This window comes from Caldibacillus thermoamylovorans (assembly GCF_000751775.1).
GTDB lineage: Bacteria > Bacillota > Bacilli > Bacillales > Caldibacillaceae > Caldifermentibacillus > Caldifermentibacillus hisashii.
Map to the genome: position 1 here is coordinate 57,672 of NZ_CCRF01000044.1, position 56,785 is coordinate 114,456.

59 protein-coding genes (1 of these 59 running past the window's edge) are annotated in these 56,785 nt (G+C 36.7%); 41 read left to right on the plus strand and 18 right to left on the minus strand.

The window, feature by feature from the left end; all coding sequences use genetic code 11:
* A protein-coding gene (gene asnB / locus BT1A1_RS06815) for an asparagine synthase (glutamine-hydrolyzing) (RefSeq protein ID WP_034769429.1) crosses the window boundary here: on the minus strand, positions 1–902 show its 5' end (the start). Its footprint begins 1,000 nt before the window's first position; 902 of the gene's 1,902 nt are visible here — the first part of the coding sequence; the start codon lies at positions 900–902; its stop codon lies beyond the left edge, outside the window.
* A 215-nt stretch (positions 903–1,117) separates the two neighbouring features.
* Positions 1,118–2,140, minus strand: a complete 1,023-nt coding sequence (locus BT1A1_RS06820; protein ID WP_034769430.1) for an acyltransferase family protein — start codon at positions 2,138–2,140, stop codon at positions 1,118–1,120.
* 337 nt (positions 2,141–2,477) lie between these two features.
* On the opposite strand from BT1A1_RS06820, the gene BT1A1_RS06825 reads away from it, so the two are divergent.
* Positions 2,478–2,717 (plus strand): aspartyl-phosphate phosphatase Spo0E family protein, encoded by a 240-nt coding sequence (locus BT1A1_RS06825; RefSeq protein ID WP_051989048.1) that lies wholly within the window; start codon positions 2,478–2,480, stop codon positions 2,715–2,717.
* A gap of 152 nt (positions 2,718–2,869) precedes the next feature.
* On the opposite strand, the gene BT1A1_RS06830 is transcribed toward BT1A1_RS06825, so the two are convergent.
* Positions 2,870–5,011 (minus strand): ATP-dependent Clp protease ATP-binding subunit, encoded by a 2,142-nt coding sequence (locus BT1A1_RS06830; protein WP_034769431.1) that lies wholly within the window; start codon positions 5,009–5,011, stop codon positions 2,870–2,872.
* A 443-nt stretch (positions 5,012–5,454) separates the two neighbouring features.
* Here BT1A1_RS06830 and BT1A1_RS06835 point away from each other — a divergent pair, with 443 nt between their 5' ends.
* On the plus strand, positions 5,455–6,468 hold the full coding sequence (locus tag BT1A1_RS06835) for a YkvI family membrane protein (RefSeq protein ID WP_320060684.1): 1,014 nt from the start codon (positions 5,455–5,457) through the stop codon (positions 6,466–6,468).
* 181 nt (positions 6,469–6,649) lie between these two features.
* Here the strand turns inward: BT1A1_RS06835 and BT1A1_RS06840 are convergent, their stop codons facing one another.
* Both BT1A1_RS06840 and BT1A1_RS06845 read right to left on the minus strand, forming a co-directional pair.
* Complete coding sequence (locus BT1A1_RS06840; protein WP_034769433.1) at positions 6,650–7,264, minus strand: CPBP family intramembrane glutamic endopeptidase; 615 nt, start codon at positions 7,262–7,264, stop codon at positions 6,650–6,652.
* Positions 7,265–7,610: 346 nt separating this feature from the next.
* Positions 7,611–7,790 carry a YkvS family protein gene (locus BT1A1_RS06845; RefSeq protein WP_034769436.1) on the minus strand — a complete coding sequence of 60 codons (180 nt, stop codon included), beginning with the start codon at positions 7,788–7,790 and terminating at the stop codon, positions 7,611–7,613.
* Between the two features lie 340 nt (positions 7,791–8,130).
* Here BT1A1_RS06845 and BT1A1_RS06850 point away from each other — a divergent pair, with 340 nt between their 5' ends.
* The 5 genes from BT1A1_RS06850 to BT1A1_RS06870 all read left to right on the plus strand — a co-directional run bounded on the left by BT1A1_RS06850 (position 8,131) and on the right by BT1A1_RS06870 (position 11,387).
* The gene (locus tag BT1A1_RS06850) at positions 8,131–8,325 is read left to right on the plus strand and encodes a hypothetical protein (RefSeq protein WP_034769438.1); all 195 of its coding nucleotides are present in this window, start codon (positions 8,131–8,133) and stop codon (positions 8,323–8,325) included.
* Positions 8,326–8,453: 128 nt separating this feature from the next.
* The gene (locus BT1A1_RS06855) at positions 8,454–9,050 is read left to right on the plus strand and encodes a cell wall hydrolase (RefSeq protein ID WP_034769441.1); all 597 of its coding nucleotides are present in this window, start codon (positions 8,454–8,456) and stop codon (positions 9,048–9,050) included.
* 194 nt (positions 9,051–9,244) lie between these two features.
* The gene (locus BT1A1_RS06860; protein WP_034769444.1) at positions 9,245–9,985 is read left to right on the plus strand and encodes a glucose 1-dehydrogenase; all 741 of its coding nucleotides are present in this window, start codon (positions 9,245–9,247) and stop codon (positions 9,983–9,985) included.
* Positions 9,986–10,134: 149 nt separating this feature from the next.
* Positions 10,135–10,401, plus strand: coding sequence for a phosphocarrier protein HPr (locus BT1A1_RS06865; RefSeq protein WP_034769450.1), 267 nt, complete (start codon positions 10,135–10,137; stop codon positions 10,399–10,401).
* A gap of 110 nt (positions 10,402–10,511) precedes the next feature.
* On the plus strand, positions 10,512–11,387 hold the full coding sequence (locus BT1A1_RS06870) for an NAD(P)-dependent oxidoreductase (protein ID WP_034769453.1): 876 nt from the start codon (positions 10,512–10,514) through the stop codon (positions 11,385–11,387).
* A gap of 279 nt (positions 11,388–11,666) precedes the next feature.
* Here BT1A1_RS06870 and BT1A1_RS06875 read toward each other — a convergent pair whose 3' ends face one another.
* Complete coding sequence (locus BT1A1_RS06875) at positions 11,667–12,806, minus strand: aminotransferase A (RefSeq protein ID WP_034769565.1); 1,140 nt, start codon at positions 12,804–12,806, stop codon at positions 11,667–11,669.
* Positions 12,807–13,165: 359 nt separating this feature from the next.
* On the opposite strand from BT1A1_RS06875, the gene BT1A1_RS06880 reads away from it, so the two are divergent.
* The gene (locus BT1A1_RS06880) at positions 13,166–13,642 is read left to right on the plus strand and encodes a chemotaxis protein CheW (protein WP_051989049.1); all 477 of its coding nucleotides are present in this window, start codon (positions 13,166–13,168) and stop codon (positions 13,640–13,642) included.
* A 147-nt stretch (positions 13,643–13,789) separates the two neighbouring features.
* Here the strand turns inward: BT1A1_RS06880 and BT1A1_RS06885 are convergent, their stop codons facing one another.
* The 3 genes from BT1A1_RS06885 to BT1A1_RS06895 all read right to left on the minus strand — a co-directional run bounded on the left by BT1A1_RS06885 (position 13,790) and on the right by BT1A1_RS06895 (position 15,647).
* On the minus strand, positions 13,790–14,239 hold the full coding sequence (locus BT1A1_RS06885; RefSeq protein ID WP_095141678.1) for a YkyB family protein: 450 nt from the start codon (positions 14,237–14,239) through the stop codon (positions 13,790–13,792).
* A 19-nt stretch (positions 14,240–14,258) separates the two neighbouring features.
* On the minus strand, positions 14,259–15,125 hold the full coding sequence (locus BT1A1_RS06890; protein ID WP_034769459.1) for a metallophosphoesterase: 867 nt from the start codon (positions 15,123–15,125) through the stop codon (positions 14,259–14,261).
* Positions 15,126–15,389: 264 nt separating this feature from the next.
* Positions 15,390–15,647: a glutaredoxin family protein gene (locus BT1A1_RS06895; protein WP_034769462.1), complete on the minus strand. Its 258-nt coding sequence runs from the start codon at positions 15,645–15,647 to the stop codon at positions 15,390–15,392.
* A gap of 98 nt (positions 15,648–15,745) precedes the next feature.
* Between BT1A1_RS06895 and BT1A1_RS06900 the strand changes: the two genes are divergently transcribed.
* The 6 genes from BT1A1_RS06900 to BT1A1_RS06925 all read left to right on the plus strand — a co-directional run bounded on the left by BT1A1_RS06900 (position 15,746) and on the right by BT1A1_RS06925 (position 20,536).
* Positions 15,746–15,985, plus strand: coding sequence for a DUF1797 family protein (locus BT1A1_RS06900; RefSeq protein ID WP_034769463.1), 240 nt, complete (start codon positions 15,746–15,748; stop codon positions 15,983–15,985).
* 263 nt (positions 15,986–16,248) lie between these two features.
* Complete coding sequence (gene cbpB / locus BT1A1_RS06905) at positions 16,249–16,704, plus strand: cyclic-di-AMP-binding protein CbpB (RefSeq protein ID WP_034769464.1); 456 nt, start codon at positions 16,249–16,251, stop codon at positions 16,702–16,704.
* A 118-nt stretch (positions 16,705–16,822) separates the two neighbouring features.
* Positions 16,823–17,698, plus strand: a complete 876-nt coding sequence (locus BT1A1_RS06910; RefSeq protein ID WP_034769466.1) for a LysR family transcriptional regulator — start codon at positions 16,823–16,825, stop codon at positions 17,696–17,698.
* A 69-nt stretch (positions 17,699–17,767) separates the two neighbouring features.
* On the plus strand, positions 17,768–18,478 hold the full coding sequence (gene dapD, locus BT1A1_RS06915; RefSeq protein WP_034769469.1) for a 2,3,4,5-tetrahydropyridine-2,6-dicarboxylate N-acetyltransferase: 711 nt from the start codon (positions 17,768–17,770) through the stop codon (positions 18,476–18,478).
* 179 nt (positions 18,479–18,657) lie between these two features.
* Positions 18,658–19,779, plus strand: coding sequence for an N-acetyldiaminopimelate deacetylase (locus BT1A1_RS06920; RefSeq protein WP_034769471.1), 1,122 nt, complete (start codon positions 18,658–18,660; stop codon positions 19,777–19,779).
* Between the two features lie 94 nt (positions 19,780–19,873).
* A complete protein-coding gene (locus BT1A1_RS06925) occupies positions 19,874–20,536 on the plus strand; it encodes a potassium channel family protein (protein ID WP_034769473.1) in 663 nt (220 codons plus the stop codon).
* Positions 20,537–20,592: 56 nt separating this feature from the next.
* Here BT1A1_RS06925 and rnjA read toward each other — a convergent pair whose 3' ends face one another.
* The 3 genes from rnjA to def all read right to left on the minus strand — a co-directional run bounded on the left by rnjA (position 20,593) and on the right by def (position 23,548).
* Complete coding sequence (gene rnjA / locus BT1A1_RS06930; protein ID WP_034769476.1) at positions 20,593–22,260, minus strand: ribonuclease J1; 1,668 nt, start codon at positions 22,258–22,260, stop codon at positions 20,593–20,595.
* A 1-nt stretch (position 22,261) separates the two neighbouring features.
* Complete coding sequence (locus BT1A1_RS06935) at positions 22,262–22,471, minus strand: DNA-dependent RNA polymerase subunit epsilon (protein ID WP_034769480.1); 210 nt, start codon at positions 22,469–22,471, stop codon at positions 22,262–22,264.
* 522 nt (positions 22,472–22,993) lie between these two features.
* Positions 22,994–23,548: a peptide deformylase gene (def, locus tag BT1A1_RS06940; protein WP_034769485.1), complete on the minus strand. Its 555-nt coding sequence runs from the start codon at positions 23,546–23,548 to the stop codon at positions 22,994–22,996.
* Positions 23,549–23,779: 231 nt separating this feature from the next.
* On the opposite strand from def, the gene BT1A1_RS06945 reads away from it, so the two are divergent.
* From BT1A1_RS06945 to BT1A1_RS06975, 8 genes are all read left to right on the plus strand, one after another.
* Complete coding sequence (locus tag BT1A1_RS06945) at positions 23,780–24,430, plus strand: YkyA family protein (RefSeq protein ID WP_051989050.1); 651 nt, start codon at positions 23,780–23,782, stop codon at positions 24,428–24,430.
* A 403-nt stretch (positions 24,431–24,833) separates the two neighbouring features.
* The gene (gene pdhA / locus BT1A1_RS06950) at positions 24,834–25,949 is read left to right on the plus strand and encodes a pyruvate dehydrogenase (acetyl-transferring) E1 component subunit alpha (RefSeq protein ID WP_034769489.1); all 1,116 of its coding nucleotides are present in this window, start codon (positions 24,834–24,836) and stop codon (positions 25,947–25,949) included.
* A 3-nt stretch (positions 25,950–25,952) separates the two neighbouring features.
* On the plus strand, positions 25,953–26,930 hold the full coding sequence (locus tag BT1A1_RS06955) for an alpha-ketoacid dehydrogenase subunit beta (protein WP_034769491.1): 978 nt from the start codon (positions 25,953–25,955) through the stop codon (positions 26,928–26,930).
* Positions 26,931–27,185: 255 nt separating this feature from the next.
* Positions 27,186–28,793: a dihydrolipoyllysine-residue acetyltransferase gene (locus BT1A1_RS06960; RefSeq protein ID WP_034769493.1), complete on the plus strand. Its 1,608-nt coding sequence runs from the start codon at positions 27,186–27,188 to the stop codon at positions 28,791–28,793.
* Between the two features lie 276 nt (positions 28,794–29,069).
* Positions 29,070–30,482: a dihydrolipoyl dehydrogenase gene (gene lpdA, locus BT1A1_RS06965; protein ID WP_034769495.1), complete on the plus strand. Its 1,413-nt coding sequence runs from the start codon at positions 29,070–29,072 to the stop codon at positions 30,480–30,482.
* 320 nt (positions 30,483–30,802) lie between these two features.
* Positions 30,803–30,931 (plus strand): GapA-binding peptide SR1P, encoded by a 129-nt coding sequence (locus tag BT1A1_RS17855; RefSeq protein ID WP_072012664.1) that lies wholly within the window; start codon positions 30,803–30,805, stop codon positions 30,929–30,931.
* A gap of 287 nt (positions 30,932–31,218) precedes the next feature.
* Positions 31,219–32,175 carry an NAD(P)H-dependent flavin oxidoreductase gene (locus tag BT1A1_RS06970; RefSeq protein ID WP_034769498.1) on the plus strand — a complete coding sequence of 319 codons (957 nt, stop codon included), beginning with the start codon at positions 31,219–31,221 and terminating at the stop codon, positions 32,173–32,175.
* A 13-nt stretch (positions 32,176–32,188) separates the two neighbouring features.
* Positions 32,189–32,464: a UPF0223 family protein gene (locus BT1A1_RS06975; RefSeq protein WP_034769500.1), complete on the plus strand. Its 276-nt coding sequence runs from the start codon at positions 32,189–32,191 to the stop codon at positions 32,462–32,464.
* A gap of 56 nt (positions 32,465–32,520) precedes the next feature.
* Here BT1A1_RS06975 and BT1A1_RS06980 read toward each other — a convergent pair whose 3' ends face one another.
* The gene (locus BT1A1_RS06980; protein ID WP_034769502.1) at positions 32,521–33,138 is read right to left on the minus strand and encodes a YktB family protein; all 618 of its coding nucleotides are present in this window, start codon (positions 33,136–33,138) and stop codon (positions 32,521–32,523) included.
* A 194-nt stretch (positions 33,139–33,332) separates the two neighbouring features.
* Here BT1A1_RS06980 and BT1A1_RS06985 point away from each other — a divergent pair, with 194 nt between their 5' ends.
* Positions 33,333–34,139, plus strand: a complete 807-nt coding sequence (locus BT1A1_RS06985; RefSeq protein WP_034769510.1) for an inositol monophosphatase family protein — start codon at positions 33,333–33,335, stop codon at positions 34,137–34,139.
* 56 nt (positions 34,140–34,195) lie between these two features.
* Here BT1A1_RS06985 and BT1A1_RS06990 read toward each other — a convergent pair whose 3' ends face one another.
* Complete coding sequence (locus BT1A1_RS06990; RefSeq protein WP_034769512.1) at positions 34,196–34,381, minus strand: YlaF family protein; 186 nt, start codon at positions 34,379–34,381, stop codon at positions 34,196–34,198.
* A gap of 170 nt (positions 34,382–34,551) precedes the next feature.
* Here BT1A1_RS06990 and typA point away from each other — a divergent pair, with 170 nt between their 5' ends.
* The 3 genes from typA (at position 34,552) to BT1A1_RS07005 (ending at position 37,140) form a co-directional block, all read left to right on the plus strand.
* Positions 34,552–36,387, plus strand: coding sequence for a translational GTPase TypA (gene typA / locus BT1A1_RS06995; RefSeq protein WP_034769513.1), 1,836 nt, complete (start codon positions 34,552–34,554; stop codon positions 36,385–36,387).
* Between the two features lie 153 nt (positions 36,388–36,540).
* Positions 36,541–36,846, plus strand: a complete 306-nt coding sequence (locus tag BT1A1_RS07000) for a YlaH-like family protein (protein WP_375293554.1) — start codon at positions 36,541–36,543, stop codon at positions 36,844–36,846.
* A gap of 93 nt (positions 36,847–36,939) precedes the next feature.
* Complete coding sequence (locus BT1A1_RS07005; protein WP_034769567.1) at positions 36,940–37,140, plus strand: YlaI family protein; 201 nt, start codon at positions 36,940–36,942, stop codon at positions 37,138–37,140.
* Positions 37,141–37,218: 78 nt separating this feature from the next.
* Here the strand turns inward: BT1A1_RS07005 and BT1A1_RS07010 are convergent, their stop codons facing one another.
* Together BT1A1_RS07010 and BT1A1_RS07015 are read right to left on the minus strand one after the other, a co-directional pair.
* Positions 37,219–37,836 (minus strand): YhcN/YlaJ family sporulation lipoprotein, encoded by a 618-nt coding sequence (locus BT1A1_RS07010; protein WP_034769518.1) that lies wholly within the window; start codon positions 37,834–37,836, stop codon positions 37,219–37,221.
* Positions 37,837–38,036: 200 nt separating this feature from the next.
* Positions 38,037–38,564, minus strand: a complete 528-nt coding sequence (locus BT1A1_RS07015) for a hypothetical protein (protein ID WP_051989051.1) — start codon at positions 38,562–38,564, stop codon at positions 38,037–38,039.
* Between the two features lie 184 nt (positions 38,565–38,748).
* On the opposite strand from BT1A1_RS07015, the gene BT1A1_RS07020 reads away from it, so the two are divergent.
* The 3 genes from BT1A1_RS07020 (at position 38,749) to pyc (ending at position 44,049) form a co-directional block, all read left to right on the plus strand.
* Positions 38,749–39,033 (plus strand): Fpa/YlaN family protein, encoded by a 285-nt coding sequence (locus tag BT1A1_RS07020; protein ID WP_034769522.1) that lies wholly within the window; start codon positions 38,749–38,751, stop codon positions 39,031–39,033.
* Positions 39,034–39,270: 237 nt separating this feature from the next.
* Entirely contained in the window at positions 39,271–40,452 is a 1,182-nt protein-coding gene (locus BT1A1_RS07025; protein ID WP_034769524.1) for an FtsW/RodA/SpoVE family cell cycle protein, read from the plus strand.
* 165 nt (positions 40,453–40,617) lie between these two features.
* Positions 40,618–44,049: a pyruvate carboxylase gene (gene pyc / locus BT1A1_RS07030; RefSeq protein WP_034769526.1), complete on the plus strand. Its 3,432-nt coding sequence runs from the start codon at positions 40,618–40,620 to the stop codon at positions 44,047–44,049.
* A 28-nt stretch (positions 44,050–44,077) separates the two neighbouring features.
* On the opposite strand, the gene BT1A1_RS07035 is transcribed toward pyc, so the two are convergent.
* Positions 44,078–45,028, minus strand: a complete 951-nt coding sequence (locus BT1A1_RS07035) for a COX15/CtaA family protein (RefSeq protein ID WP_034769529.1) — start codon at positions 45,026–45,028, stop codon at positions 44,078–44,080.
* A 313-nt stretch (positions 45,029–45,341) separates the two neighbouring features.
* Between BT1A1_RS07035 and cyoE the strand changes: the two genes are divergently transcribed.
* The 7 genes from cyoE (at position 45,342) to BT1A1_RS07070 (ending at position 52,359) form a co-directional block, all read left to right on the plus strand.
* Complete coding sequence (cyoE, locus tag BT1A1_RS07040) at positions 45,342–46,253, plus strand: heme o synthase (RefSeq protein WP_043988482.1); 912 nt, start codon at positions 45,342–45,344, stop codon at positions 46,251–46,253.
* Between the two features lie 167 nt (positions 46,254–46,420).
* Positions 46,421–47,491, plus strand: a complete 1,071-nt coding sequence (gene coxB, locus BT1A1_RS07045; protein ID WP_034769568.1) for a cytochrome c oxidase subunit II — start codon at positions 46,421–46,423, stop codon at positions 47,489–47,491.
* A 28-nt stretch (positions 47,492–47,519) separates the two neighbouring features.
* Positions 47,520–49,406: a cytochrome c oxidase subunit I gene (gene ctaD / locus BT1A1_RS07050; RefSeq protein WP_034769534.1), complete on the plus strand. Its 1,887-nt coding sequence runs from the start codon at positions 47,520–47,522 to the stop codon at positions 49,404–49,406.
* Positions 49,403–50,032 carry a cytochrome (ubi)quinol oxidase subunit III gene (locus BT1A1_RS07055; RefSeq protein WP_034769536.1) on the plus strand — a complete coding sequence of 210 codons (630 nt, stop codon included), beginning with the start codon at positions 49,403–49,405 and terminating at the stop codon, positions 50,030–50,032. The genes ctaD and BT1A1_RS07055 overlap by 4 nt, the downstream gene beginning before the upstream one ends.
* A gap of 2 nt (positions 50,033–50,034) precedes the next feature.
* Entirely contained in the window at positions 50,035–50,370 is a 336-nt protein-coding gene (gene ctaF, locus BT1A1_RS07060) for a cytochrome c oxidase subunit IVB (protein ID WP_034769538.1), read from the plus strand.
* A 576-nt stretch (positions 50,371–50,946) separates the two neighbouring features.
* On the plus strand, positions 50,947–51,840 hold the full coding sequence (ctaG, locus tag BT1A1_RS07065) for a cytochrome c oxidase assembly factor CtaG (RefSeq protein WP_034769539.1): 894 nt from the start codon (positions 50,947–50,949) through the stop codon (positions 51,838–51,840).
* Positions 51,841–51,894: 54 nt separating this feature from the next.
* Entirely contained in the window at positions 51,895–52,359 is a 465-nt protein-coding gene (locus BT1A1_RS07070) for a DUF420 domain-containing protein (RefSeq protein WP_034769541.1), read from the plus strand.
* A gap of 48 nt (positions 52,360–52,407) precedes the next feature.
* Here BT1A1_RS07070 and BT1A1_RS07075 read toward each other — a convergent pair whose 3' ends face one another.
* Positions 52,408–52,779, minus strand: a complete 372-nt coding sequence (locus tag BT1A1_RS07075) for a YugN family protein (protein ID WP_034769544.1) — start codon at positions 52,777–52,779, stop codon at positions 52,408–52,410.
* Positions 52,780–53,320: 541 nt separating this feature from the next.
* Between BT1A1_RS07075 and BT1A1_RS07080 the strand changes: the two genes are divergently transcribed.
* The 5 genes from BT1A1_RS07080 (at position 53,321) to BT1A1_RS07100 (ending at position 56,146) form a co-directional block, all read left to right on the plus strand.
* Positions 53,321–54,298 (plus strand): CAP domain-containing protein, encoded by a 978-nt coding sequence (locus BT1A1_RS07080; RefSeq protein WP_227091130.1) that lies wholly within the window; start codon positions 53,321–53,323, stop codon positions 54,296–54,298.
* A gap of 216 nt (positions 54,299–54,514) precedes the next feature.
* On the plus strand, positions 54,515–54,943 hold the full coding sequence (locus BT1A1_RS07085; RefSeq protein ID WP_034769548.1) for a YlbD family protein: 429 nt from the start codon (positions 54,515–54,517) through the stop codon (positions 54,941–54,943).
* A gap of 14 nt (positions 54,944–54,957) precedes the next feature.
* Positions 54,958–55,197 (plus strand): YlbE-like family protein, encoded by a 240-nt coding sequence (locus BT1A1_RS07090; RefSeq protein ID WP_034769551.1) that lies wholly within the window; start codon positions 54,958–54,960, stop codon positions 55,195–55,197.
* 190 nt (positions 55,198–55,387) lie between these two features.
* The gene (locus BT1A1_RS07095; protein ID WP_034769553.1) at positions 55,388–55,831 is read left to right on the plus strand and encodes a YlbF/YmcA family competence regulator; all 444 of its coding nucleotides are present in this window, start codon (positions 55,388–55,390) and stop codon (positions 55,829–55,831) included.
* A gap of 39 nt (positions 55,832–55,870) precedes the next feature.
* Positions 55,871–56,146: a YlbG family protein gene (locus BT1A1_RS07100; RefSeq protein WP_034769555.1), complete on the plus strand. Its 276-nt coding sequence runs from the start codon at positions 55,871–55,873 to the stop codon at positions 56,144–56,146.
* Positions 56,147–56,785 lie beyond the last annotated feature (639 nt).

A 56,785-nucleotide genomic window follows, 5' to 3' on the forward strand; every position in this document is an offset into this window, starting at 1 on the left:
GCTACATCGATTTCACTGTACCCTTCCCGTTCAAAGCCAACCGAGAATGTTTGGATGGATGGGTGAAATTCCTTTGCGATGGAAGCGATGATTGACGAGTCAATCCCACCGGAAAGGAAGGAACCGACCGGAACATCGCTTCTCATGTGTAAACGGACCGAATCATATAATACTTCACGTATTTCTTTGATCCATTCATCCTCCGATTTATGTACCGGGTGGAATGAAGCATGCCAGTATTGTTTCATATCGATCGGTTCGCCAATTTTTTTTGTAAAATAATGGCCGGGTTCCAGTTTTTTTATCCCGTCATGCATGGAGAGTGGTTCCGGTACGAATTGATAAGTGAAATAATGTTGCAATGCTTCAAAATTTAATACATCATTTTCAAGTGCCATTAGAATACTTTTCTTTTCAGAACCGAAAAACATCCGGTCACCGTCCAAACAATAGAAAAACGGTTTAATTCCAAACGGATCTCTTGCACCAAATAATGTTTTTTCTTGTTTATCCCATATGACAAATGAAAACATGCCGCGAAGTTTTTTTACGGCCTTTTCTTTCTCCAGACTGTATAGAGCAATCACCACTTCAGTATCTGTTTCTGTTTCAAAAGAGAGTCCTTGCTTAATTAAATCATCTCTAATTTCAATATAGTTGTAAACTTCGCCGTTAAAAATAATCCAGTATCGCTCATTTTCATAGGAGAGCGGCTGGTGTCCATTATCGAGATCTATGATACTTAATCGCCGAAACCCGAATTGAACATGTTCATCATAAAAGAAACCTTCATCATTGGGACCGCGATGGGTAATGATATCGTTCATTTTTTTAAACTGATTGATTTGTTCGTTGCTGTAACTCTGTGCCTCTTCATGGACACAGCCAATAAAACCACACATAACAAATTTCACCTGCTTCAAAAAGATTTACATCATTGATTAGATGGATTAACCAAAGTTCACTAAAAAATCCACTCCCTTATACTAGCATAAATCTTTTTTGCTTGCTAGGTATGATTACCACTATTACTCGTGTGTCAAACACTCACTTGAAGATTTTAGTCAATGAGAAAGCAGCATAGAAGAGTAAGCTGCATGTATTCCTTATAAATCAACTATGAAAATAATCTTCTGTTAAATTGTTTAAACAAGGAAAACCAATTTGCTAATTTAAATTCAATAATCGGTTGGGTCAGGACACGCACGAATTTACTCGACAACAGTAAAGTCAAACTGAGAGCGAAAACTGCTAAAATCCAAACGGAATGATTTTTAGCAATCCACTTTTCCCAATTTGAACCACGAAAATATTTAATAATAAAACCGTGTAATAAATAGATATACAACGTGTATTTTCCAATTTTTGTAAAGAAATAATGCTGTCTTGGAACGAATGCCCAAAAGCTAAATAAGGTAATTAAACTGACTCCATAAATGAACAGTCTTTGCAACCATGCGAAAGTCATATCTGTCTCAAAATGATTGTATGGCTTAGAACCGAATAACCATTCAAAATCCATTAAAGGAAACAGATAGAAAAGGACAAACACCGAAGTTATAATAATAGTAGCAGAACTTATAGCGACTTTCGATTTTAACCAATAAAAATGTTTCCGTTTTAAATAATAACCGAGCAGAAAGAACGGGAAGAAGACAAAAGTTCTGGAAAGGCTCAAATACTCATCAATAAAATCAATATATCCAATCAAAATTCCAATGATTATAGAAAGGATAAACCCAAAAGGCTGATTCATTTTTGCAAATAATAGCAATAACAAATGCCAGCAAAATAAACTAACTAAAAACCATAAAGACCATTCAGGATTAAATATATTAATGGATAAGCTTTTCTCACTAAGTAAGAAATAATAGTATACCGAATAAATAATTTGAAAAATCAAGTATGGAACGAGCAATTTTTTGACTAATTTCGTGAAATATCCTTTTTCAAAATATCCTTTGGCAAAATAGCCGGATACCAATATAAAAGCCGGCATGTGAAAGGAATAGATTGTTTTATACAGGGCATATAAAATTTCATTATCTTCAATATAGGAACGAATTAAATGGCCAAACACAACAAAGAAAATTAACAGGAACTTTCCATTATCAAAATAATAATCACGCTGTTTACTCAATGGAAAAACCTCCTATTTTTATTTTAATAACTGTTCTTGAGGCGGTTTAAGAAATAACTAATAATATATTATACATTCATTATTTGCCGATATAAATTATAAGTAGGTTACTATTTCTATAAAATTCAATCCTGCTTGTAAAAGGAATTTAACATTCTATATTGTCTGGAAATATAGTGACACTAAATTAATGGGGATGTAATCTCAATAAATAAGGTGAAAAGGGAATATTTTGTCTATTTTTGCCGATTCTCTTTACATTATGTAATAATTTTGGTTAAATGTCATAGGAACAAAATTTTATTGGATGAGAGGATAAAGTAGGAGGATTACAAAAGTGGATGAAGAAATGACCAAAAGAGAAATGGAAGAACAGATTAAGAAAAAACGTGAACAAATGATTGAAATAGCTAAACAATATGGCTTTACCAATGAAAAGACGTTAAAGTCTAGCCAAGAACTAGACAATTTACTAAATAAATATCAACGTTTTTTTCGAATTCCTAAGATCAGGGAGTACCCCACCGCTAGTTTTAGTATAAATGCCCACCCTGATCTTTCTTCCCTAACAGCATAGGAAGAACGGAAATTAATTCATAACAACTCCATTCTCTCGACTAGCGGGTGTTTTCATAAATACCCTATATTCTGGGACATTAGCATGATTGACAAAAAAAGGGGATTCTTCATAAAAAAGGTATGGAATCAATAACGATTCCATACCTTTTTTTACTCAGCATTTATAACGATTTTGCCATTTTCAAGTGTTGCCTTCAAATGGTGTACGTCCGGTTCATCGAGAATGAAATCGGCAATTTTATCTTCCAATTGCTCTTGAATGGTCCGACGTAATGGCCGTGCACCGAAAGAAGGGTTGTAGCCAAGGTCAACCAGTTTTTCTTTCACTTCCTGACTAACAGTAATTGTTTTATTATCTTCTTTTAATTGATTTACAACTTCAGCTAACATTAAATCGACAATTTGTAACAAATCTTCTTTTGATAATGAATGGAATCGAACAATGGAATCAAACCGATTTAGAAATTCCGGTTTGAAGTAATCACGTAATTGTTCAACTACTGATGATTCATCCGTTTGATCGGATATACCGAAACCGACGCGAATATCCTTTATATGTTGACCTGCATTACTTGTCATAATAATAACCGTGTTATTAAAGCTTACGGTTCTACCTTGGCTGTCTGTTAAACGCCCGTCATCCAAAATTTGCAGGAACATGTGTAAAACATCCGGATGTGCTTTTTCGATTTCATCCAATAATATTAAGCTATACGGATTTCTCCGGACTTTTTCCGTTAATTGACCTGCTTCTTCATGACCAACATAGCCAGGCGGTGAACCGATTAATTTAGAGACGCTGTGTTTTTCCATATATTCACTCATGTCCAAGCGAATCATTGCGTCTTTTGTACCAAATAATTCTTCGGCAAGGGTTTTGGCCAATTCAGTTTTCCCAACACCGGTAGGACCGATAAAGAGGAACGAACCGATTGGACGGTTTTTTGCTTTTAATCCGGCCCGACTGCGGCGAATGGCTTTAGCTACTTGACGAACCGCATCGGCCTGACCAATTACTTTTGCAGCTAAGTTTTCTTCAATATGTTTTAATTTTTGTTGTTCATCGGCTTGGATTTTGCCAACCGGGATACCGGTTTTTTCCTCAACAATTTGTTGAATCAAATCAACATTGATAATTGGTGTAGCTGCATCTTTTGCTTGGCTGCCCTGATTTTCCAGTGTTTGTTCTTCATCACGTAATTTTGCAGCCAGTTCATAGTTTTCAGCTTGTAGGGCTTGTTGTTTTTCTTCGGCAATTTGTTTTAAGCGTTCTTCAATATAAGCCGGTGTTAATGTTTTTGATTCGAGATTCAATTTAGAACCGGCTTCGTCAAGTAAGTCAATCGCTTTGTCCGGTAAGTAGCGGTCTTGAATATAGCGATGAGACAAGTTGACACAAGCACGAACGGCTTCGTCAGAGTATTTTACTTGATGATATTCTTCATACTTCGGTTTCAATCCCATCAATATTGTAATTGTTTCATCGACTGAAGGTTCATGAACTTGAACCGGTTGAAAACGCCGTTCCAAAGCTGCATCTTTTTCAATTTGACGATACTCTTTCAAGGTTGTTGCACCAATTAATTGCAGTTCACCTCTGGAAAGAGCTGGTTTTAAAATATTTCCTGCATCCATGGAACCTTCCGCAGAACCGGCACCGACAATCAAATGAATTTCGTCGATAAACAGAATCACTTCCGGTCGATTTTGTACTTCGGCAATTAATTGTTTCATTCGTTCTTCAAATTGTCCGCGTATACCGGTGTTGGCAACGAGGGATGCGACATCGAGCAGGTAAACTTGTTTTCCCCGAAGTTTCATCGGAACATCGCCTGCAACAATTTTTAAGGCTAAACCTTCTACAACTGCTGTTTTACCAACGCCAGGTTCTCCGATTAACACCGGGTTATTTTTGTTACGACGGTTCAAAATTTCAATTACTTTTTTAATTTCTTCATCCCGACCAATAACCGGGTCAATTTTGCCATTTTCTGCCTCAAGATTTAAGTTTTTTCCATATTGATCAAGGAAGCCACCACGACCGCCGGATGTTTGCCGAGTTAGCGTTTTTACCCCATTTTGACCATCAATTGGGCTGCCAAACGGAACAAAACCTCCAAACATTTGTGAAAACGGGTTTGCATTTCCCATGAAATTTTTCAAAGAAGAATTTAATTTTTCTTGTTCCTCTTGATAGCATTTTTGACATAAAGCATATTCAGTTTGTTTTCCATTTACGTAAAATTGTAAATGAATGTTTGCCTCATTTTTATGACATTTTTGACATAACATCGTGCAAACCTCCTTACTAAAAGAATTATCTATTTTTATTTAGCTAATAGGAAAGTATAAATTTTTCAATTTCTACTTTCCTAACGCATAAGTGCACTGAAAGACTTCGGTAGCATTACCTCGCAAGCGAAAATGTTTTTTCGCTGAACTACGGCTCTGCTCTCACCTAAAGGCTCGGCAGTCGCCGAGTTTTCTTTATGAAGTATATAACCTGTCAGTTGTTTGACTTTGACTATCCTTGACCTTCTGACTATATTATACTTTGACCATCTTTGACTTTCAAGTATTTTGCCATAAAAATTTTAAATAAACAGTGAAAAGTTTGTATCGTTCTTTCTTGTCAGATACAAGTACTTCGATGGATGAAATACCTATTTGTGAAATATTTCGTACCGTTCTTTCCTTGTCCTCCTTGGCATAAGATGAAGGGAGGGGGGAGTTTGGTGAGTTGGAAAAAGTCTTTTCAATTGGCCTTTATCTATGTAGGAACGATTGTTGGGGCAGGATTTGCAACCGGTAAAGAAATTGTTGAGTTCTTCTCCCAATATGGTTTTATGGGTTTGATTGGTATCTGTATTTCCGGCCTTTGTTTTATCGGTTTTGGTGTAAAAATCATGTTATTGGCGATCGAATTGCAGGCGAGGAGTTTTCAACAATTAAATGTACATATTTTTGGACCATATTTCGCACCGGTGATTAATCTTATCATGTTTGTCATGTTAGTAGGGGTAACATCTGTCATGTTAAGCGGGGCGGGAAGTGTGTTTCAGGAACAATTGCATTTACCTAAAATGGCTGGAATCCTTATTACCATCATTTTTACGTTAATTGTACTTTTGATTGGGACAAGGGGGCTGGTTTGGGTTAATACGCTTGTCGTTCCTGTTTTAATATTATTTAGTTTTCTGTTAGCGTATCTTGCTTTCCATTTACCTGACTTTATGGGAAATGTTGCAAAAGGATTTCATTTTACATGGGGGGCAATTATTGATAGTTTTGCTTATGCTGCATTTAATATTTCCTTGGCAACAGCTGTACTTGTACCGGCTGCCACCGAAATCGGTGATAAGAAGACTGTGAAAAGGGGGGGAGTGATCGGTGGACTAGCCTTGACATTGATTTTGATCTCAAGTCACGTCACCCTGGTTCAGCTTCCATCTTTAACCGAATTTCAAATTCCAATGGCTGTCATGGTGAACACCCTGGCCACATCATTCCATTTCCTATTTATCATTGTCATTTACGGGGAGATTTTTACATCGGTTGTCGGCAATTTATATGGTTTAGAGCGGTTTGTGAAAAGGAAAATACCGGGGAATACATTAACAATTGGAATGGCCATTCTTTCCGTTGCATTTGCCATCAGCATGGTGGACTACGGAACTTTGCTGTCTTTTTTATATCCTTTATTTGGTTATATCAGTCTAGTTTTTCTTTTATTATTAATTATACGATAATACCAAAAAGGTGTCCCGGTTAAAGGACAGGGTAACCGGGACACCTTCTTTATACGATAAGGAAGTATAAATTACTTGCAAGGAAGCAAATTCGACGTAGCGGAAAATTTTAAGTTTTAAGTATAAATGCACAAGGAAAGCTACAGGAATACATCAAAGCCGAAAAAATCTTATATTTTTATTATCGTAATGGAAAAAAGACAAACAATAGTAAATCAAAAGTTAAGTGTGAGATGACAACAAGCGGCAGGCTGCGTTTCCAAGCATAAAGAGCTCCCCATACGATTCCTGCTATGAAAGCGGCTATAAAAAGTACAATTGATCCTGAATATAATTGTGCTAAACCGTAAAGGAAGGAAGATACAATGACAGCCGGCCAAATTTGGTTGTCTTTAAGCAAACGCTTGAGAATAAATCCTCTCCAGAAAAATTCTTCACCGGGTATTAAAATCAGTACTAAAACAATAAAATGCCAAATCACTTTAGGTGAATATAAATGATATAAACTTGTAATTTGATTTTTAAAATAAGTAAAGTTGATTAAGCGGACAATGGTATCGCCAAGCCAAAAAATAGCATAGAGCATAAAGCCGGACAGTACTCCGTAAAGTAAATAGCGTCCGAGTGATAATTGATCATCAATATCTTCATTTAAAATCGAGTAAGCAATTAACAAAAGCATAGCGCCTGTTAAGATATACCAAAAAACTTTTGCTTGATCAAAGGCGAAAAATATTAGTAAATGGGCTATGGCAAGTCCAAACAGGAATCTCCAATCAGTGAATGTCTTTGTCATATTTGCGAGGCTCCTTTCAAAACATAAATATATTTTAGCATAATTTATGAAGGAGAAAAATGAAAAAAGTAGTGAATATAAAGTAGGAGTGAGGAGAAAAAGTACTCTGCATGAACGGTCACTAAATCTTCCCGCATAAATCAAAGAAGCAAGGGTGGGAAATGCGTACCCATAAATCCCTTATTGGCTCAACTAACAATCAGTGAGGTAGATTCCCCACTGATTGAAGTTTTCACTGTATATTTTACGAGGAGGTCGTTATGGATAGTTGTTTTGAAGCAGTGTGAAAAAGGAAAATTTTTTTCAGTAAAAGTGTACAAATACCGGTGAACGTCCTACATTTTTGTTATTCATCAACAATTATGTAGTTTTTGTGATTAACAACTGTTTTTTCATCCAAATCCATTTCTCGGAAATTTTGCATATAGGTTAAATTCACTATGACAGAGTTTTCATTGACCTTCTCGACAATACCACGAAGACCATTTTTGAATTCGATTACATTCCCAACTGCAGCTTTTCTCATTTTACTTCTCTCCCTTGATTAATTATAATTATAAATTAGTTTGCACTAGATCTTTTTAAAAGTAAAGTACATATGCCAAATTTAGTTGAAAAACCGAGAAACTTTTAACGAGATAGACAAAATCCCGGCAAATTTTGTCAACGGGGAAGACAGTTGGGAAAAGGGGTTGCCCGCCTACGTTCAATTAGACTGGGGGGCATGATATTGTTCACACAAGCGTTGTCACAAGAAGTGGGCTATTTATTGTGTTCTTTGATATTGCTCCTATACTGACTGATGTTTTACATTTCAATATTTCTTCCACTATTCATTATAAAAAGATTCATAGGAGGGATAACATATGGATGAAGAAACAGCACGCGAACTTCTTGATAAACTAGCTTCAGGCAAAATAAATGAATGTTTAATTGAAAAAAGCGATTTTTTGACTTTCCGTAAATATTTGGTTGAGCGCCCGGACTTTAAACATTTCCGCGGTGTTGCCCAACATGGCGGAAATGTAATTTATTATTATATGGAAGAACCAAGAAGTTGATTATTTTCCTTTCCGGTGCACCTCCGTTTGGCAAATAACGGTAAATTAGCCATTCCTCTACTAATGAAGTCTACTAGATTCCTTGTTAACCTAGGATATGTACAATTGATAGGAGGTGCTCTTGAAGCATGGGAAAAAGAGTAATAAAAACGATGATCACAATGCTGGCGATGTTTGCGATGATCGGTTTCGGTACAAACCAAACAGAAGCTGCATCAGTTTACACAGTGAAAAGTGGCGATTCACTTTATAAAATTGGACAAACTAATGGAGTTCCTGTTCAAATCCTCCAGTCTATGAATCACTTAAACTCTGATAAGATTTATCCGGGTCAAAAACTATCATTGCCTGACAGTTTATCAAGCAGTGACAAAGATTTGCTTGCCCGACTTGTTACTGCAGAAGCAAAAGGTGAGCCATATGCAGGGAAAGTTGCAGTTGCAACAGTTGTCTTGAATCGCGTTGACAACCCGAATTTTCCAAACAGTGTCAGAGACGTAATCTATCAAATTGATAACGGGTACTATGCATTCTCACCGGTGGCTAACGGTGAAATTAATAAGCCGGCTAATGCTGAATCGAAAAGAGCAGTACAGGAAGCTTTAGCATTTAGAGGGCAAGGAAATGGCTCATTGTATTTCTATAATCCTAAAACTAGTACAAGCAAATGGATTTTTTCAAAACAAGTTACAGTCAAAATCGGTAACCACGTTTTTGCGAAATAAATGATTAGCATCACACAGGGGTTGTATATTATACAGCCCTTTTTTTAGCTATTTACTTTGTTTTTTTCCAATGTAGGTGAAAAACTCTTGATTTATACATATAATAAGAGTGAAGTTGACTAACAAGGCGTAAAGTATATAGTTAACAACGAAAAGTTTCTTTGACTAATTAATCAACAGAAAGGAATGGGCCGATGTTTCAAAATAAAACGGTTATCGTTACAGGTGGTGCGAATGGGATTGGGAGGAGCATTGTCCAAACTTTTGCAAACGCATTCGCTAATGTTGTTGTAGCGGATGTAGATGTTGAGGCGGGAAAAACATTGGAAAAACAATTATTGGCATCTGGAAAGCAAGTTTTCTTTGTTGAAACAGATATGAGAAAAGAAGAAGAGATTCGCAGACTTGTCGAATTCACTATCCAAAAATATGGAGGGATTGATGTAATAATTAATAATGCCGGTATTTCAAAATTCATTCCATTATTTGAAATGTCTGTTGCAGAATGGGATGATATGCTTAATACAAACTTACGAAGTGCATTTCTTTGTTCAAAAGAAGCTGCCAGATTTATGAAAGAAAAAGGCGGTTCCATTATTAATATTGCTTCTACAAGGGCATTTATGTCAGAACCTAATACAGAAGGGTATGCAGCATCCAAAGGTGGAATCATTGCCCTTACCCATGCTTTAGCGGCAAGTTTGAGTCCCTATCATATTCGCGTAAACTCGGTCAGCCCCGGTTGGATTCATACGGGAGATAAATCGGAATTATCTGAGCGAGACCATAAACAACATTGGTCAGGTCGGGTTGGCGAACCAGCTGATATTGCTCGTGCTTGCTTATTTTTAGCAAATCCGGAAAATGATTTTATCAGTGGAGAAAATATTACCATAGACGGAGGGATGACGAAAAAAATGATTTATGAAGAATAATTATAGGAAATGGGGTTAAATTATCATCGATTCAATAAATTTTATTTATCTGAGCTCCAAATAGTGAACAATTTATCAAATGATATGATATAATAAATCATGCCAAGTTTTTACATACTTTAAAATTAATTGATTGAGGAGTGACTTATATGATTGAAAAGAAATTTAAAGTTATCGCAGAAACAGGTATTCATGCCCGTCCTGCAACATTATTAGTACAAGCAGCAGGTAAATTCGAGTCGGAAATTTCATTACAATATAAAGAAAAAAAAGTTAATTTAAAATCAATCATGGGTGTTATGTCTTTAGGTATCGGAAAAGATGCAGACATTACGATCATCGTTGACGGAAACGATGAAGAATTGGCAATGAATGAATTAACAGAAGTAATAACAAAAGAAGGATTAGCAAAATAATAAATAATATATTGTTAAGGGCGGGCTGTTTATATAGTCCGCCCTTTCAATTATGTAATATGATAAAATGAGGTTATAAGCGATTTTAAAAAAATGAGGTGGTAAGGACAATGGATAATAAGCAAAAACCAGTTGTTGGCTTCATAGGATTAGGTGTAATGGGTAAAAGCATGGCTGGTCATATTTTAAATGGTGGTTACCCGTTATATGTTTATACAAGAACAAAAGAAAAAGCGGCTGAATTACTAGACAAAGGTGCGATTTGGGCAGCGACACCGAAAGAAATTGCTCACCAGGCAAAATATGTGTTTACTATAATTGGAACACCTAATGATGTGGAAGAAGTTTATTTAGGGGAAAACGGCTTAATCACGAACGGAAAAGAAAATACATATTTTATCGACATGACAACCTCTTCACCGACGCTTGCTCAAAGATTATATGAAGAAGGCAAGAAAAAAGGAATACACGTTCTTGATGCACCGGTTTCGGGTGGTGATATCGGAGCCAAGGAAGCCAGACTTGCCATTATGGTCGGCGGAGACCAAAAAGATTTTGATGCTGTTTTACCACTTTTTCAATTGATGGGGAAAAATATCGCCTATTTTGGAAAAGGAGGATCGGGGCAACATACAAAAATGGCAAATCAAATAGCCATTGCTCCTACAATGATTGGTGTTTGTGAATCATTAATTTATGCAAAAAAAGCTGGATTAAATGTTCAAAAGGTTGTTGATTTAATTTCGACCGGTGCGGCTGCAAGTTTTTCTCTTTCCAGTTATGCACCGAGAATATTAAAAGAAGATTACAGTCCCGGCTTTTTTATAAAGCATTTTATTAAAGATATGACGATTGCACTAAATGAGGCGGAAAAAATGAATCTTGACTTACCCGGTTTGACTTTGGCAAAACAGATGTACGAAAAGTTGGCGAAAATGGGTGAAGAAAATAGCGGAACCCAGGCATTGTATAAATATTGGCAATGAATTTGAAAACCGAAGCAAACGGTCTTTCATTCGGTGAAAAGAAAAGGGCGCCATAAAAGCTGAAAATAGCCTTTTATGGATTGCCCTTTTTTTATACGTTAAGAAAGTATAAATTTCCAGCAAAGAAGCAAATTCGACGTAGTTGGAAATTTTAAGAATTAAGTATAAGTGCACAAGGAAAGCTTCACGGGAATACATCGCAGCCGAAAAAATTTTATATTTTTTCGGTGAACTACGGCTTTGCCATCGCCTAAAGGCTCGGCAGTCGCCGAGTTTTCTTTATTTATCAAGTAACCGGTTCAGTCCTTCTTGTAATTTTTCCATCGAACATGCATAAGAGAGTCGGAAATACCCTTCCCCATATTCAGAAAAGGCACTTCCCGGTACGACGGCCACCCCGTTTTCTTTTACCATTTTTAAACAATAATCGAAAGAATTCAATTGAAAATTTGTCGGTATTTTTACAAAAAAGTAAAAAGCACCGTTGGGAAGAACGGTATTGTAGCCCGATTTTACTAGCCGCTCATAAACATAGTCTCTTCTTTTCACATATTCTTCACGCATTAACCTTCCATCATAGAAGCCGGTTGTTAATGCTGCTATTGCGGCTTTTTGTGAAATTGAACTGGCACAAGAAACATTGTACTGATGTACTTTAATCATTTCCTTTGTTAAATAAGCGGGCGCAAAGACAAGGCCGATTCGCCACCCTGTCATGGAGTGAGATTTCGATAAACCGTTAATCACAATTGTCTGTTCAGGTATAAACTCTGCAATTGAAACATGTTCTTTCTCGTATACTAATTCACTGTAAATTTCATCGGCAAGGACAAAAATTGGTTTATTTTTTACAACTTCAGCAATTTCTTTTAATTCTTCCCGCGTTAAACTTACTCCGGTAGGGTTGGAAGGGTAGGGGAGAATAAGGCAACGCGTATGGTTATTTATCGCTTTTTCAATCATTTCAGCCGTTACTTTGAATCCTGTATTTCGTGTATCCAGATAGACCGGCTTTGCTCCGGCAAGTTTAATGAGTGGCTCGTATCCGGGGTAAATCGGGCCAGGTAATAAAACTTCGGTTCCTGGAGTTAAGATTGTTCTTAAAGCAATATCAATCCCTTGAGTGGCTCCTACAGTTACAATGATTTCTGACTCAGGATGATAAACGATACGATATTTTCTTTTGACATAGTTACTTGCTGCTTTTCGAAGTTCTAAATAACCCGCATTCGCTGTATATGAAGTGAAATTTTGGTCAATTGCTTGTTTTGCAACATCTTTTATATGGGAAGGCGTGGGAAAATCCGGTTGACCGATTGTAAGTGAAATGACGTTTTGAACACCTTCAACCATATTAAAAAATTTACGGATCCCCGAGATTTGAATATTCTTTACATTTGGGTTGATTAATTGTTCCATCATGATCCCTTTCCTTAAGCAGTCTCAGTAATATCATACCATATATAAGGAAAACTTGCTTTAACTATTTTACACATATTGATTAATTTGTGACTTTCTGGATAATCAATGTAAGTTTCTTTATATTTACCCCACACAAAGTACAAAAGATCACGAAATCTTTCCCAATGTAAAGGCAATCAAACATGGAATAGTAGAAGATAAGTGCCCGTAAGTGCCCGATTGGTTCAACTAACCATCAGTGGGGATGCCCCCCCCTGATGGAAGTTTCACTTTAAAGAAAGTAGATTTATCTATTATTTTTCTTGTTTGTAAAGTAAAATAAAAGAAGGAATAATAATAGAGAAAGGGAAATCAACATGAAAACGAATGAAAATCATCAGAATACGGTAACTTTGCCTGAGGAAATGATGCTGGTTGAATTTTATTTAGGCAAAGAGCTTTTTGGTATACCGGTAAAGAATGTAAATGAAATTATTATGCCCACTCAAGTGACACCTGTTCCGCGATCAAAACCATATATTGAAGGGATTACCGATATTCGCGGAGAAGTTTTACCGGTAATTGATTTAGCCATGTTCCTGTCAATTCCGGTGCAAGAAAACAGCGAACAGGATCGATTTATCGTTACAGAAATTAGCGAACAGCGGGCAATTTTTCATGTATCAGGTGTAGAACAAATTTTATCAGTAACAAAGATTGAAAAGCCGAACGATTTAAGCAATCGGAATCAGTTTGTTAGCGGAGTTATTAGAAATCAGGAGCAGATTATCCTCCTGCTTGATTTTGAGAAAATGTTTAGCGAAATCATTGCTTTGAATGAACCGGAAATGTAGCAGATAACCTATAGTCGGTAATGATGCCGGTTATTGCTTGCCAAAAGATTATAGAGAATGAACGATGGTACGTTCTTCAATCGTTGGACCAGTCAGAAATACTCCCTTTCTGACTGGTTGTTTTATGTGTTGAGGTTGTACAAGATATTATTCACCCAATCTTTTGAAGAAGGGTTGTTGGTAACGTGGTCGCTGCCTTTTTTGATTTTCGTTTTTTCTAATACCCGTATATAATTGCAAAATTTTTTTGGCTTCTTTCAAAGGGAGAATTGTTTTCGGATTCCGGAAATGGTCATCCAGTTTTCCTAAATGTGTTAGATTATGGATATCTTCTCTTGTGGGGGGAATATGAAAATAATAATTACCACAGGAAATAAGCACATCAAGCTGTTGTTGACTGAATTTCGGATTACGTGAGAAATGCAGTCCAATTTTCTTTGCCTTTCCTTCTGCCAGCATTTTTTTTATAGTAGCATGTTTTAATTGGTATAAATATTTTGAATCAATAGCCGTTTTTGCATGACGATTTACGATGAATAGTGCTTTAGATAAAATTTCAGTTGGGAAGTTGGTCGCTTGTTCACTAGAAGGTTGCATCATCTACTCTCCTTTTCCTTTATGTTTTCAAAGTGAAGATGGTTATTTCCGGACGGGATAAGAGTCGGTAAGGTAATCTCGTTGTTCCAAGTCCCCGATTGACATAAAGCCTGAGATGGTCAGAAATATCGTAGGAACCCTCAACATATTTTTGTCCATAGGGTGGTGTAATCAATGGTCCGATAAATGGCAACTGAATTTGTCCACCATGGGTATGACCGCTAATTTGAAAATCGACCGGATAATGTTTGGCGTCCTCAATTAAATCGGGTGCATGTGAAATTAATAATGTAAAGTAGCGCTCTTGAATTGAGCTGAATGTTTTTTCAAAATCCGGTTGACCAAGCATGGCATCATCAATACCGGCAATAATGATTTCCCCATCATTTCCGATCTTGATGTTTTGAGATTCATTTCTTAACAGCTTAAAATTAGATGCTTCCATGATCTGTTTGTATTTATCGGTTCCCCAACCACCGTGATCATGGTTGCCGTAAACTGCAAATTTCCCGTAAGGTGCCTGAAGATAATTTAAATAAATAACAATCTCTTCGTATTCGTAAAATGAGAGAAGATTATCAACAAGATCACCTGAAAAAATAATGAGATCGGGTTCTTCTTTTGAAATCGTTTGAATGATTTTCTCAAAATGGTCAAAATCTAATTGAAATCCTAAATGTGTATCACTAAATTGGACAATTTTAAAATCATTGAATATGGGAGGTATAAGTGGATGGTTAATATTTTGACGAGTTACTTCAATCCAATTTGGCTCAATATATTTCATATAGGCTTGTCCCACAATTCCTACTAAAGCAGAACCCGCAATCACTTTTCCCAGTTTTTTTAAAAAAGAACGTCTTGATATTTGTTTGTTTAAGTCCATCATCATTTTCCTAATCCAAAAGAATATCTAGTTATATATTACCAAAATACAGAAAAATTTGCATCAAAAATCATCATCTAGTTTGCAGAAGTGAAAAAGACCGATACTGCCAAAGTTAATTTTATTTTTTCCCGGTATACCGGATAAGTGTGGCGGTTATAGCGAGCTAAAGTCTTTTGAATAGTTTAGTGTCAAAAGTGGAAATGTAAGGATATATGAATTAATCATTGCATAGACTTATTTTTTATTACATAATATATCTATTCAACATCGGGATTGATTGAGGAATCTCTTTGATAATTCCGCTTCAATTTCATTAATACGAAAGCCCGAGAAAACTTTTTCTCCGATGACGACTGTAGGTGTTGAATACGATTTAAATTTTTTTACTAACTCATTTTTTGCTTCACGATCTTCTTTAACGTTTTTTTCAATATACGGAATTCCTTTTTCCTGTAAGTATTTCTTGGTAATTTCGCATGGTGGACAATCCGGTTGTGAATATAAAATAATCGGTTTCACTAAAGTTCTCCTTTCCAAAAAAATCTTAATAAATTAATGAAGTTTGGAAAATGGTGCTATTCATATTATACTCGACATAGAATTAGGAGGAAATAATTATGTCTTTATTAGAAGGGATTTTGACCCGATTAAAAACAATGCAAGAAAGTATGGAAGATGCTGAGCGATATTTTGAACAAAATGGGGTCCGAAAATGTAAAGTGAATTATTATGCGAAGACTAAATCCTTTGAACTGAAAATATTTAATGAAGATGGAAAAACGGACGCATTCCAATTTGATAATATTGACATGGTTGCAATAGAAATATTTGATTTGCTGCAAGGCGAGGAATCATAAGAATCTTACTTTTGTAAAAATTATGATGAATGAACATGTTTTTGTCGTATAAATTTGCTAATACGAAATCTTGGTATAACATTATTCGTAAGCCGTTTGGATATTGATCTTCTTAAATAATCCCATTTTTCTACATAATGACAGATGATGTAAAAATATGTCTAAAAAACCATCTAAGAAAGTCTCCTGTTAAAACGGAAATTTTCTACGCAGTATGATAAAATAGATCTGGTTAGAAAAATCATTTTGAGGAGATTTTGCACATGATGGATCTTCAAACAGGAGAGTTTTTAGGGAAAAATATAGGACATTTTATTATATCTTCCGAACGGGTTGCACATGTACAAATCGGTAATAATCTTGAACATGCTTTATTGGTATTAACAAAAACAGGGTATACAGCCATTCCGGTACTTGATCCTGCATATAAATTTCATGGACTTATATCCAGTCCGTTAATATTGGATGCAATTATGGGCTTGGAAAGAATTGAGTTCGAGAAGTTGGAACATTTAGTTGTGGAAGATGTCATGAACCGGAATGTTCCCACTCTTACCGTGAAGGATCCGTTAGAGAAGGGGTTGAAATTATTAATTAATCACCCGTTCGTTTGTACCGTGGACGAAGAAGGTTATTTTGAAGGGATTTTAACCCGCCGTGTTGTCTTGAAACAGTTAAATGCGCTTGTCCATCAATTGAATGTAAAAGAAACTGATTAGCTCCTGAATTTTGGGAGCTTTTCTTGTATTAAAGTATAGCAAATCCATTCCCATTCCGGGATAATGATGATAGAATAAAATTACTTCAGATAAAACTAAATAGGTTTGGTGTGAACAGATGAATCTTACGGAATTGGAACTCCTGTCAGTATTGGCCAATGAAATGAATATGAGAAAAGCTGCAGAAAGACTTTTTGTCACTCAACCTGCTTTATCGCAACGTTTACAATCAATTGAAAAGGAATGGGGTACTTCTTTATTTATTCGTTCTCATAAAGGGTTAACATTAACTCCGGCCGGGGAAAAGGTCATTGAGTTTGCTAATAAAGTACTTGCCATGGAAGAAATGGTAAAAGAAGAGATTCAGTCGCTCCAATCCGAAGTCCATGGAACGTTAAAAATTGCTTGTGCATCCATTGTTGGGCAAAACTGGCTTCCCCAAATTTTAAAATGTTATGTCCAAAAATATCCGCATGCGAAGATATCACTGATTACCGGTTGGAGCAGTGAAATTTTGAAATCAATTTATGAAGATCAAGTTCATATCGGTATTATTAGAGGGACCCCAGAGTGGAAGGGGATTAAAAAGCATTTGTTTAAGGACTATCTTTACTTGGTGGACAAAGAAATTAATCATATCGATGATGTATCAAAAACCAATCGACCGTTTATACAGTTTAAAAGTGACTCGAATTATTTTCAAGAAATTCAAAACTGGTGGCACAAACGTTTTGCAACAAATGCGAAAAGAGTCATCATTGTTGACCAGATTGAAACGTGTAAGCAGATGGCTTTAAATGGAATTGGTTATGCCATTTTACCGGGGATTACTTTACACGGAGTTAGTGAGGATCTAAATAAAATCCCACTTTTGAATGAGAATAATGAACGTATAGGTCGGGACACATGGTTATTAGGGTATAGTACAGCCTTTAAATTAAAACAAGTCAATGCATTTGTTGAAGTGCTCAAAGATTTTTTGCATGAAGATTAACTTCATAATCTGTTGAAATTTATTCTTACTTTATTAGGCAGCTTAAAGGAAAATTTGGGAGGAAAAGAGATGAAAACGATGGACGCAAATGAAATTATTTCTTTTATTCAAAATAGTAAAAAGGCTACACCTGTGAAAGTATACATAAAAGGGGATTTGGATAACATTCATTTTGGTGAAAACATAAAGACTTTCATTAGTGGGGATTCCGGTGTCATTTTTGGTGAATGGTCCGAAATTGAACTTCTCATTCATGAAAATAAAGATAAAATTTTTGATTTCGTTATTGAAAATGATCGGAGAAATTCAGCGATTCCATTATTGAACCTAAAAAATATTAAAGCTCGGATTGAACCCGGGGCAATTATTCGCGACCAGGTCGAAATTGGCGATAATTCGGTCATTATGATGGGAGCGGTTATTAATATCGGGGCGGTTATTGGTGAAGGAACGATGATTGACATGAATGCAGTTTTAGGTGGAAGGGCAACGGTTGGTAAAAACTGCCATATTGGTGCCGGAGCTGTCCTTGCCGGGGTTATTGAGCCACCTTCTGCAAAACCGGTTATTATTGAAGATGATGTCTTGGTTGGTGCCAATGCCGTTATTTTAGAAGGGGTTACTGTTGGTAAAGGTTCCGTCGTTGCTGCCGGTGCCATTGTGACGAAAGATGTTCCGCCATTTTCCGTCGTTGCCGGATCACCTGCAAAAGTCATTAAAGAAATTGATGAAAAAACGAAATCAAAAACGGAAATTATGCAGGAATTAAGACAATTATAAGGGGATAACTAGTTTCAGGAGCTTTTCCGATACATATGTATAGACTGAATAAATGGCAGTCGAGACATAAGGAAAAGCTCTTTTTATAATCCAGAGCTGTTCCGCCACTTTTCAATCAAATCGCAACAATTTTTTTCGAAAAGGGCAAATGGAAGCCTTGAGAAGACAGGAGGCAAAAAATGATTAATTTTAGAAAAATAAGAAGGGATTTACATCAAATTCCGGAACTTGGCTTTCAAGAATATGAAACGCAAAAATATTTATTAGATTTTATTCGTTCCCTGCCGCAAGATCGCTTGGAGGTTAAAACTTGGAAAACAGGGATTTTTGTAAAAGTTAGTGGTCGGGTAGGGAATCGTTTAATTGCTTATCGGACCGATATCGACGGATTGCCGTTAACGGAAGAAACCGGACTTCCTTTTCAATCGAGACATCAAGGACGGATGCATGCGTGTGGACATGATATCCATATGACCGTTGCTTTAGGTGCTTTATCCAAACTGATTGAAGAGCCGATCGATGATGATGCATTATTTATTTTTCAACCTGCTGAGGAAGGACCTGGTGGGGCTCGGCCAATGCTGGATTCGGATATTATCAAAGAATGGTGGCCGAATGTTATTTTTGCCCTGCATATTGCACCGGAATATCCTGCGGGAACAATTGCGACTAAACCGGGATTATTATTTGCCAACACATCGGAACTATTTATTGATCTGGTTGGAAAAGGCGGTCATGCTGCCTACCCTCATCGAACGAACGATATGGTCATTGCCGCCACTCAATTGATTTCGGGACTGCAAACCATTGTTTCAAGAAATGTCGACCCGCTGGACAATGTTGTCGTAACAATAGGGAAACTAACCGCCGGGACTGTCCAAAATGTGATTGCTGAAAGGGCAAGGCTGGAAGGAACAATAAGGACATTATCACCGGAATCGATGATAAAAGTAAAAAAAAGAATTGAGAAGCTTGTAAATGGGATTGAGATTGGATTTGATTGTAAAGCGACCATTGATTATGGGGCAAATTATTATCAAGTATACAATGATGAGAAGATGGTTGCCGAGTTTATCGACATGATTAAAAAGCATACAGATATTCATTTCGTGACATGTCATGAAGCGATGACCGGGGAAGATTTCGGTTATTTTCTTAAAGAAATTCCCGGCTTTATGTTTTGGCTCGGGGCAGGCAGTGAATATGGATTACACAGTACGAAGCTTTCCCCCGACGAAGCTTGTATTGAAACCGGCATAAAAACAGTAAATACGTATTTTCAACAAATAGGGAATGGATGATTTCGTTTTTAAAAATAGTTGAGAAATGTCCATCATCCATTTAAAATTATTTTGAAGTAATTGTGATTCTTATGAGAGACCTGGAGGAATTTTTGTGAAAAAGGAATTTGTCGTCATTGGCTTAGGACGATTTGGCGGAAGTATTTGCCGCGAATTGACGAAACTTGGAATGAGTGTATTGGCCATAGATAAAAATGAGGACTTAGTTAATGAATATTCAAATATTGTCACTCATGCAGTCGTTGGCGATTCGACGGATGAAACTATATTGAAAAGCCTTGGCATCCGTAATTTTGATCATGTTATTGTGGCGATTGGGAATGATATTCAAGCAAGTATTTTGACTACCCTTATTTTAAAAGAATTAGGAGTAAAAATCGTAACATCAAAAGCATTAAATGATTACCATGAAAAAGTTTTACGTAAAATTGGCGCTGATCAAGTAGTCCATCCTGAACGTGATATGGGAAAAAGAATCGCACATAATTTGGTGTCATCGAATGTACTTGATTATCTGGAATTATCTGATAAATATAGTATTGTTGAGATCGCCGTCAATGAAGTGATAGCAGGTTATGCGATTGCCCAGTTAGATATCCGGGCAAAATACGGAATCAATATTGTGGCGATTAAAAGGCACCACGACATCATTGTTTCACCACAGGCAACGGAAGTGATCCAAAACGGTGATATTTTAATTGTCATTGGTTCTGATACCGATATTAATCGGTTTGAGATCAAAATGTTACAAGGATAAGGAATATTAATTAGTAAATATGCAAAAACGCCGCCAAAATTTTGGCGGCGGTTTTTTTAAACTTCCATAATAATCGGTAAAATCATTGGCTTTCTTTTTGTTTTTTCATACAAGAATGGTCCTAGTAAATCACTGATTTCGTTTTTAATTTCAGACCATTGGCTTGTTTTTCTTTCCATAATTTTTTCAAGATGTCTTGAAATCATATTTTGAGCTTCGTTGATTAAATCACCAGATTCGCGCATGTAAACAAATCCTCGAGAGATAATGTCAGGACCGGCTGCAATTTTAAAATTCTTCATATCAATGCTGACAACAACAATAACCAATCCTTCTTCCGATAAAATCCGCCGGTCACGAAGTACAATGTTCCCAATATCACCGATACCGCTACCGTCGATATAAATGGAACCGGATGGAATTTTCCCGGTTACTTGCGCCGCGTCACTGGATAAAGCAAGGACATCACCATTATCCATAATAAAACAATTTTCTTCAGGTATTCCACATTCCATTGCAATTTTCGCATGCGTAATCTGCATACGATATTCACCATGGATCGGTACAAAAAATTTAGGTTGAATAAGTCGCAGCATCAATTTTTGCTCTTCCTGCCCGCCATGTCCTGATGTATGGACATCGCTTAATGCGCCGTAAATAACTTCAGCACCCGCCCGATAAAGCAAATTTATCGTTCGATTGATGCTGGATGTATTTCCCGGTATCGGCGATGAAGAAAATACGACCGTGTCACCGGGGATAATTTGGATCTGCCTATGTGTTCCGTTTGCTATTCTCGACAGAGCAGCCATAGGTTCACCTTGCGTACCGGTGCATAAAATAACAACTTGATTCGCTGGTAATCGATTTAATTGATTGTTATCGATAATTGTATCTTTCGGGCATTTAATATATCCGAGTTGTTGTCCGATTTCCATTGCAGCTTCCATACTTCTGCCAAATACGGCAATTTTTCTGCCGCTTTTTACTGCGGCTTCCGTTACTTGTTGTAACCGGTGAATATTGGATGCAAAGGTTGCAAAGATAATCCGGCCGTCAACTTTCCGGAAAATATCATTTATACTTTCACCGACTTTTCTTTCAGACATCGTAAATTCAGGTACTTCACTATTCGTGCTGTCTGATAATAGACAAAGGACTCCTTCTTTCCCGATTTCTGCCATTTTTGTTAAATTGGCCAGTTCACCAACCGGTGTAAAATCAAATTTGAAGTCTCCAGTATGAACAATATTACCAGGAGGCGTTTTGACAACAATTCCAAACGAATCAGGAATGCTATGAGTTGTCCGAAAGAAGGAAACGGATGTTTTTCGGAATTTGATAACATCCTCTTCTTTTATTTCAATTAAATTGGCTGTCCGAAGTAAGCCATGCTCTTCCAATTTATTGCGGATGAGTTCAATGGCCAATCTACCGGCGTAGATCGGAATATTGATCTGTTTCAACAGATAAGGTACACCGCCGATATGATCTTCGTGACCATGAGTAATAAATAAACCTTTAACTTTTTCCTGATTCTTGACTAAAAAAGAATAATCCGGAATAACATAATCGATTCCAAGTAATTCATCTTCAGGGAACTTAATACCGGCATCGATGATGATAATTTCGTCCTGATATTGAACAGCATACGTATTTTTCCCGATTTCCCCTAAACCCCCAAGGGCAAAAACGGCAGTTTGATCATTTTTTACCAATTTCATATTAAATCTCCATTAACTTAAAATTATTGCTTTGTTTTTCATATTCAAGATAGTTTCCTTCTAATTCTTGAATATGCTCGATTAGATATGGGGTTTCTTTAAATTTCCGATACACTTCTATTTTAGAATCAGCTTCTAAATAAAGCGCCTTTGTCCGTTCCCTGACTGGTATTTGATTTTTTGACTCTTGAACATAAACCTTAAAAATCATTTTGCTTAAACCTCTCCTTAACCGATTTCAAAAATAACTTTCCTTATTATAGCGAAAACAAAAAATAAATGCACGAAATGACCCGAAAAATTTTTTTAAAACTATTTCCATGAATCAATTTTGTACCGAACCAAGTTATTTATATACAGCTTACCACATTCATCATCATGAAATAAAATTTTTTGATTGAGAAAATCATCGTAGAACAAATGAAACTAACTATTTCATGAGTGAAAAAAGGGCAAGTCTATATTTAAGACAAGCCCGATTATGCAATCATTTTTTTTCGTAACAATTCTTTCCAACGATTTGCAAGCTTTTTCTTAAGCTTTTTTAACATCGTTGAACACTCCCTCCAAAGTTTTATCAAACAGAAAACTTTGTTGATTTTTCCGGAACCCATAAACTTATCTCTATTTATATTATATGACAAACCTCTTATAAATTTCATGGTGCAATCTGGAATATTTGTTAAAGTTTTGGATTTCCCTTCTCTATTAAATAAATGATGATTTCAAAAAATTAAAATTCAATAGCAATACCATCTTCAATTGGCCCAAACGGATTTTTTTGGTCAATTCGGTCGTAGAACAGAATCCCGTTTAAATGATCAATTTCATGTTGAAAAGCAATCGCCGGTAGTCCTTTCAGACGTATTTTTACTTCCTCACCGTTCATATTATAGCCTTTCACGGTTACACGGGCGTAGCGAGGAACTAATCCGGGATGAGGCTCATCAACGGAAAGGCAGCCTTCACCGTTTTTTAAATATGATTTTTCTACTGAGTGACTGACAATTTTTGGATTAAATAAAGCATAACTATAGAGTTTTCCTTTTTCATCTTCCACATGAACGGCAATCATTCTTTTTGAAACATTGATCTGTGGAGCGGCCAGACCGATTCCCGGACGTAATCCGTATTTTTGAGCGATTTCTTCATCTTGGCTGTTTATTACATACTCCAATAAGGACTTTAATATTTTTTTATCTTCTTCAGACGGCGGCATTGCTACTTCCTCGGCAACTTTTCTTAATGTCGGGTGCCCGTCACGAATAATATCTTTCATTATTATCACATATATCCCTCCTCGTATAAAACTTTTAACTATAAACAGTCTACCAAACAGTCTAACAAAGTTTTGCCAAAAAGTTAATAAAACAATCTATCATATGGTATAGTAAATGGATTCTATGAATATAGTATAGAAAGTTGGTTTATCGATAGGAGCAAGAGATTTAAGGAAAAACATTTCTGCCATATATTATGCAGTTCAATTATAATATGGATAAAGATTGGAGGTCCTATCTTGAAAAACCGAAATTTAAAATTACAGATTATCTTATTACTGGTTATCGCTATTTTATCCGGATGTTTTTCACGACCGGAGGAAAAGATACATAAAAAACTGGAAGAAGTTGTAAAACTGGAGGAAGATTTTAAAAACGAGCAAAAACCATTGATCAAATTAGAGGAAAAGGAGAAAAAACTTTACGAGCAAATCATCGAATTAGGATATAAGGAACAAGACAAATTGATTGCTCTTGCGGACGAGGCGATCGAACTGTCGAACCAAAGACAGGAACACCTAAATGAAGAAAGAAAAAGTATTGTTACCGCCAGTGAAAAATTTGAATCGGTAAAGAAACAAATTGATAAACTTGAATCATCACAACTGAAAAAAGATGGACAGGAACTTTATGCAATTATGGAAAAAAGATATAAAGTTTATCATCAGCTATATGCTGAATACAGCAAGGCGATAAAAAAAGATAAAAAATTGTATGAAGCCTTTAAAGATAAGAATATGACGCTGGAAAAATTGCAAGAAAAAATTGATGAAATTAACCAAGCTTATGAACAAGTATATTTACTTAACGATCAATTTAATGAATTGACAAAAAAGTACAATAAGAAAAAGTTGGCATTTTATCGTAAAGCCGGACTTATTAAAAAGTAACTCAAAATTGGATTGGGTTACTTTTTTTGAATCTTTAATTGGGGGTATTTGTCTTTCCGTTAAGGTGGGATAAATCATATTAGTAAGTTATTTATGTAATTTTGTACTAATACAGATATGATTTTATTATTAGTACAGAGGGAAACAGAATTTTTTTAAAAAATAACTTATTGAAGAAAAATACTTTTTAAAACCCAAAAAGATTGACGAATTGGTTTTTGTAGGTGTACACTTATTTATGAAAATGATTGTATCAATTTTATTTGATCAACTATTGGTACAGATTAAAAAGTTACCTTGGCGGGGGATAAGAAAGAAATTATTAAAAAAAAATGTTTCTTTTTACGTGTTAAAGGGAAAATATGAGTAGAATAAAAAATTTCATAAAGAAAGGAAGAGAAACATGGCCTCCAAAACGAATAATATTGTGGTCGATCTAGCGAAACAACTTGATGTGGTTGATAAAGAATTTCAAACGTTGCAAATTTTGAATGAAGAAGGGGAAATTGTCAACCAAGATGCTGTTCCGGATCTAACTGATGAACAATTGCAAGAATTGATGCGTCGTATGGTTTATACACGTATTCTTGATCAACGCAGCATTTCATTAAATCGCCAAGGACGTCTCGGTTTTTATGCACCAACAGCCGGTCAAGAAGCTTCCCAAATTGCTTCTCATTTCGCATTAGAAAAGGAAGATTTCATTTTACCGGGATATCGTGATGTACCTCAAATCATTTGGCATGGGTTGCCTTTACATCAAGCGTTTTTATGGTCACGCGGACATTTCCAAGGTATTCAAATACCGGAAGACTTACACATTCTTCCACCACAAATTATTATCGGTGCCCAATATGTCCAAACAGCCGGAGTTGCATTAGGAATTAAGAAAAACGGGAAGAAATCTGTCGCTATTACATATACAGGTGACGGCGGTACTTCACAAGGTGATTTTTACGAAGGTATTAATTTTGCTGGTGCATATCAAGTTCCTGCTATTTTTATTGTACAAAACAATCAATTTGCAATTTCAACTCCTCGTGAAAAACAAACAGCTGCCCGGACGCTTGCACAAAAAGCGGTTGCAGCCGGTATTCCAGGTATCCAAGTAGATGGTATGGATCCATTGGCTGTTTATGCTGCAGTAAAAGAAGCGAGAGAACGTGCAATAAACGGAGAAGGACCAACTTTGATTGAAACATTAACATATCGCTATGGTCCACACACAATGAGCGGTGATGATCCGACCCGTTATCGGACAAAAGAATTAGATAGTGAATGGGAGAAAAAAGATCCATTAGTTCGGTTCCGTAAATATCTGGAAAATAAAGGTATTTGGAATGAAGAAATGGAAGAAAAGGTAATTGAACAGGCAAAAGAAGATATTAAAGAAGCAATTAAGAAAGCAGATGCTGCTCCAAAACAAAAAGTTACTGATTTGATATCGATTATGAACGTAGAATTACCTTCTAATTTAAAAGAACAGTACGAAATTTATAAAGAAAAGGAGTCGAAGTAAGCGATGGCTCAAATGACAATGATTCAAGCAATTAATGATGCGATGCGCCAAGAATTAAAAAGGGATGAGAAAGTATTAATTTTTGGGGAAGATGTAGGGAAAAATGGTGGTGTATTCCGCGCAACCGAAAACCTACAGGCAGAATTTGGCGAAGACCGTGTATTTGACACACCGCTTGCTGAATCCGGAATCGGTGGTCTTGCAATTGGTTTAGCCCTTGAAGGTTTCCGTCCGGTCCCGGAAATCCAATTTTTCGGCTTCGTATATGAAGTGATGGATTCCATTGCCGGTCAAATGGCTCGCTACCGGTTCCGTACCGGCGGGAGTTATAAAATGCCAATTACTTTCCGTTCACCATTTGGTGGTGGGGTTCATACACCGGAAATGCATGCGGACAGTTTAGAAGGGTTAATGGCTCAAACACCGGGATTAAGAGTCGTGATTCCGTCTACTCCTTATGATGCAAAAGGATTATTAATCTCGGCCATTCGTTCAGATGACCCGGTTATCTTTTTAGAACACATGAAACTTTATCGCTCATTCCGCCAAGAAGTTCCTGAAGGTGATTATACCGTTGAAATCGGTAAAGCGGATATAAAGCGTGAAGGTAAGGATATTTCCATTATTAGTTATGGTGCAATGGTTCATGAATCTTTAAAAGCAGCTGAAGAACTTGAAAAAGAAGGGTATTCTGCTGAAGTTGTTGATTTGCGAACAGTAAGTCCGTTGGATGTTGATACGATTGTTGCTTCCGTTGAAAAAACAAATCGTGCCATTGTTGTTCAAGAAGCACAAAGAGTTGCCGGTGTGGCTGCTAATGTCGTTGCAGAAATAAATGAACGAGCCATATTAAGTTTGGAAGCACCTGTATTACGTGTAACTGCACCTGATACAGTATATCCATTCTCACAAGCTGAATCGGTTTGGATTCCAAATTACAAAGATATTATTGAAACGGCTAAAAAAGTATTAACTTTCTAAGCGAAGATATGTGAGGACGGAAAGTAGCGGAACTTTTTCGTCCCTTCCTTCTTTTTATCCAACCTTAGCGGCGAGTCAAATCCTACCTCTAGATTCGGATTTTGCACACATGTAAGTGGGGAATGAATTGCCCGTAAAGGTCAGATTGCTTTATCCAAACATCAGTGTCGATGAAGAAATATCCCACTGATGGAAGTTTCTCTTATTACTCTTAACTTAAACCGCATATGAACAATATCACTAGGAGGGATATTTGTGGCATTCGAATTTAAATTACATGATATTGGTGAAGGCATCACTGAGGGAGAAATCGTCAAATGGTTTGTAAAGCCTGGTGATACCGTTAAAGAAGACGATGTACTTGTTGAAATTCAAAATGATAAATCAGTAGTCGAAATTCCATCACCCGTAGAAGGAAAAATATTGGAAATTAAAGTTTCGGAAGGAGAAACAGCAGTTGTAGGTGATGTACTCGTTACGATTGATGCACCAGGACATGAAAGTGCACAACCTTCATCAGAAACAAAAGCAGAAGCGGCACCTGCGACAGAACCTAGCCAAGTTAGCGGTGGCGTATCATTGTACGAATTTAAATTACATGATATTGGTGAAGGGATTAACGAAGGCGAAATCGTCAAATGGTTTGTAAAGCCTGGTGACATCGTAAAAGAAGATGATGTACTTGTTGAAATTCAAAATGATAAATCAGTAGTTGAAATTCCATCACCCGTTAAAGGGAAAGTATTAGAAATAAAAGTACAAGAGGGAGAAACTGCCGTTGTTGGTGACGTGCTGGTTACATTTGACGCCCCGGGATATGGTGTGACACAAGAAGGACCTGCACCTCAAGCTGAAACATCACAAACACCGGAAGCTGTCGAAACTGCTGCACCTCAAGGAAATCAGCAAACGGCAAATTTCGATCCAAATCGTCATGTCATTGCAATGCCTAGCGTTCGTAAATACGCTCGTGAAAAAGGTATAGATATTCGTTTAGTTGCCGGAACCGGTAAAAATGGGCGAGTATTAAAAGCGGATGTTGATGCATTTGTAAGTGGAGGACAAGCAATAACACAAGCACCAGCCCAACCTTCTCCAGCAGCAGAGACTACATCAGAAAAAGAAACTACACCTGTTCAAAACGTTGTACCAACAGGTGAATATCCGGAAACACGTGAAAAAATGAGCGGAATTCGAAAAGCCATTGCAAAGAAAATGGTTGAATCGAAAACAACTGCCCCTCACGTTACATTAATGGACGAAGTAGATGTGACAAAACTTGTAGCACATCGAAAGAAATTTAAAGAAGTAGCTGCTCAAAAAGGGATTAAACTCACTTTCTTACCTTATGTAGTTAAAGCATTAGTGAGTGCTTTACGTGAATATCCGGCGTTAAATCAATCTCTTGATGAAGCAACACAAGAAATTGTTCATAAACATTATTATAACATCGGAATTGCTGCTGATACCGAGCGCGGCTTAATGGTACCGGTTGTTAAAGATGCCGACCGTAAATCGATGTTTACTATCTCGGCGGAAATCAATGAATTAGCCGGTAAAGCTCGTGAAGGTAAACTTTCTCCTAATGAAATGAGAGGAGGTTCAGCAACTATTTCAAATATCGGTTCTGTAGGTGGGCAATGGTTTACCCCGGTTCTAAATTATCCGGAAGTTGCTATACTTGGAGTCGGACGAATTTCGGAAAAACCAATTGTTCGTGATGGTGAAATTGTAGCTGCACCAATGCTTGCATTATCGTTAAGTTTCGACCACCGATTAATCGATGGCGCAACGGGACAAAGTGCATTGAACCATATCAAACGTTTATTAAGTGATCCTGAATTATTGTTAATGGAAGTATAGAGCCAGATAAAACTCTGAGAAGCTGCATGATCTTTAAAATTTCCAACCTTGATATCAGTGGAAAATTAATGCGAGATTTTTTCTATATTGTTATACTAGGTATGGGGCGTATAGTCATTATGACAAAATATGGAAATGGGGAAATTTTTGCAGCTTCTCTGGCGTTTTTGTAAGTTTTACCGATTTACCGGTAGACAATTAGCAAGTTTAATCAAATGATTCCATAATTTTTATTTACTAACGACCCAGAACTTTTATTAATGGAGGCGTAAAAAAATGGTTGTAGGAGATTTTCCAATCGAAACAGATACAATTGTCATCGGAGCTGGTCCGGGGGGATATGTTGCCGCAATTCGTGCCGCACAATTAGGTCAAAAGGTGACAGTTGTTGAAAAAGATGCTGTCGGCGGTGTTTGCTTAAACGTTGGATGTATTCCTTCAAAAGCATTAATCAACGTTTCACATAAATATCGCGAGGCAAAACATTCTGAAGAACTTGGTATTACTGCGGAACAAGTTAAAGTAGATTTTTCCAAAGTTCAAGCATTTAAAGACAGTGTGGTTAAAAAATTAACAGGCGGAGTTTCCGGCCTTTTAAAAGGTCATAAGATTGAAGTTGTCAAAGGTGAAGCTTACTTTGTCGACAGTAATTCCTTACGTGTAATGACAGAAAAAAGTGCACAAACTTATACGTTTAAAAATGCAATTGTCGCTACTGGTTCCCGTCCAATCGAGCTAAAAACATTTAAATTTTCTAAGCGAGTACTTGATTCTACCGGTGCCCTTGCACTTAAAGAAATTCCGGAACATATTGTTATTATCGGTGGTGGCGTCATCGGTCTTGAACTTGGCGGTGTATATGCTAACTTCGGGACCAAAGTGACCATTTTAGAAGGTATGGATGATATTCTCGGTGGTAATTATGCAAAACAAATGACTCAACTAGTGAAAAAGAACTTTAAAAATAAAGGTGCAGAAATTATTACTAAAGCAATGGCTAAAGGTGTGGAAGAAAGTGACACCGGTGTAGTTGTTACATATGAAGCCGGCGGAAAAGAAGAAAAAGTTTCTGCTGATTATGTATTTGTTATGGTCGGGCGCCGTCCGAATACAGATGAATTAGGTCTTGAACAAGCAGGGGTTAAATTAACGGACCGTGGCTTAGTTGAAATCGATAAACAATGCCGGACCAATGTAGCGAATATCTATGCGATCGGTGATATTGTTGCCGGGCCGCAATTGGCTCATAAAGCCTCTTATGAAGGGAAAATTGCTGCTGAAGCCATTGCTGGACAACCGTCTGAAATTGATTATCTTGGTATTCCTGCTGTTGTTTTCTCAGATCCTGAACTTGCAACTGTAGGATACACGCCAGAGCAAGCCAAAGCAGAAGGCATTGAAGTTACGGTAGGTAAATTCCCTTATGCGGCATTGGGCCGTTCATTAGCATTAAATAATACGGAAGGCTTTTATCAATTAGTCGTACGTAAAGAAGACGGTGTCGTCATTGGCGGTCAAATCGCCGGACCAAATGCTTCCGACTTAATTGCGGAAATCGGTCTGGCTGTTGAAACGGGTGTAACGGCTGAAGATATTGCCTTAACGATCCATGCGCATCCTACATTTGGCGAAATTGCCATGGAAGCTGCCGAAGTTGCTTTAGGTACGCCTATCCACATTTTAAAATAATATCTACTGATAACAGTACTCCGGGCTATATGCTCGGGGTATTTTTTTGTACACTAAGAAACCAACATAGCAACAATCATGAAAAAGGGTTTATTTACATAATAACTTTATTTCATTTTGATTTGTACTATTCTGTTAAACGCTTTTTACTAGCATACAACTGCAATGATAAAAAAAAATAAAAATGTATATCACAATACGGTTAAATTTAAAAATTTATTAATATATATTGACAGATAATGAAATATAATATATTATATAACTACAAATTGTATAACACATTAGATTATTATGTTACATTAATTGAAAGGGGAATCACAATGGGTCAAATTGTATGTTCTGTTTGCAACTCTACAGTAGATTATTTTGAGGATGAAAAAGTTACCGTGCTGTATGGACAGTGTTCCAGTAGCGATTGCGAACATCATCATCATGATTATGAAGAATAAGAAAAAAGGGGTATTTGTTTGTTTACTTGAAGGGGATACATACTAATTGTATCCCTTATTTTATGTTAATAGGCGATCCAAAATTTTAAAAAAGTTGCACTGAATTTCTTTGGAAGATATTCTTTATGAATCTGCTAAAACATCGGTTCTAGAAAATAAAACAACCATTAACATTCCTCGTCTACCATTGTGTTTCTTTTCGTGACTTTCGGAAAGTGGTTTTTCCAATGTAAAAACTGGTATAATTTTCTTGTGATTTCTGATTTATTTGTAAAGGGGGGTCCAAGTTGGATTGGTCAACACGGATAACAAAATTATTAAAGATTCAATACCCGATTATTCAAGGAGGTCTTGCCTACTTAGCGTACAGCGAACTGGCGGCAGCCGTATCTAACGCAGGCGGATTAGGACAAATTACAGCAATGAGTTTAAAACAGCCTGATGATTTACGAAAAGAAATAAGAAAGCTGAAATCGCTGACAAGTCGTCCGTTTGGGGTTAATTTTGCAATCGGTCAACATGGGAGACCTTATGAGGATTTTTTACAAGTAATCATTGAAGAAGAAGTACCTGTTGTATCCGTAACAGGTGGAAACCCGGCCCCTTTTTTTGAAAAACTTGCCGGCCAAGATATAATCAAATTAGTCTTAGTAGCGTCAAAGCGTCAAGCTCAAAAAGCCGAGCAGCTTGGTGCAGATGCAGTCATGGTAGTCGGCCAAGAAGGCGGGGGACATCTGGGCAGAGACGATGTATCCACGCTTGTCCTTGTACCTCAAGTTGTCGATGCTGTTTCGATACCGGTCATCGCCTCCGGGGGAATTGGAGATGGCAGGGGATTGATGGCGGCTTTAAGTCTTGGCGCTGAAGGAATTGAAATGGGAACCCGCTTTATTGCAACGAAGGAGTGTGTTCATGCACACGATCTCTATAAACAAGCGTTAATTTCCGGAGATGAAACCGGAACTACGGTCATTAAACGGTCATTGGGAGCACCGGCTCGAGCTATTAGAAACGCTTGGACGGATAAAATTCTTGAACTTGAAAAAAATCGAGCGACTTATGAAGATTTAAAGGATTATATTTCCGGAGAAACGAATAAGAAATATATACATGAAGGAAAAATAAATGAAGGGTTTGCTTGGGCAGGACAAGTGATGGGGTTAATTAAAGATGTCCCTTCAGTGGAAGAACTATTTCAAAGGATGATTACCGAAGCTGAAGAAATTCGTATAAAATGGCGATAATTTGGAGGTAAACATGGAATATTCCTATCCGATCTCCATGGATTGGACAACCGAAGAAATCATATCCGTTGTTCAATTTTTTGAAGCGATCGAAAAGGTGTATGATAAAGGTATAGAAAGAACACAATTGATGGAACAATATCGGAAGTTTAAACAAGTGGTTCCTGGTATTGGCGAGGAGAAGAAGGTTTTTCGAGAATTTGAAGAAGTGAGCGGTTATTCGGCTTATCATGCCGTAAAAAAATTGAAAGAGTCAAGCGTGGATAAGGAAATCATTAAATTGCCTTAATGTAAACGGTAATCGGAATTCCAATCAGTGGAATTGCCCACTGATTGGAAGTTCTTTTACCGGAAGGACATTTGATATATCGGTACTAAAGTTTTGAAAGTCGAGGTAGCTAATTCTAAAAACCGTTTACCATCTTTTAAAATCGAATCATTTTTAGCAATATTTCTGCCTAGTAGAAATTCAGCTTTTTTTACTTGCTTAAATCGCAATAATGTTTCTTCCAAATCGATCTCTTGAATGGAATTGGCATTTTTATTCATATGATCTGTGGAAACGACAAAGTCATTCGTGATAAGCTGTTTCATCTCGTACATATGATTTAACAGATTATCGGCTATTTGTGATTTGTTGGGTAATTCATAAATATAGGCAAGCCAGAGAAATACATGGTCATCAAAAAGGCCAACTTGAAAATGGGGGAATTGTTTGTAGCCCCGTTTATTCGGTCCGATAGCAAGCCATGTATCCTTTGGCGGGTTAACTTTCCGTCTAGCATGTTTTGCGATATGTAAAAACATTTCATTACCAACCATGGTAGATAATTCAGCCGTTAAATATGTACCGATTTCTCGAAACTTTGGTTGAATTCGATCCTTAATTGCAGTCATTCGTTCATCCAATCCGGCAATCGAAAAGACTTGAAAATCTTCTTCTGAAAATCCTGTAAATTCCATTGTATATATAACAACTCCTATGCAAGCATTTTTTACTTTGACGATATTTTAACATATTTCAACAGGAAAGTTTAACTGTAAGCAATTGTACCCTTGTTTTTTCCATAAAATAAAGCAAGCGATACTTTTTCATTTCGACTTGGTGTATGATAATAAAAAATAAGGACAAAAAGTAATATTTGGAGGCAAACTCAATGATTGATTGGTTAATATTAGATCGAGAAATAAAAATATGGATTCAAGAGGCGGGAGAAAGGATTCGTCATTCTTTACAAAATAAATTACAAATATCAACAAAATCGAATCCGAATGATTTAGTTACGAATGTTGACAAAGATACCGAGCAATTTTTTATAGAAAAAATTCGTTCAACTTATCCGGGTCATCGAATATTGGGGGAAGAAGGCGGCGGTGACGAAATTACTGATGTCAGAGGGGTAATTTGGGTTATCGATCCCATTGACGGGACGATGAATTTTGTTCATATGCATCGAAATTTCACCATTTCAATTGGCGTTTTTGGAGATGGCGTTGGTCAGCTTGGGTATATTTACGATGTTATCCACGATGAGCTTTATTCAGCTGTCAAAGGGAAAGGTGCATTGTTTAATGACCAACCGATACCAAGATTAGAAGAAGTTTCAATTGAAAAAGCAATTGTAGGAATGAATCCTATCTGGCTAACAAATAATCGACGTATTGATCCGGAATATTTAAGACGGCTTGTAAAAGACATACGAGGAACAAGATCCTTTGGTTCAGCTGCTCTTGAAATGGGCTATGTTGCTTGCGGCTGGCTGGATGCCTATATTGCCATGCATTTATCACCGTGGGACTTTGCGGCAGGTTGGGTCATTGTTGAAGAATTAGGCGGAAAGGCAACAAAATTAAACGGTGAACCTTTGTCACTCCTAGAAAAAAGTTCGCTATTTGTGGCAAAGCCCGGCTTGCACCAAGTTATTTTGGATAATTACCTACAAAATTATGTGGAAAAAAATTAGATCACCGAAAAAACGAAAGGTATGCCTAAACAATCAAACGGCATACCTTCCATCGATTATAATTTCCCCGATTCCCTCATTTTTTTCTTCGTACGGAACCCAAAGCCCATAATCAAAATTAAGAGTACAATGAATGTAAAAATTAGCGTTATGCTTTGAAATGAAACGGAAATACCGATACCGATCATCGCTGCAACTGCTAAGAAAGAATAAAGGAGAAAATTCCACTGAATCTTTTTCAAATTATCCCATCCTTTTTGTTAAAAATCATCATATATTTCCCGGCAAATTGTAAAAAATATAAAATGTCTATATGCTTTTATTTTACTAGATGATTTATTTTTTTTCCACAATGATGGTCAGTTGTGTTATAATAGAAAGGTTGATTTTCGAAAAGAAAGCAGGAGAAAGTATGAAAGTAAGGGAAGATATTAGAAATATAGCGATCATTGCCCATGTTGACCATGGGAAAACGACTTTGGTCGATCAATTATTGAAACAATCCGGTATTTTTCGTGCTAATGAGTATGTTCAAGAACGGGCCATGGATTCCAATGACCTGGAACGGGAAAGAGGAATTACAATCTTAGCAAAAAATACCGCTGTACAATATAAAGATGTAAAAATTAATATTTTGGACACACCGGGACACGCCGATTTCAGTGGGGAAGTTGAGCGAATTATGAAACTGGTCGATGGTGTGTTGTTAGTTGTTGATGCTTATGAAGGATGCATGCCGCAAACACGATTTGTGTTGAAAAAAGCACTCGAACAACATTTAACACCGATTGTCGTCGTTAACAAAATTGACCGTGATTTTGCAAGACCGGAAGAAGTGGTAGATGAAGTATTAGATTTATTCATTGAATTAGATGCGGATGATGATCAGTTGGATTTTCCAGTTGTTTATTGTTCAGCGATTAACGGTACCGCAAGCGTGGATCCGGACCCGGCAAAACAGGATGAAAATATGCAAGTCTTATTCGATACGATTTTAGAAAAAATTCCTGCACCTGTTGATAATCGCGAAGAACCGTTACAAATGCAAGTGGCCCTCCTTGATTATAATGAATATGTCGGTCGTATTGGTATTGGTCGGGTATTCCGCGGAACAATGCGAGTCGGTGAACAAGTGGCAGTGATGAAGCTTGACGGTAGTGTGAAGCAATTTCGGGTCACGAAAATGTTTGGGTTTTTAGGATTGAAGCGGGTTGAAATAAACGAAGCAAATGCCGGTGATCTTGTTGCCGTATCAGGAATGGAAGATATTAACGTTGGTGAAACGATTTGTCCGATTGATTTCCAAGAAGCATTACCACCGCTTCGTATTGATGAACCTACTTTAAAAATGACCTTTCTTGTTAATAATAGCCCTTTTGCCGGACGGGAAGGAAAATGGGTTACGGCAAGAAAAATAGAAGAGAGACTAAAAACGGAATTGCATACCGATGTCAGTCTTCGTGTAGATTCAACTGATTCCGCTGATTCCTGGGTTGTTTCCGGTCGTGGGGAATTGCATCTGTCGATTTTAATCGAAACGATGAGAAGAGAAGGCTATGAATTGCAAGTATCCAAACCGGAAGTCATTTTAAAGGAAATCGACGGCAAAATTTGTGAACCATTTGAAAGAGTCGTTATTGACACACCTGAAGAATATGTAGGTGCCGTTTTGGAATCGTTAGGAAGAAGAAAAGGCGATATGATTGATATGAGCAATAACGGAAAGGGTCAAGTTCGCCTCATTTTCCTTGTTCCTTCTCGCGGCTTAATTGGTTATAATACAGAATTATTAACATTAACAAAAGGGTATGGAATTTATAACCACTCTTTTGAAAAATATTTGCCAAAACTGTCTGGTCAAGTTGGCGGACGGATTCGCGGTGTTCTTGTCTCAATGGAGACCGGTGTTGCTTCGACTTACGGTATCATGCAAGTGGAAGACCGCGGGGTAATTTTTGTTGAACCGGGAACAGAAGTTTACGGTGGAATGATTGTCGGCGAACATAATAGAGAAAATGATATTACAGTAAATATTTGTAAAACAAAACATCAAACTAATGTTCGTTCAGCAACAAAAGACCAAACGGCAGTTATTAAAAAACCGCGTTCATTTTCTTTGGAAGAAGCCCTGCAATATATTGATGAAGATGAATATGTAGAAGTAACTCCGGAATCGATTCGCATGCGGAAAAAAATATTGGATAAGTCATTACGCGAAAAAACAGCCAGAAAGAAAAAGGCAGAGTAATGAAGAAAGAAAACTCGGATACCCGAGTTTTCTTTATAATTCGTACATTTTATAGAATAGAAAAGAGTTTTTTTACAAATCTGTCTGTGTCATGTATGATAATAGAAATAATACAATTTGCAAGATTAAGCTGTTGTTTTGGGGGGAATGGGGTTGTTAGAGAATCGTCTTTCTTTTTTTGCGGCATTATACAAAGTTGATGAAAATCCGGAAATAGGTATGTGGCTTCTTTACAGTACCATTGTACTTTTAAGCATTGCCGCTTATAAACTTGGTTTTGCCCAAAAATTGCCATTATTAAAGTCTTTAATCATTTACGCTTTTCTATTGTTAGGCTGTACGATTTTGAGCTTTTTAGGTACATTTTTACCTGTAGCAGAAGGTTTAGTAGTCATTTGCCTTGTTTTAACTATTTATCGAGTTCGCAGGAAGTTTGACCAAAATAAAGCTGTTCAATAATAATGATGTTTGACTCTTGATATTTGGATACGGTTCAAAATGGTATGGTATAATGGTTTTATACTGAAAAAGCGTATTGTTTTGGAGGAAGCAATGAAAGTACAATGTGTGATATGCGATAAAATTGAGGAAATTGATGACGAATTACCGCTTGCAAAAAAATTGAGAAATCGTCCGATCCATACATATATGTGTCAGGCATGTCATGATCGAATTAAAGAGCGTACGGAAGCGAGAATATCAACCGGAAAATTTAGGTTGTACCGATCTGTTCATAGAGATGATGAATGGTGAGGACTGGGAAAAAGTTAAAAAATATTTCAAGAGAACCGGGATAGGCCTGTCCCGGTTTTTAGTGTAATACATCTCCAATCATTGGTTATTATCTTTATAATGATTTGATTGTTTGTTTTGCTGATTGTTAAGTTTTTTTGCATCTTTTTGTCCATCCGTTTCTTGTTTCGGTTCTTCGGTACGATTTTCGATGCTTGGATCCTGTAGGTCTCCCGGCACTTCCGGCATAAGACGGCCAACAATATCAGATAATTCATTTAGGACACCTTGAACGGGCCTTCCATCTTGAATATCATTTCTAATTTCATCGATGCGGGCAAAAAAATCCGGATCAGCAACGACAACCGCATTAGCACCATAAGGATCCTTTTTTAGTGCTTCAGCAACAGAATATTTTATCGAACCCACTTTCGAACGATCTAAATCTTTGTCAACGTCAATTCCAACGACAGCAAATTTCCCAAGTGCTACCGCTGTCGCATTATTTACATTGGGGACATCTGCCGCTAAATTTGCCAAATGGTTGGATATTTCTTCACTGTCTTCCTTCCTTACTTCATTTATACTCGAATTTTTAACGTTCATATATTGACTGCGATTATTATCGGAGGTATCTGTTACCCCATTATTTTGACGGCATCCACTTAATTGAAAAACAGAAAATAAACAAATAATAAATATGATTATTTTTTTCATGATGTCACCTCTATCAAGTCATTGTTGTCTTTTCTAAGCGGGAGAATGCAAATCCGGATTTCTCCGGAACGCTTCCATTCAATCTGAAAATTTTCCGACTAACACGTTTTAACTTCTGATTGGGTTTCACTTTATTTAGTATAATTTGTCAAAACGTATTTTTTTATACATGAACAACGAAATGATAGAGGATAATCATTTTATTCAATGATTAACGCAAGAACATCTGTAATAGGATTGTCCAAATTTGATCCGTCTTTGAATAAAATGTGAACGGGTCCATTTGCTTTTAAAGGGCTTCCATTTTCAGAAAATTTAAAGATGAGATCTTTTGCTTCATTAAGTGGAATCGTCACTTTGTCAGTTTTTGTTTCAATGACTAATTTTGTCGCTTCCGGTAATGGCTCGGCATTATTGAGAAATGGTTCAAAAATAATTCCAAATGTCCCTGTTACCAATTTTTCCTTTTCATATTTTTTTTCTGTTTTTAAAGTTGGTGGTGATACAGAGCCTTCCCTGATCTCCCGGTCCCAATAATGGGATAGTTTTTCTTCATATGGAATATCTGATTCATTTATGTTTTTTCCCGCAAAATATGTATCTAAATCAATGCGGCGATCGTCAAAAATCCATACGCCCGGATCTAAAGTAATTTTAAACTTTACTTTTCCTTTAATTTCAATAATTTGTCCCAATGCTGTCGCTCCTTCTCTCAAAAATAATTTCATCAAAATGGTCTTCGTTTAAAGTATACCGATGAAAAGAAAAGTTGTCACATAGTATGATTTTATTTGTTAGGTGTAGAAGATTATTGGCGCTTTTAAAAGTTTCAACATCTCTTGTTTTCCTTGCATTTTTCTTGTTTAGAAGGTAGAATTTTAACAAGAATGGTTTTCTTGTAAGGGGGGAATGATGGTGGCGTCTGAAATGAAATTAGATCATCGGGAGAAAGCCTATCTTTTGTTGCAATCGTATGCGGATAAGATTATTAAGCTTATCCAAGTTCAAATGGATCACTTAACGATGCCCCAATGCCCATTATATGAAGAAGTATTAGATACGCAAATGTTTGGTCTTTCCCGTCAAATAGATTTTGCCGTAAAACTCGGGCTCGTCGATGAACAAGATGGTAAGAACTTATTAGATTCAGTTGAACGGAAACTATCTGCTCTGCATGAAGCTTCGTTGAAAAAGTAATAACGATTCATAGCTCAAACAGTTGAACGGCCAATTGTTTGGGTTTTTTTATAGGATAAGTATAAAAATACTGGTTAAAACCTTTGGACAAGTATTACTGTTCGCTCCCTGGCAATTCGCCTTTTTCAGATAAACTGTTAAAATAAATATATTCTTTAGTCAATAGAGTGTCTTTATGAATGGAACAAGACATAACAAAAGGATAGAATATTCATTTAAAAGATTGGAAGAGAAAGTATGCTAAAAAAAAGATTGAAGTCATATGATTACTCCATCCTTGTTGTTTATTTACTTGTCAGCATTTTTGGATTGATCATGGTATATAGCGCCAGTATGGTTACTGCCATTCAGCTCTATGATCTGAGCAGTACGTATTTTTTTTATCGCCAACTAATTAATTTACTGATTGCTATTGTCGCTTTTGCGTTTGCGGCAATTATTCCTTACAAAAAATTAAAATCAACTGGTTTTATTCAATTGATCTTTTTTGGTTCTATCGTTGTCCTGATGTTCGTCCTTTTTATGGGGAGTAATGTCAATAATGCAACCAGTTGGTTGAGAGTTGGCGTTAGGAACATTCAGCCGGCCGAATTTGTCAAATTAGGAACAATAATCTATTTATCGGCTGTTTATGCCAAAAAGCAACCATACATAAATGATTTTAATAAAGGAGTCATCCCCCCGATAGTTTTTCTAGTGTTTGTTACATTTTTAATTGTGTTGCAACCTGACCTTGGTACGGCAGCCATTGTTTTTTCAACGGGCATGCTCATTGTATTTTGTTCGGGTATGAATTGGAAAAATCTAGGACGTCTGCTGTTACTAGGTGCTATCTTTATTGCTATTTTTTCACCGCTTATTTTATGGAAGCATGATGATATATTTACAGAGGAGCGAATGGGTCGTTTATATAGTTTTCGAGATCCTTTTAAGTATGAAGTAGATGAAGGATTGCAATTAGTCAACTCCTATTTGGCCCTTGGATCCGGCGGTTGGAGTGGCGTCGGTTTAGGAAAAAGCATTCAAAAATTAGGATTTTTACCAGAAGCACACACGGATTTTATAATGGCTATTATTGCCGAAGAACTGGGCGTTTTTGGTGTTGTTTTTGTTATTTTAAGCTTGGGGTACCTGATATTAAAAGGTTTTTATATTGGCATGAAATCGAAGGATCCTTTTGGAAGTTTATTGGCTTTTGGAATATCCGGAATGATCGGGATTCAAATGTTCATTAATCTCGGTGGCGTTTCGGGGATGATTCCCATTACGGGGGTCACGTTACCGTTTATTAGTTACGGGGGTTCCTCTCTTTTTATTTTGTCACTTTCCCTGGGGTTATTGATGAATATATCAAGTTACGCCAATCTCGAGCATGAACGGAATATTAAAAGCACGATTGAAAATAAAAAATCAAGATAATTATTTAATAAATTTATATTTTTTCCCAAACATTTTGTGGTATTATATATGAATATAAAAAACTGGTAGGGTTAACACTATTGGTCTACCAACTTTATCTAAAATTAGTTTTCTTAATTTGATTACTTTTCATTTTTAAAGCAAGAGAGAATGAGGTGGGAATTAATGGTCAAAATCAAAAAATTACTCGTAGCCAATCGGGGTGAAATTGCCATTCGAATTTTTCGAGCCTGTACCGAGTTAGGAATACGGACGGTGGCAATTTATTCAAAAGAAGATGCAGGGTCGTATCACCGTTATAAAGCAGACGAAGCCTATTTGGTCGGGGAAGGGAAAAAACCGATTGATGCCTATCTGGATATTGAAGGAATCATCCGTATTGCCAAACAAAATGAGGTGGACGCGATCCATCCGGGTTATGGATTTCTTTCGGAAAATATCGAATTTGCCCGAAGATGTCAAGAAGAGGGGATTATCTTTGTCGGTCCAAAAAGTGAGCACTTGGACATTTTTGGGGATAAAGTAAAAGCCCGACTTGCTGCTCAGAAGGCGAATATTCCTGTTGTTCCTGGAAGAGAAGTTGCAACTGAAGACGATATTCGCCAATTTGCCCAAGAACATGGGTTCCCGATTATTATTAAAGCTGCGATGGGCGGCGGCGGTAAAGGGATGCGCATCGTCCAAACAGAAAATGAACTTTCCGAAAATTTCCAGAGGGCAAAATCGGAAGCAAAAACATCATTCGGTAGTGATGAAGTATATGTTGAGAAATTTATTATCAATCCAAAACATATAGAAGTTCAAATATTGGCTGATACAAAAGGAAATATTATCCATCTTTATGAAAGGGATTGCTCCGTTCAACGACGTCATCAAAAGGTGGTAGAAATTGCTCCATCGGTATCATTAAGCAAAAAATTGCGTGATGAGATCTGTGATGCAGCTGTTCGACTTATGAGAGATGCCAAGTACATTAATGCCGGAACAGTGGAATTTCTCGTATCCGAAGGTCGTTTTTATTTTATTGAAGTAAATCCCCGTATTCAAGTTGAACATACAATCACGGAAATGATAACGGGTGTAGATATTGTCCAATCACAAATTTTGATTGCGGAAGGACATGCCCTACATGGGGATATGATGGCCATTCCTCAACAGGAAGCGATTCAAACGAATGGATATGCCATTCAGTGTCGGATTACAACAGAAGATCCGCTTAATCATTTTTTGCCGGATACTGGAAAGATTACAGTCTATCGTTCGAGCGGCGGATTCGGTGTTCGCCTTGATGCGGGAAATGCTTTCCAGGGGGCGATCATTTCACCTTATTATGATTCGTTACTTGTAAAAGTCTCGACTTGGGGTTTCACATTCGAAAAAGCAGCTGCAAAGATGGAACGAAATTTGCGGGAATTTCGTATTCGTGGCATCAAAACAAATATTGCTTTTTTAATTAATGTTATGAAGCACCCGAAATTTTTAAACGGTGAATATGATACATCATTCATTGATACAACGCCTGAATTATTTCAATTTCCGATTGCGAAAGACAGGGGTACCAAACTGCTAACCTACATTGGTGATGTTACAGTGAATGGCTTTCCCGGAATCGGAAAAGGGAAGAAACCTATTTTTACAGCACCTAGAATCCCTGAAGTTAAAAATCTTGAGCAACCAATCCAAGGGACGAAACAAATTCTTGATCAATACGGTCCGGACGGTTTAGTTAAATGGCTGAAAAATCAAGATAAGGTTCTTTTAACAGATACGACATTTCGGGATGCCCATCAGTCACTTCTTGCAACAAGACTAAGAACATATGATATGGTAAAAATTGCGGAACCGACGCAAAGCTTGTTACCGGACTTGTTTTCATTGGAAATGTGGGGCGGTGCTACGTTTGATGTCAGCTATCGTTTCTTAAAAGAAGATCCATGGGAAAGATTACGTAAACTGAGAGAAAAAGTTCCGAACATTTTATTTCAAATGTTATTCAGAGGATCTAATGCAGTCGGTTATAAAAACTATCCGGATAATGTTATAGAGGAATTTGTAAAAGTATCTGCGCATGCCGGTATTGATGTGTTCCGGATTTTCGACAGCTTAAACTGGGTGAAAGGGATGGAAATCGCCATTCAGTCAGTCCGTGATGTCGGAAAAATTGCCGAAGCTGCTATTTGCTATACAGGAGATATCCATGATCCGAGCCGTTCAAAATATAATTTAAAGTATTATTTAGATTTGGCGAAGGAGCTTGAACAACAAGGAGCCCATATATTGGCGATTAAGGATATGGCCGGACTGTTAAAGCCGGATTCTGCATATGAGCTCATTTCCGAATTGAAGAGTCATATTGATATACCGATCCATCTTCATACACATGATACAAGCGGAAATGGTATCTTTACCTATGCAAAAGCCATCGAAGCAGGTGTTGATGTTGTCGATACGGCGATTAGTTCAATGGCCGGCTTCACTAGCCAACCAAGTGCCAATTCTTTAGTATACGCCCTTGAGGGGAATAAAAGAAAACCAACCGTATCCATTCAAGGCTTAAATGAGTTAGGCAAATATTGGGAAGATATTCGGAAGTATTATCAAAGCTTCGAGAGCGGGATGAATGCACCACATCCGGAAGTTTATGAACATGAAATGCCAGGCGGACAATACAGTAACTTGCAACAGCAGGCAAAAGCAGTCGGATTGATTGACCGTTGGGAAGAAGTGAAACAGATGTACAGAAGGGTAAACTTCCTGTTTGGTGATATTGTGAAAGTTACCCCGTCTTCAAAAGTTGTCGGTGATATGGCACTATTTATGGTCCAAAATGAATTGACGGAAGAGGATATTTTTACAAAAGGAAAAACGATTGATTTTCCCGATTCGGTCATTGAATTTTTTCAAGGATATATCGGTATTCCTTATGGTGGTTTTCCAAAAGAATTACAAGAAGTTATCTTAAAAGACAGAAAACCGCTAAGCGTACGTGCAGGTGAATTGTTGGAACCGGTTAATTTCAATCAATTGAAAGAAGAACTATTCGCCGAAATGAAAGCAAAACCGACTGAGTATGATGTATTAGGCTATGCACTCTATCCAAAGGTTTTTCTTGATTATGTAAAAAGTCACCATCGATATGGAGATGTTTCTTGTATTGATACGCCCACATTCTTTTATGGTATGAGAATTGGCGAAGAATTGGAAATCGAAATAGAAAAAGGAAAAACGCTTTTTGTCAAACTTGTTTCTGTCGGCCAGGTACAACGGGATGGAACACGGATTGTTTACTTTGAATTGAATGGTCAGCCGCGTGAGGTTACTATCCGTGATGAAAGTGTTAAGGGAGATATTGTCGAACGGAGAAAAGCGGATCCGAAAAATGAAAATCATATCGGTGCCACGATGCCGGGAACAATTGTGAAAGTTCTGGTTGAAAAAGGAAAGAAAGTGAAAAAAGGCGAACATTTGCTTATTACTGAAGCAATGAAAATGGAAACAACTGTCCAGGCACCGTTTTCCGGTACGGTTGAAGAGGTGTGTGTACAAGATCGCGATTCAATCAAACAAGGTGATTTATTAATTGTATTAGGAAAGTAAGAAAAGCGCAGGGAGTCCTGCGCTTTTCTTAATCAACTTTATAATTAAAGTCGATTGGTCTAGTTGCATGACGGCTATTATTTTGATGGATACGGTAAACAAGAAAATTCATAAAACTTAATAGACCAAATAAGCAGGAAATAAATAATGTATGCAATAGAGCAATAAATAAATTTAATTGTGTAAATATAGTTAATGCACCGGTCGTTGCTTGCAGTAAAACAAGTATAAAGGCTAACACCCATCCGTAATAAAGGACTGGTTGATTGCGGTAATGTTTAATAGATAAAATCATTATGTAAAAAATCCATAAAAACAAAACCCCTGCCGCTAATCGATGCCCCATTTGCGCCCATTCATATAAGTTTTGCGGAAGGCCGACAACAGAATTGTTACATAAAGGCCAACTTGGACAAATCAAACTTGCTTCCATATGTCGAACAAGTGCACCGGAATAAATAACAACCAGACTATAAACGGTAACTCCAATGGTATGACGTTTCAACCGACGATCGAAATGTACGGATTGGACAGAAAACTTTTTATCAACTTCAAAGATTAGTAAAGTTAATAGGAGGACGCCGGCAAATGAAATCAGTGAAATACCAAAGTGTAAGGCTAAAAAGAAATCGGATTGTCCAAACAAAACCGTCAAAGCCCCGATAAAACTTTGAATGAGGATGAAAGCGATTGCTAAAATCGATAAAAATTTTCTTTCCGGAATGTTTGGCATATGTTTCCATGTCAATACAACTAATACGAGGACTAAGATGGAAACAATACCGGTTACAAGTCGGTGAGAAAATTCAATTAATAATTCAGCATTGATTTCATTAGGTATAAATTGACCATGACAAAGCGGCCATGAACTGCCGCAACCATCCCCTGATCCGGTTTTCGTAACCAGCGCACCACCAAGCAGTAATAACAACATACCCAGTGTTGAAAAGATGGCAAGACGTTTAATTCGACGCTGCAAAAGACTCACCTACTCCATAAAAATATAAATAATTATAAAAATTATACATGATTTTGTTGAAAAATACTGCGTAAAATAGTCCTATATACAAAATGTCACACATTTGTCACATATTTTTTGAAATATGTTCACAAAATTTCGCTACTTATGATTAAATATAAGATAAAGTGTATTTGAACCATTTACAACATAATAATCGTAATTTATCAAAGTGAAATAATAGAAATCTATTTATAAATCATATATAGTAGTGTCAGGGAATGTTTCCACGTTAAAAGGAAGGAGGGCGTTTCATGTGGGAGATACAAAAGTAATTCAGCCTGAATTTCAAAATGAAGATGTGAATGGTAAAGAGTCTAAATCGACTTTAGTTAAAGACTTTTTAGCATTAATTAAAATCGGGATTATTAATTCAAATATAATCACGGCCTTTACGGGAATTTGGCTGGCACTTTTTTATAATGGTCTTGGTTTTTTTGATCATTTAGATAAAGTGATTTTGGCAATCATAGGTACTTGGCTTGTCATTGCCGGTTCTTGTGCATTAAACAATTATATTGACCGAGATATTGATGGAAAAATGGACCGAACAAAATCACGTCCAACAGTGAACGGCCATTTTTCATCAAATTTTGCATTGACCATCGGGCTTTTGTTCGTGACATTAGGTGAACTATTTCTGTTTCAAACAACCGTAACAGCCGGCTTAATCGGAGCCTTTGGTTCATTTATATATGTTGTATTATATTCACTATGGTCAAAGCGGAGGTATACGCTGAATACGGTCATCGGGAGTTTTTCCGGAGCCGTTCCGCCGTTAATTGGTTGGGCTGCAATTGATGGCAATCTTCATATTGTCAGTTGGGTGTTGTTTCTAATCATGTTTTTATGGCAGCCACCGCATTTTTTGGCGTTGGCCATGCGAAGAACGGATGATTACCGTGATGCCGGTATTCCAATGCTTCCGGTTGTGTATGGTTTTCAAGTGACAAAAAGGCAAATCATGATTTGGATTTTTTGTTTATTACCTTTGCCGTTTTATTTACTCTCTCTCGGCATCCCGTTTGTCATATTGGCAACCATTTTAAACATCGGTTGGATTGTGCTTGGACTAACCGGGTACAAAAAACAAGACGATATGAAATGGGCAACAAAAATGTTTGTCTACTCGTTAAATTATTTAACCATTTTATTTGTTGCCATGGTCATAGCTACATTATTATAAATGTGACCCAGGTGTAAGGGGGATCATTCCCTTACACTTTACATAACTACAATAAACACGATTAATATCGTGTTTATGATAAAAAGGTATTATATCAATACCAGTACTATTCTTTTAAATTTTAAGTGTAATTATTTTAATTTAAAGAAAGAGGGGATTGATTGGGGATGAAATTTGGGCGTCTGAGTTTCTTATTCCTTCTATTGACGCTGGTTTTGGCGGGGTGTGGCGAACCGTTTTTATCAACATTAAAACCTGCCGGGGAAGTTGCTGAAACACAATTGACTTTGTTGTTTATCAGTACTTCTATAATGGTTTTAGTCATTTTAGTGGTTGTCATTATTTATTTGATTGTACTTTTTCGTTTTAGAAGGAAAAAAGGGGAAGAAAATAAAATACCGAAACAAGTCGAAGGTAGTCACAAGCTGGAAATTATTTGGACAGTGATTCCTATTCTTTTACTTTTATCTCTTTCCGTTCCTACCATTGCCGCTACTTTTAAGTTGGGCGATGTAAAGGATATGGATAAAGTGGATAAAGATGGAAACCGTGAAGCTTTAGTTGTAAATGTGCGAGCCAACTTATATTGGTGGGAATTCGAGTATCCGGACCTAGGCATTATCACTTCTCAAGATTTAGTCGTACCTACAGATGAAAAAGTATACTTCAATTTAAAAGCATCTGATGTAAAACACTCGTTTTGGGTTCCTGCTGCAGGCGGAAAGATGGATACAAATACAGATAATGAAAATAAGTTCTATTTAGTTTTTGATAAAGAGAAAGCGGACGAAGCAGGAAATTTATTTTATGGGAAATGTGCGGAGTTATGCGGCCCGTCACATGCTTATATGGACTTTAAAGTAAAAGCGGTTTCACGTGATGAATTTAATCAGTGGGCAACTGCTATGCAAAAGAATAAAGAAGAAGTACAGCCAACAAGTGATCTGGCTAAACAAGGTCAAGAAGTATTTCAAGCGAATAATTGTATAGCATGCCATGCTGTAACCGCCAATGATGCAAGACCGGAAACAGCTCGGACAGCGCCAAATCTGGCTGATTTCGGTAACCGTACAAGAGTAGCCGGTATATTAGAATATAACGAGGAAAATTTAAAGGCATGGATTCAAAACCCGGAAAAATTTAAACCGGGCAATCAAATGTATAAAGAGGCAAATTTATCTGAGGAAGAATTGGATGCTTTAGCAGAATATTTAATGGGTTTAAAAGTACAAGAATAATAAAGGGGAATAAAAGGGAGGTAGAACCGTGAGTAGCGTCGCAGTGAAAAAGGGGTTAGGCGCCTCTGTTTGGGAATATTTAACAACTGTCGATCATAAAAAGATTGCACATCTTTATTTAGGTACAGGTGGTTTCTTTTTCCTGCTCGGTGGAATAGAGGCACTGTTCATCCGTATTCAATTAATGAAACCAAATAATAATTTTGTTAACGAACAATTATTTAATGAAATCATGACAATGCACGGAACGACGATGATTTTTCTTGCGGCCATGCCAATATTATTTGCATTTATGAATGCGGTGGTTCCAATACAAATCGGTGCACGAGATGTTGCATTTCCGTTTTTGAATGCACTTGGCTTTTGGTTGTTTTTCTTTGGGGGTATGTTTTTAAATCTTTCCTGGTTTTTGGGTGGTGCTCCTGATGCGGGGTGGACATCGTATGCCTCGTTATCGCTACGATCAGAAGGGCATGGCATTGACTTCTATACATTAGGTTTACAAATATCTGGTTTTGGCACGCTAATATCCGGAATTAACTTTCTGGCGACAATTATTAATATGCGGGCACCGGGAATGTCATTTATGCGAATGCCGTTATTTACTTGGACGACATTTATTGCATCAGCACTTATCCTTTTAGCATTTCCGCCGTTGACAATCGGTGTATTCTTATTAATGTTTGATCGTTTGTTTGGCAGTAACTTCTTTGATGTTACGATGGGTGGAAATACAATTATCTGGGAGCATTTCTTTTGGATTTTCGGACACCCGGAAGTGTATATTTTAGTTTTACCGGCCTTTGGCATATTCTCTGAAATTATTCCAACATTCTCAAGGAAACGTTTATTTGGCTATTCATCCATGGTGTTTGCGACTGTTTTAATCGGATTTTTAGGGTTCATGGTTTGGGCACACCATATGTTTACAACCGGGTTAGGAAATGTTGCCAATGCGATTTTTGCTATTGCGACAATGGCCATTGCAGTTCCAACCGGGATTAAAATCTTTAACTGGTTATTAACGATGTGGGGTGGCAGTATTAAAATTACTGTGCCAATGTTGTATGCACTTGGCTTCATTCCCAGCTTTGTTATCGGTGGGGTTACCGGGGTCATGCAGGCAGTGGCACCTCTCGATTATCAATTACATGATACGTACTTTATTGTTGCACACTTCCACTATGTCATTATAGGCGGTGTGGTATTCGGAATTTTGGCAGCGACTCATTTTTATTGGCCAAAGATGTTTGGAACAAAACTAAGCGAAAAAATGGGATATGTTACTTTCACTTTATTTTTCATTGGCTTCCATTGTACGTTTTTTATCCAACATTTTCTCGGTTTAATGGGAATGCCGCGAAGAGTTGCAACATTTTTACCCGGACAGGGACTTGAACTTGGAAACTTAATTAGTTCAATTGGTGCTATGCTTATGGCTGTTGCGGTAATTATTTTATTATTTAATGTTGTAATAACTTCAATTAGAAATAAAAAGGTGGGTGCTGATCCGTGGGAAGACGGGCGAACTATGGAATGGGCCATTGCTTCACCGCCGCCTTTCTACAATTTTAAACAAACACCGTTAGTAAGAGGTTTAGATACATGGTGGTTGGAGAAAATGGAGGGCAAAAAGGAATTAACTCCTGCTGAACCATTAGGAGATATCCACATGCCAAATAATTCGATAATTCCATTTTTCATCAGTCTTGGATTGTTTGTAGCCGCTTTTGGTGCTATGTACAATCCGTTAAATTCGGTTGGCGACGGGAAAAGTTGGGGATTACCGGTATTGATTATTGGCTTAGGTATCACGTTTGGTTCCATGTTAATTCGTTCGTTACGAGACGATTTCGGCTATCATATTCATAAAGAAGACTTGTTGGAAGATGATAAAGGGGGGAAAGTGGGATGAATGCAGAAGAAAGATATACGCCTTTGAATTGGCCGGATCATCCTGAAACCCAAACATTAGAAGGAAAAAACAAATTCCTCGGTTTTTGGCTTTTTCTGGCGGGGGAAACGGTTTTATTCGCTTCCCTCTTCGCTACTTATTTGGCGTTAAAGGATTCAGTACCCGACAGCTCTCATCCACTGGCGAAAGATCTATTTAACTTGCCTTTAGTTTTTGCCATGACAATGATTTTATTGACAAGTTCAATTACGAGCGTTTATGCCATTTACCATATGCGAAATTATCATTTTAAAAAAATGCAGGCTTGGTTTGTCATTACGGTCTTATTAGGTGCCGGCTTTTTGGCTTTAGAAATTTATGAGTTTACTCACTATGTTCATGAATATCATTTTACTTTTGGCTCAAGTGCCTTTAGTTCAGCTTATTATACGTTAGTTGGAACACACGGAGCACACGTTACATTTGGTTTATGTTGGATAATTGCTTTGTTAGTTCGAAATGCCAAACGGGGATTAAACTTATATAATGCACCAAAATATTACGTAGCCAGTTTGTATTGGCATTTTATCGACGTCGTATGGGTTTTCATCTTTACAGTTGTTTATTTGATAGGTAAGGTGGGATGAACATGGAAAATGAACAAGTGAAAAATCCAAATCTTCGTGCACACCATGACTATCGTAGAAAAAAAAGCGCCAAGGAAATGCAGGTTCAAGTTATTACTTTTGCATTGATGATATTTTTAACGATTGTTGCATTTATTGCTGTCGGAATCGGTGATTTTTCAGTCAAATTTATTATTCCGTTTATTTTGCTGTTGGCGGTTATTCAAGTTGGTTTTCAGCTTTATTATTTCATGCACGCAAGTCAAAAGGGACACGAGTTACCGATGTTCTTTATGTATTCGGCCGTGATCATTGCTTTTGTCACCGTATTGGCTTTTGTAACAATTATTTGGTGGTAAAAAATATAAGGGGATGGTCAAGACTATAATATCCATGGACACCACAATTGGATTTCTGATAAAAAAGGTTAGAAAAAAATGTGGAATGGATTTATTTCGTCAATGACCTCCCCTTTTTCCACAGAATAAAAGTAAAAAAATTGGTGGAAACCTTTGATTAAGTTTTTATTGTCCAACTCAAAGCCTTTCTAACAGAATAAGAAAGTATAAAAATACAAGTAAATAACTTGGGATTAGTTTTATTGTCTAGCTCCAAGCGCCAGCGACTAGCAAACTTCACTCCCCTCCACTACGATAAGTCAACATCGGCTCGTCCCTCGCCGTGTTTCCTTTTCCTCGAAAATGCATTCGCATTTTCTTCGTGCGATGCCTATTCGGGGAAGCAAATCTGTTCTCATTGCGGGGCGCTCCAGTTTGTACGTCGCTTAGCGGGCGCTCTGCGCTTTTCTTAAAAATAATATTAAAATTTGAAGAATCACATTTCTGTCATAAAGTTGTCAAATTCAATTATTCGCTACTGTAAATGAATAAAGTTATAATATATAAAAGGGTAGCGATCGATCGAGGTGTAGGCAGTTGTTTAGACTAGAGCAGTTTGGTTTTCGGGCATTATGGAGTCCTTATTTCTTTTTGTTTCTCTTGGTCTTGACACTTATATTTTTTTATGTTGCCAAAAAACAACGCCACCGGTTTGAAGGTTCGGAATTATTAACAAAAAAAGAAGGCACTCTGTTTATTTTTACCATGCTATTTTTATATATCATTAAAGGGTCTCCGATTGATCTACTTGGCCATCTTATGTTTACCTTTCATATGATACAAATGGCTTTTTTATATTTGCTGATTCCGCAACTTATTATTACAAGTGTTCCGGTATGGATGTGGAAAAAACTGCTCTCTCTACCGGTAATTAACAAAGTTTTTGCCTTTTTTACGAGACCGTTGATTGCCTTGATTGTTTTCAACGGCATGTTCTCTTTTTACCATATACCACTAATATTTGATCAAGTGAAAACGAATATATGGTACCATGCTCTGTATACAGGCATTTTATTTCTATTTGCCATTTTCATGTGGTGGCCGCTCATCAATAAAGTTGAAACGGAGAAACGTTTATCCGGTTTGAAAAAGGTCGGCTATTTATTTGCAGACAGTATATTAATTACTCCGGCATGTGCCTTGATTATTTTTAATCATACGCCCATGTATGAAACGTATACGAATATAGAAGCTTGGGTGCAGTCGCTGCATTTATGTGTACCGGCAGATGTTATCTCAACTTTGCAATTATCTGGTCCGGAGATGTTCAATCTAATGTCGGCACAGTATGATCAGCAAACCGGCGGAGTAGTTATGAAAATATTGCAGGAAATCATTTATGGCGTGATTTTATATCGAATTATGATGGATTGGTACAAAAGAGAACAAGAAGAAACCGATTCTTTTCCGATCCCCGGTAATGGTCCATAAGTAAATTTTTAGTTTAGAATATGTTAAAATTTCGTTTAGTAATGAGGTATGATTATGGGACATCTTGCATTTTTACCGACTTTAAGTACTTTATGTATTGTAATCAGTGCGATTTTTGTCGCGATTGGCTGGTATTTTATCAAACAAAGAAAAATTAATCTTCATCAAAAGATGATGATTACAGCGGCGGTATTTGCGGTTCTTTTTTTCACTATTTATGCGAGCCGTACCGTTTTTATCGGTAACACCTCTTTTGGGGGACCGGAACATATAAAAATTTATTATACGATTTTCTTGATATTTCATATTATATTGGCTACAATTGGTGCCATCCTTGGTATTCGTACGATATGGCTTGGGTGGAAGAAAATTTTGGACAAGCATCGAAAGTTAGGTCCGATAACAAGTATTGTTTGGTTTTTCACTGCCATAACCGGTGTAGTTGTTTATATTCTTCTATATGTTCTTTACCCCGGAGGAGAAACAACATCATTAATAAAAGCAATTCTTGGGTTTTAAAACAAAGGATCGCTACCGTTTATTGGTAAGGCGATCCTTTGTTACCCTTTAGGATTCTATAGCTAGTGCCAGCGGTTCCAGTTCTTCTTTGACTGCCAGTAATATTTCTTTGCACTCGTTAACTAATGCATTTGGAAAATTTTCATCTTCTCCATACTCCACACCATGTGGATAGTAATACTTTCCAAGAATTGGTACTTTCAATTGGATGATTGCATCATGGGCACCAACATCTCCTGAAACAGCATAGCCTTGTACTCTTAAATAATATACATTATTATTAATAACTATTTTTCGGTCGTATGTTACTCTTTCGTAATCCCATTGTCCGGCACGAATTAAACCGTATTCTGGTAAAATTTCATCCAGAGTATTTAGATCCAATTGCAAATGTTCTAACCCCGTGTTCTCAATATACATAATTTCTCCCTCCTACATAAGTTAACAAACGGTAAACCCCATCATTATCATAATAGTTGAAAATAAGTTGACTTTCAATAAAATTAATGGAATTTATTTAAACTAGTAGGAAAGTTTAACAAATCCACGTATGGGCAGTTTCATCTTCCGCATAATGATCAACGCGAGTTTTGAGGTGGGGACAAGACTTGCCGATAAGAGTTGATAAAGGATAAAGTTTTAGTGCGGATGCTAATTCGGCGTGATTATCTTTAAACGATTCTATACAGCTCCTTTTAAAATGTTATTAAAAAATGTTATAATAAAATGAAAATTATCGCTTCCTGCACTTTTACTTCATTCAGCTTATTCTTTAAAAAGTCAGGTGAATTTTTAGTAGAATGATTCTATTATTTATTATGATACATATAAATAAAATAAATAGAACAAGTAAGGCAAGGGGGGAAGTCCTCTGAAAAGCTTAGTTAGAATTTTAGTTATTGCTACGATTATTTTAGTGATCGGAATATGGTTCAACCAATTTTATTCACGTGATAAAGTTTTGGTAGATGATAAAAAGAAAATCGTAGAAAATGAAAGTTTGAATATTGTCCAAGAAGATTCTAGTGAAAAAGTGGAACAGAAAAGACCGAAAGCGGGAATTTCAACCTATATTGGTAAATCACTTCATACATTTCAAGAAGAATACGGAGAACCTTCAAGACAGGAGCCGTCTTATCATGGATATACATGGTGGATTTATAATCAAGACGGTAAATATATGATGGTAGGTGTCGACAAGGAAAAAGTAGTTACAATAGCCGTTGCTACTCCAGGCATTGATGTAACACCGTTTCAGATTGGAGAAAATCTTGAATCCGTATATAAAAAAGTAGAAATGCAACCGGAGATTGAGCTTAAAAATGAAGATGGTGTATATCGTTTTGAATTGTTTGAAGATGATTTAAATATAAAACCATTGATTTCGCTTGGAAATATTTATGCACAATTATATTTTGATCATTTTGAAGGAAAATTGTTATTTGTTCGGTTTATGGATGGTGATACATTAATAAAGCAACGCCCTTATGATATGTCATATCGGGGGAAACTTGTTGAACAAGAGCCCTTAACAGATGAAGAATGGAATCAAGCTGATTCGGCTGCAGAAACACAGATTTATGAACTAACCAACTTAGTCCGGAAAAATTTCAACCTTTCCGAGTTAGGTTGGGATCAGGAAACGAGGAAAGTCGCTTATGAACATAGTCAGGATATGTACGATACAGAAACCTTTTCCCATGACTCCGAAAAATATGGTGATCTTGCTAATCGGTTAAGTAAAAAAAATATTTATTATGAATCAGCAGGAGAAAATATTGCATACCAGTATACAGATAGTCTTGCTGTCGTAAGTGGTTGGTTAAATAGTAAAGGACATCGGGAAACTTTGCTCAATCAGGACTTTACCCATATCGGAGTAGGTGTTTATCGAAAATATTATACGCAAAACTTTATAGAAAGATCGTGGGAGCAATAATTGCTCTCATTTTTTTTACAAAATAATCTGGTAAAAATCATTTTTCCGGTTTCAGGTAGCTTAAATATACTTTGTCATAATTCCAGGATTTTCCCGTAAGAAAAACAATAATAATTATGGGGTGTGATATGGATTGGGATAAAAATCACGTTTACAGGTTTCATCTTTCTTTAATCATACATAGATTATATTGAGGAATACAAAGAGGTGAAACCTATGGTGAAGAAATCACTGCATCCATCCGTTGAGCAATTTAAAAATTTTGTAAAAAAACACCCGGAACTTATTAAAGAAGTTAGAACCGGAAAGAAGACTTGGCAAGAAGTATATGAAGAATGGTATTTATTAGGGGAAGATGATCCAAAATGGGCAAAATATACTAAAACCGGTAAACCGACTGCAATAAAAGAAGAAACAAAGTCAAACAATGAATCAAAAAATGCCATCTTTAATCAACTGATCACATATTTAAAAAATATGGATGTTAATCAGCTGCAACATTATTTAGGGCAAATGAGTGAAGCCATTGATTCCGTACAACAATTGTTGGGGCAAATACGGGATACAAATCAAAATAAGACAGAACCGGAAGGAAACGGAGAGCAATGGAGAAGAAGACATCCGTTTTCGTTTAGAAAAGATTAGTCGGGGGGGCGGAAATGAGAACCGAATTATATCAAATAATAAAAAATAAGAAGGAATGGCAGCAATTTATACGGAATGAACCAATATGGTATAAAAAATTATCAAGGAATCCCAATGCCATTAAAGAATTTGAACAAACCGCCTTAAAATATTATCAAAAAACATTACCGGATCGGATGAATAAAATTTCAAACGGAGTCCAATTTGCATCAATGATGTTGTCGATGATCCAGTCAATGAATCAAGTGGATTAACAGATTTAAAATCAGTTAATCCTTATTTTTTCTACCTAGTTTTCTTTAACCGAATAAGCAGCGGAAGACATCAATTCCACTGATTTGGAGTTTCATCTAGTTTTAATATTATGAATGTTTTAATACAATAAATTTAAGTGATTTTATTTTCTTTTCTCCTATGATATTATAGTAATTGGAGGTGCAGGTTATGTTTGCTACTTTAGAATCGGTTCAAATCATTGATATGGCTGAAGATATTGCTAAGATGATTTTAAATAGTGATATAGCAGATGAATATCGACAATGTTTATATATGATGAAAACAAATCGCGAAACACAAAATAAAATAAATAAATTTATCAAACTTAAAGAACAGTATGAAGAAGTACAAAGGTTTGGCAGATATCACCCGGATTATCAAACCGTTATGAGAAACGTCCGATTGGCAAAGAGGGAAATGGATTTGGACGAAAATGTGGCAAAGTTTAAATTGGCTGAGAATGCCTTGCAACATTTACTCGATGAGATTGGAATCATTATTGGTCGATCCGTTTCAGATAGTGTCAAGGTTGCAACCGGAAGCCCGTTTTTTGATACAGCAAAGGCATCTGGTGGATGTTCAACGGGTGGAAGTTGCGGCTGCAGTGCATAACTATAACTGTAGAGAAAAAATTAAGTAGGAGATAATGATATGTTTGGGCAAAGACAAGGGATCATTGTTTGGCTATATAATATAAAGACGGCAAAAAATCTTAGGAAATACGGAAACATCCACTATATTTCGAAGAGATTAAAATATGTTGTTCTTTATTGTAATCAGGAAGAAATTGAAATCATTATGGATAAGCTTAAAAATTTTCCCTTTGTTAAAAAGGTGGAACCTTCTTATCGACCTTTTTTAAAAACGGATTTTGAAAATACTAGACCTGATAAAGCGAAAGAATACGATTATAAAATTGGATTTTAATATTACGGGAAACCTACATTCAAAGTGGGAAAGCGGGCTTACCACTCGGTTTATCGCTACTGTTTTCCGGGTTTGAAAAGAGATCGTATGTTCCGGATACTTTATCTCATTGCTCAGCTAGTTTTTTTAGCTAATAGGAAAGTATAAATTTTTCAATTTCTACTTTCCTAACGCATAAGTGCACTGAAAGACTTCGGTAGCATTACCTCGCAAGCGAAAATGTTTTTTCGCTGAACTACGGCTCTGCTCTCACCTAAGGGCTCGGCAGTCGCCGAGTTTTCTTTATATGAAAAAATATCGAGGCTTTCTCAGGCTCATGGGACAGCTTCTTTTTTTTGCACACTAAAAAAGTATAAATTACCAGCAAGGCTGCTAAATTCGATGCCGTGGGAAATTTTAAGTTTTAAGTAAGCGCATAGAAATGCTTCGAAGGAAAACATCGCAACTGAAAAAACTTTACATTTTTTTGGCGAACTATACGTCACGAATAGCCTAATGACTTGGACGCCAGGTTTTCTTTAGCTAATAGGAAAGTAAAAATTTTTCAATTTCTACTTTCCTAACGCATAAGTGCTCTTGCGGCTCTGCCATCGCCTTAAGGCTCGGCAGTCGCCGAGTTTTCTTTATAGTATAAGAAAG

Coding starts and splice junctions, on each gene's coding strand:
- BT1A1_RS07090 (WP_034769551.1), top strand. CDS start 54,958: ATGAGAACCGAATTATATCAAATAATAAAAAATAAGAAGGAATGGCAG.
- BT1A1_RS07055 (WP_034769536.1), top strand. CDS start 49,403: ATGAATGCAGAAGAAAGATATACGCCTTTGAATTGGCCGGATCATCCT.
- BT1A1_RS06860 (WP_034769444.1), top strand. CDS start 9,245: ATGTTTCAAAATAAAACGGTTATCGTTACAGGTGGTGCGAATGGGATT.
- BT1A1_RS06880 (WP_051989049.1), top strand. CDS start 13,166: ATGAAAACGAATGAAAATCATCAGAATACGGTAACTTTGCCTGAGGAA.
- rnjA (WP_034769476.1), bottom strand. CDS start 22,260: ATGAAATTGGTAAAAAATGATCAAACTGCCGTTTTTGCCCTTGGGGGT.
- BT1A1_RS06980 (WP_034769502.1), bottom strand. CDS start 33,138: ATGGAATTTACAGGATTTTCAGAAGAAGATTTTCAAGTCTTTTCGATT.
- BT1A1_RS07005 (WP_034769567.1), top strand. CDS start 36,940: ATGAAAGTACAATGTGTGATATGCGATAAAATTGAGGAAATTGATGAC.
- BT1A1_RS07095 (WP_034769553.1), top strand. CDS start 55,388: ATGTTTGCTACTTTAGAATCGGTTCAAATCATTGATATGGCTGAAGAT.
- BT1A1_RS07025 (WP_034769524.1), top strand. CDS start 39,271: ATGCTAAAAAAAAGATTGAAGTCATATGATTACTCCATCCTTGTTGTT.
- BT1A1_RS07015 (WP_051989051.1), bottom strand. CDS start 38,564: ATGAAATTATTTTTGAGAGAAGGAGCGACAGCATTGGGACAAATTATT.
- dapD (WP_034769469.1), top strand. CDS start 17,768: ATGAAAACGATGGACGCAAATGAAATTATTTCTTTTATTCAAAATAGT.
- BT1A1_RS06885 (WP_095141678.1), bottom strand. CDS start 14,239: ATGCAACCTTCTAGTGAACAAGCGACCAACTTCCCAACTGAAATTTTA.
- BT1A1_RS06855 (WP_034769441.1), top strand. CDS start 8,454: ATGGGAAAAAGAGTAATAAAAACGATGATCACAATGCTGGCGATGTTT.
- cbpB (WP_034769464.1), top strand. CDS start 16,249: ATGATGGATCTTCAAACAGGAGAGTTTTTAGGGAAAAATATAGGACAT.
- typA (WP_034769513.1), top strand. CDS start 34,552: ATGAAAGTAAGGGAAGATATTAGAAATATAGCGATCATTGCCCATGTT.
- BT1A1_RS07085 (WP_034769548.1), top strand. CDS start 54,515: ATGGTGAAGAAATCACTGCATCCATCCGTTGAGCAATTTAAAAATTTT.
- BT1A1_RS06935 (WP_034769480.1), bottom strand. CDS start 22,471: ATGATTTTTAAGGTTTATGTTCAAGAGTCAAAAAATCAAATACCAGTC.
- BT1A1_RS06985 (WP_034769510.1), top strand. CDS start 33,333: ATGATTGATTGGTTAATATTAGATCGAGAAATAAAAATATGGATTCAA.
- BT1A1_RS06900 (WP_034769463.1), top strand. CDS start 15,746: ATGTCTTTATTAGAAGGGATTTTGACCCGATTAAAAACAATGCAAGAA.
- BT1A1_RS06830 (WP_034769431.1), bottom strand. CDS start 5,011: ATGTTATGTCAAAAATGTCATAAAAATGAGGCAAACATTCATTTACAA.
- BT1A1_RS06890 (WP_034769459.1), bottom strand. CDS start 15,125: ATGGACTTAAACAAACAAATATCAAGACGTTCTTTTTTAAAAAAACTG.
- BT1A1_RS06955 (WP_034769491.1), top strand. CDS start 25,953: ATGGCTCAAATGACAATGATTCAAGCAATTAATGATGCGATGCGCCAA.
- coxB (WP_034769568.1), top strand. CDS start 46,421: ATGAAATTTGGGCGTCTGAGTTTCTTATTCCTTCTATTGACGCTGGTT.
- lpdA (WP_034769495.1), top strand. CDS start 29,070: ATGGTTGTAGGAGATTTTCCAATCGAAACAGATACAATTGTCATCGGA.
- ctaF (WP_034769538.1), top strand. CDS start 50,035: ATGGAAAATGAACAAGTGAAAAATCCAAATCTTCGTGCACACCATGAC.
- BT1A1_RS07010 (WP_034769518.1), bottom strand. CDS start 37,836: ATGAAAAAAATAATCATATTTATTATTTGTTTATTTTCTGTTTTTCAA.
- BT1A1_RS06910 (WP_034769466.1), top strand. CDS start 16,823: ATGAATCTTACGGAATTGGAACTCCTGTCAGTATTGGCCAATGAAATG.
- BT1A1_RS07075 (WP_034769544.1), bottom strand. CDS start 52,779: ATGTATATTGAGAACACGGGGTTAGAACATTTGCAATTGGATCTAAAT.
- BT1A1_RS07100 (WP_034769555.1), top strand. CDS start 55,871: ATGTTTGGGCAAAGACAAGGGATCATTGTTTGGCTATATAATATAAAG.
- BT1A1_RS06845 (WP_034769436.1), bottom strand. CDS start 7,790: ATGAGAAAAGCTGCAGTTGGGAATGTAATCGAATTCAAAAATGGTCTT.
- BT1A1_RS17855 (WP_072012664.1), top strand. CDS start 30,803: ATGGGTCAAATTGTATGTTCTGTTTGCAACTCTACAGTAGATTATTTT.
- BT1A1_RS06870 (WP_034769453.1), top strand. CDS start 10,512: ATGGATAATAAGCAAAAACCAGTTGTTGGCTTCATAGGATTAGGTGTA.
- pyc (WP_034769526.1), top strand. CDS start 40,618: ATGGTCAAAATCAAAAAATTACTCGTAGCCAATCGGGGTGAAATTGCC.
- BT1A1_RS07020 (WP_034769522.1), top strand. CDS start 38,749: ATGGTGGCGTCTGAAATGAAATTAGATCATCGGGAGAAAGCCTATCTT.
- BT1A1_RS06865 (WP_034769450.1), top strand. CDS start 10,135: ATGATTGAAAAGAAATTTAAAGTTATCGCAGAAACAGGTATTCATGCC.
- BT1A1_RS06875 (WP_034769565.1), bottom strand. CDS start 12,806: ATGGAACAATTAATCAACCCAAATGTAAAGAATATTCAAATCTCGGGG.
- BT1A1_RS06850 (WP_034769438.1), top strand. CDS start 8,131: ATGGATGAAGAAACAGCACGCGAACTTCTTGATAAACTAGCTTCAGGC.
- BT1A1_RS06975 (WP_034769500.1), top strand. CDS start 32,189: ATGGAATATTCCTATCCGATCTCCATGGATTGGACAACCGAAGAAATC.
- pdhA (WP_034769489.1), top strand. CDS start 24,834: ATGGCCTCCAAAACGAATAATATTGTGGTCGATCTAGCGAAACAACTT.
- BT1A1_RS06920 (WP_034769471.1), top strand. CDS start 18,658: ATGATTAATTTTAGAAAAATAAGAAGGGATTTACATCAAATTCCGGAA.
- BT1A1_RS07070 (WP_034769541.1), top strand. CDS start 51,895: ATGGGACATCTTGCATTTTTACCGACTTTAAGTACTTTATGTATTGTA.
- BT1A1_RS06840 (WP_034769433.1), bottom strand. CDS start 7,264: ATGACAAAGACATTCACTGATTGGAGATTCCTGTTTGGACTTGCCATA.